The sequence below is a fragment of the Treponema sp. JC4 genome (assembly GCF_000260795.1).
Classification (GTDB): Bacteria; Spirochaetota; Spirochaetia; order Treponematales; family Treponemataceae; genus Treponema_D.
Window position 1 is genome coordinate 57,672 of record NZ_AJGU01000006.1, and the last position, 40,761, is coordinate 98,432.

Below are 40,761 nucleotides of genomic sequence, written 5' to 3' on the forward strand. Positions count from 1 at the left end.
AATTTTTTATAGAGATGAGATATAATAAAGCAATGGATTATCTGATGATGGGTGCAGCGGCAGCCGTAATAATTGCCCTGGTATACTGGATTATGCGAAATGGTGCCGGGTCTAAGGCATCCTCCAAAAGTGCCCGTCCTGTCCAGCCTGTAAAGTGCCCCATCTGCCAGTCTGACCTTTTTATAGGAGAAAACCTGATTTCCAAAGTTTTCCGTCCCATGAATGTTCCCGACCAGCTGATGATTGTAATGGGCTGTCCCCACTGCTATCCTACCTGCGAACCCGGCGTAAAGCGAACTTGCCCTGTATGCGGAAAAACCGTCGGACAGGACCAGAGCCTCACCGCCCGCCTTTTCAACAAGCAGCTTGGAAAAAAACACGTCCACGTAGTAGGCTGCTCCAACTGCCACCGGCCCCGGGCAGACTAGTTTTTTAATGATATAAAGATACTTGTACGTTGCAAGACAGGCGCGAGGGTGAGGCTCGTGGTGCAAAAACACTCTGATTGTTGCGACCGCGTAAGCGGTCAATCCTATAGTTTCTTTACAACAATCAGCGTGTAGCGCATTATTGCGCGGTTTTGCACTATGAGCCTTGCCCGGGAGCCTGTGCTTATACATATGGAAGGAATTGCTTTTAAATGCTAAACTTTTAAGTATATTAAACATCTGAAATATTATTAAATAGTTTTTATAGAGGACAAAATGAAACAGTTGATGTTAGGTAACGCCGCAGCTGCCAGAGGTCTTTTTGAAGGCGGCTGTGAGTTTGTTTCCAGTTATCCTGGTACTCCGAGTACAGAAATTACAGAAGAAGCAGCAAAATTCAAGGAAATCTATTGTGAATGGGCACCAAACGAAAAGGTTGCCCTGGAATCGGCTTTTGGTGCCTGCCTTGCCGGCCGCCGTGCCTTCTGCGGAATGAAGCATGTTGGTTTGAACGTAGCCGCAGACCCTCTTTATACAATGAGCTACACAGGTGTAAATGCCGGTCTTGTTATCGGAGTTGCAGATGATCCTGGAATGCATTCTTCTCAGAACGAGCAGGACAGCCGCCATCACGCAATTGCTTCAAAAATCCCTATGATTGAACCAAGCGATTCTGATGAAGCCCGTGAGTTTGCAAAGCTTGCCTTTGAAATCAGTGAAAAATTCGATACTCCGGTTTTATATAAAATGTGTACCCGAGTTGCACACAGTCAGAGTGTTACAGAAACGGCTGAGCGCGGGGCTATCGAGCACAAAAAATACGAAAAAAATATCCAGAAATACGTTATGGCTCCTGCAAATGCAATCCGTCGTCATCCTTTTGTAGAAGAAAGAATGAAAAAACTTGCAGAATGGAGCGAGACAAGTGGAATTAACCGCGTGGAGAAGACTGATTCTAAGGTTGGCGTAATTACTTCTTCGACTGCCTACCAGTATGTAAAGGAAGTTCTGGGTGATTCAGTAAATATCCTCAAGCTTGGAATGGTAAATCCTCTTCCAGAAAATATGATTAAAAAGTTCGCTGATGGACTTGAAAAAATCATCGTTGTAGAAGAGCTTGATCCTATTGTTGAAACTTTTGTCCGCGGTCTTGGTTTAGCTTGCGAAATCCACGGAAAAGATATGTTCCAGATTTGCGGCGAATTCAGTCAGAATATTGTAGCAGCCGCTTTTGGAAAGGAAGTTCATTCTGGCAAAAAACTTGATACAGCAATTCCTGTCCGCCCTCCGATTATGTGTGCCGGCTGTCCTCACCGCGGAATGTTCTACGCCCTCAACAAGCTTAAGGTAACAGTTTTTGGTGATATCGGATGCTATACTCTGGGTTCGGTTGCGCCGCTTTCTGCAATGGACGTAACTTTGTGTATGGGAGCTTCTTTCAGCGGACTTCACGGATGGAACAAGGCTGTGGGCGCAGAAAACGAAAAGAAATCTGTTGCCGTTATCGGTGATTCAACTTTTATGCATTCGGGAATGACAGGTCTTGCGACAATCGCATATAACCAGTCAAACTCTACTGTAATCGTACTTGATAATTCGATTACCGGTATGACAGGTCATCAGCAGAATCCTACTACCGGAAAAAACCTCTATGGTGACCCGGCCGGCCGTGTAGACCTTGAGGCTCTGGCACGGGCAATGGGAATTAATCGTGTACGCGTAGTTGACCCATATAATATTGCAGAATGTGAAACTGCTGTTAGGGAAGAATTAGCTGTTGAAGAGCCAAGCTTGATTATCAGCCGCCGTCCTTGCGTTCTGCTTAAGGAAGTAAAGGCTAAACCTGCACTTGTAGTTGATGAAGCTAAGTGTAAGTCTTGCAAAATGTGTATGAAAATCGGCTGTCCTGCAATTGCAATGAAGGGCGGTAAGGCTAAGATTGACCCGACGTTATGCGTTGGCTGTGGAGTATGCGTACAAATGTGCAAGTTTGGTGCGTTAGGATAACAAAGTAAGTAAGGCTAAAAATTGCAGTGCAATTTTTTTAACGCCTTGCTATAGAACAAAGGCCGCCAGCGGCCTTACACATGTGTAAATTTGGAGCGTTGTAATGGTAAAAAATATAATGATAGTTGGCGTTGGTGGCCAGGGTGCGCTGCTTGCGTCTAAAACTTTGGGACAGGTTCTGCTTGATGCAGGCTTTGATGTAAAGGTCAGCGAGGTTCACGGTATGAGCCAGCGCGGGGGTTCGGTTGTAACTTACGTTCGCTATGGCGAAAAAGTTTACTCTCCTATTGTAGACAAGGGCGAGGCTGATTTTATTGTGTCCTTTGAACTTCTTGAGGCGGCTCGTTACACAGAATTTTTGAAGGCAGACGGACAGATTGTCGTAAATACTCAGAAAATCGACCCTATGCCGGTAATTACGGGCGCTGCCGAATACCCGGAAGATCTGGTTGAAAAAATGACCGCTGCTGGAATTAAAGTAGACGCGATCGACTGTCTGGAACTTGCCCAGCAGGCCGGAACCGCAAAGGCTGTAAATATCGTTCTGATGGGCCGCCTTTCAAAATACATGGACTTCCCTGTAGAAAACTGGCTTTCTGCCATTGAAAAGCTTGTAAAACCACAGTTTCTGGAAATGAATAAAAAGGCATTTATGCTGGGTCGTGCCTAATAGGAGATTTTTTACTCCCACCAATCTTCCATTCTCAATACAGAATTTTCAGCGACTGCAGCGAAATCTTCTGTATTGTGAGTAACTAGAACCATTCCGTTTGCGATGGCTGTAGCCGCAATCTGGCTGTCGTAAGATGGAGCAGGTTTTCCCTCTGCTCTACATTTTGCTCGAATTTCTCCACAGATTCGGGCGGCAAAGTTGTCATATGGAATTATTTCAAAGGAATCTCTGATGTCATCCAGAGTTTTCTGTACAGATTTTTTTCGTCTTCCGTCAGGCATTAATCCAAGTCCGTAATTTGATTCTTCCCATACAGTTGAACATATTGCGCAAAGTTCTTCGTTTTCTCTTATTCTTTTTATAATAGCTGAGTTTGGAACTGGTTTTGAAAATTCAGAAATTACATTTGTATCAAGTAAATATACAGGTCTCATTCTTCACCCCATATTTTCATAATTTTTTTATCATATTCCTCGCCAGGATATTCATCTTCGGGAACAGGAAGGCCTTCAAAATTGGGATCTGAAAAAACATCAGCAAACATCATTCGTGTTTCATTCCATCTATCAAAAAAACTTCGCTTTTTTCCACTTTTTTCGTATTCCTCATAGCTGATAATTACGGCTACTGGTTTATCATGACGTGTGAGTTCAACTGGCTCGCCTTGCTCTGCCAGTTTGACTAAAGCTGAAAAATTATTTCTTGCATCGTAAATTGTTCTTCTGCACATAACCGTCTCCTTTTCTGCCTATAGTATTGCTTGAAAATGGCTAGTTGTCAAGAAAAATGGCTAGATAATAAATTATTTTCCTTCTCTTTACAGCCTTAATGCATAGTGATAATATTTAGTATATGTTAAGAATTACAGGCTTACTAAAGAGCCGCTTCTTTTCCTTTTATTTCTTTTTCGCCTAATGGCGAACTACTCTTTTCTTTTTGTGCAATGCGCCCAAGGCCGTGCACGGTAACCAGCTAATAATCAAAAATCCAATATATCTGAGGAATATATGAACCTTAAATACTACCAGAAAGAAAGTGAATGTATGCCGCTGGAGGAGCTTAAAAAGCTTCAGGGCGAAAGACTTGCGAAAAACTTCCGTCATGTTTACGAGAATGTTGAATATTACAGAAAGAGATGCCAGGAGGCTGGGGTAACTCCTGACGATATCAAGGGGCTGGACGACCTGGATAAGATTCCTTTTACCTGCAAGGATGACCTTCGCGCAACTTACCCTTATGGACTTTTTGCGGTTCCTATGAAGGAGGTTGTTCGTATTCATGCTTCTTCGGGAACTACAGGTAAGCAGATTGTTGTTGGTTACACAAAAGATGACCTTGAAATTTGGAATGACTGTTGTGCCCGCCAGCTGGTTGCAATCGGCTGTGATGAAAACGATATTGTTCAGAACGCTTATGGCTACGGTATGTTTACCGGAGGTTTTGGCGTTCACGGTGGAGCAACAAAGCTTGGCTGTCAGGTGCTTCCGATTTCTGCGGGAAATACTCAGCGTCAGATTACCTTCTTCCAGGATATGGGGTCGACTGTGCTCTGCTGTACTCCATCTTATGCGGCTTATCTGGGCGAAACTCTTAAGGATATGGGATTGAGTCCTGCTGACATTCATCTTAAGGCCGGAATTTTTGGTGCTGAACCTTGGACTGAAGAAATGCGCCGCGACATCGAAAAATCACTTGGTATTAAAGCTTATGATATTTACGGTCTTACTGAAGTTATGGGCCCTGGCGTTGCCTACGAATGCAGCGAACAGAAGGGTATGCACGTAAACGAAGACCACTTTATTATAGAAACAATTGATCCGAAAACAGGAAAACGTCTTCCTGACGGCGAAAAGGGCGAGCTTGTATTTACTGCAATTACAAAGCAGGCATTCCCACTTATGCGTTTCCGCACAAAGGATATCGGTGTTCTTAACCGCGCTCCCTGCGCCTGCGGGCGAACTTTTGTGCGCATGAGTAAGCCTATGGGTCGTACTGATGATATGCTTATTATCCGCGGTGTTAACGTATTCCCAAGCCAGATTGAAGGCGTGCTTTTGCAGAACGGTTATCCGCCAAACTATCAGATTATCGTTGGCCGCGTAAACAACAACGATACTTTCGAAATCAAGGTGGAAATGACAGCCGACAAGTTCAGCGATGTGATTTCGGAAATCAATCAGCAGGAAAAGGCTCTGGAAAATGCGCTGCTTAGCGTACTTCAGATTAAGGCAAAGGTAAAACTCGTAGCGCCTAAGAGCATTGAACGCTCGGAAGGCAAGGCTAAGCGAGTAATAGATACTAGAAAGTTACACGACTGATAAAGGGGCGTTGCGGGGTGTCCCCGCTAGAAGGGGTAGCGAGCAACGAAGTGCGAGCGAGGGGAAGGCTTTCCCCTCCTAAGGAGAATAAAAAATGACTATAAACCAGATTTCAATCTTCATCGAAAACCGTAAAAACGCTTTGCTGGAACTTACTAATGTTCTGGCTGAGCATAAAATTAACGTAAGGGCGCTCTGTCTTGCGGATACAAGCGACTTTGGAATTGCGCGAATTATCGTGGATGATCCGGTACCTGTTCAGGTGGCGCTGGAACGTTCAGCTTATATTGTAAAAACTACACCGGTTATTGCTCTGGAAATTCCGGATGAGGCTGGAAGCTTGAACCACATTCTTCAGATTCTTGCTGACGGCGGACGAAATGTTGAATATATGTACGGTTTTACCGGCCGCAAAACTAATGCTGCCTTTATGGTAATCCGTACAACTGACGTTCAGAAAACTGAAGAAGTACTTGCGGCTGCTGGAATCAGAACTGTTTCTCAGGCTGAAGTTCCACAGTTGTAAGTTTATTTCTGCGTGATTATAATAAATAAAAGGGGAGGGATAAAATGAAAAAGGCTGGATATTCGCTATTGCTTATTTTATCTGCTGTTTTTCTTTCTTCTTGTATTTCAACAAATATTAGTCACGCAGATTCAAATTCACAAAGTTATTTTTCTGAAGCATGGACGGATTCTGATCTTCGTCATGTAGCGGAGTCTTTGATTCAGGATTGCGTTAATTCCACCGGCGTAAGTAATTATAAAAGTCAGGCTGATGAACTGCCGCGGGTAATCATAGGAAAAATTACCAATAAAAGTGATGGGCATGTAGATACTTCAAAACTTATCCGCCGCCTTCAGACTGCAATAGTTAACAGCGGGGCAATGAAGCTTACTTCATCTGAGGAAAGCCAGGCCTGTGAAGATTTTGAAAACTTAAAGCAGGCGGCGCTGGAGCTTGGCGTGGATTTTATACTTCAGGGCACAATTCATTCAAAAACCGAAAATAAAGATAATCATCATATCTCTACTTATCTGATTGATATGCAGCTGCTTGATATTCAGAATGACTGCGTTTTGTGGCAGGGAGTCAGCGACGATATCAAAAAGCGAAGCTCGGGTCAGCGAATTTAATCTTATTGTAGAAACTTAAACCCTATTTCAGTATAATGCCACTATGAATATAATCGTTGTGGGCAGTGGTGGACGTGAGCACACTATCTGCTGGAAATTAGCTCAGAGTTCACTGGTTGATAAAATCATCGTGGTGCCTGGAAACGGCGGAACGGCTGATGAAACAAAATGTGTAAATGTAAATCCTAAAGATTGTGATTATATTACAGAGGGCCAGAATCCTTATGTTGCCATTGCAAAGCATGAAAATTGCCGCATGGCTGTAATTGGACCGGAAGATCCTCTCTGTGAAGGAATTGCAGACGAATTCTGGAAGGCTGATATTCCTTGTGTCGGCGCAAAAAAAGCCGGTGCAATGCTTGAAGGCAGTAAAGATGTGGCTAAGGCCTTCATGAAAAAATACAACGTTGCCTGTGCCGCAAGCGAAACTTTTGTAAATAAGGATGCTGCAATCGAGTACGTAAAAAAACACGGGGCTCCGATTGTAATTAAGGCTGACGGTCTGGCTGCCGGAAAAGGTGTAATTGTTGCTGCAACTATGGAAGAAGCCCTTGCTGCAATTGAAGATATTATGGAAAGCGGCCGCGTTGGTGATGCCGGTAAAAAACTTGTAATTGAAGATTATCTTGAAGGAGTTGAAATTTCAGTTCTGGCTGCGGTTTCTGTTACTCCTGAATATGCAGTGCAGGGAAGCGCTACAATCGTTCCTTTCCTTCCTGCCCGAGACCACAAGCGATTGAATGACGGCGCTAAAGGTCCAAACACCGGCGGAATGGGTGCTGTTTGCCCTCTTTCTGACGTAACTCCTGAAATCATGGAGCAGTTCAAAAAAGACTGTCTTGAACCAACTTTGAACGGACTTATCAAAGAGCGTTTTGATTACCGCGGCTTTATTTTCTTTGGTGTTATGCTGACTAAAAACGGTCCAAAGCTTCTTGAATACAATGTTCGTCTTGGCGACCCTGAAACTCAGGCTGTTTTGCCTTTGATGGACTTTGATATGATGGCTATGTGTACTGCAATCTTGAACGGTACACTTAAAGACTTTGAATTCAAGTGGAAGCCTGGATTCCAGTGCGCTCCTGTTGTTGTAAGCGGCGGCTATCCTGGAAGCTACAAAAAAGGCTGCGAAATTACATATGATTCTGCAGAGCTGGCTGACAGCACTGCAAAGGTATTTATTGCGGGTGCAGTAAAAGACGGCGATAAGCTTGTTACAAGCGGCGGTCGCGTTCTTGCCTGCAGCGCTTACGGAAGTACTTTTGATGAAGCCTGGAAACTTGCTTACCGCGGAATTAATGCCGTTCATTTTGAAGGTGCCTTCCACCGCAACGACATTGGTTTGCCGGGTGCTGCTGAGAGTGGGAAACTATAAGGGTCGTATTTATAAATGACCCACGAACTAAAAGCAAAATTACGGGAGCTGGCTCAGAAATATGAAACAGCCTCTTTTCTTGAGGCTGATCCCAGCCAGTTTATCCGCTGGTACAAAAGACCAGAGGATATTGAGCCTGCCTGCTTTATTGCGGCTATGCTTTCTTTTGGCAGTCGCACGCAGTTTATTCCAAAAATCCGCTGGATTTTTGAACTTGCTGATAAGTCCGGCGGAATGGAAAAATGGCTAAAATCCCGTGATTTTGAAATAAATTTTAACGAAAATTCGCCGAATTTTGCAAAAAAAGGCGAAAAACTGCCTAAATTCTACAGATTTTATTCATTTTTTGACATGAATCTGCTTTTTTCCGAAATGGCAGAAATTCTTGAAAAAGCCCCTGCTTTTGGAGAATTTTTCCGTCAAAAATACGAAAATCTTCCGGATTCTCAGAAATCTCCGGGTATTCTTTCCGACCTTATTTCACAAGCCTTTCCAAAATCAAAAATTGTTCCTAAAGGAAAAACTTCTGCAAACAAACGGATTCATATGTTTTTGCGCTGGATGTGCCGTCAGAATTCGCCGGTGGACATCGGACTCTGGCCCTGGTATCCGGCTGAGAAGCTTTTAATTCCACTGGATGTTCACGTTATGCAGGAAGGAGTAAAACTTGGTCTCCTTCCTGAAAATGCACATGCAGACAGAAAAACAGCCCTTGCCCTTACTAAGCAAATGGAAGAGGCCTTTCCTGCTGATCCTTCGCGGGCAGATTTTGCTCTTTTTGGACTTGGTGTTGATGCCTAGGCGGGGGCTAAGTTATATTTTAGAAATCAATTTTTCTGGGGTAAGGTCGTAGCCTTCTCCGTCTGAAAATCTTGCACTAGCAGCTGCATGAGAGTAAACGGCAGTTATTGCAGCATCGAGGCTTGTGTAACCCTGGGCGAGCAGTCCCGCCACCATCCCGGCAAGGACGTCTCCACTGCCAGCTTTTGCCAGGCTTTGACAGCCCCTGTCACAAATATAAGTCTTCCCCTCCTGCGCAATAAAGGTATTTGCGCTTTTCATAATAAGGGTTAGCGCCGGGAGCCGCTCTGTAATTTTCTTCCCGATTTCAATTCTATTTTCTGCAATCTGAGCTACAGTCTGCGCATCTTCGTCCGGGAAAAGTTTTTCGTAAAGAGCCTTTAATTCCTTTGGATGCGGTGTAAGAAGAATTTTTGCATTGTTAACGGCATTCAGTTTTTCCAGCAGTTCTGCCACTCCCTGGTAACTGAATAAATCTGCATCAAGAACGCAGGCAGGATTTTTTGTAGTGGTAAACCAGGCTGTAAAAGCCGAAAGAGCATTTTCTATCTGCTGACTGTCTCTTCCAAGTCCGCTTCCAATCAGTACACAGGTCGTGTTTGCCGGAATTTCATCGCTTATCATAAGCTCAGGGCTTATTTTAAATTGTGAAAGATTTGAATTTTCTGCCTTTACAAGACTTACAAGTCCGCTTCCAAAATTAAGGGCTGCTGTAGCCGCAAGAATCCCCGCTCCGGATTTTTCTCCTGCAAAAACTCCTGTGTGCCCAAAACTTCCCTTGTGAGAGGCTTTATTTTTTCTGAGGGGGAGTTTAATATCCTTTTCTTCAATTAAAAAGATTTCTGGCGAGCCGCAGCTTTCGAATTTTTCGCGGGCAATACCAAGGTCGGCGACAATAATTTTTCCGCATACTGCCTTTGCTGCATCCGAAAAAAGGATACTTTTTAAACAGCCCATTGTAATTGTAGTGTCCGCTATAAAGCGCAGGCCCGTTGGAATATCACAGGCAATTTTATAAGCGGGCAGTTCATTTATCTTATTAATAAGGTTCGCTACAGGCTCCCGAAGTTCTCCCTTAAATCCTGTTCCTAAAATGCAGTCTACAATTATGTCAAAAGAAGAAAGTTTTTCGTCTGGGGGAAGGATTTCTAAAATCTGAACGCCCGCAGCTTCTGCCATTTTTCGCTGTCTTATTGCTTCCTCTGTTTTTGGCTGGCTGAGCGCAAGAATGCTGCATTCAATTTCCCTTTTTCCGCAAAGACGGCGGGCAAGAGCATAGCCGTCGCCGCCATTGTTTCCGCTTCCGCAAAGAATAAAGACTTTGAAGGGGCGGGCGTTAACTGCACTGCCACCTTGGGTAACTGCACCGCCACTTGGGTAAACCGCCTTCATCACAGCAGTTTCCATTGCCGCCGCCGCGTTTTCCATCATCAAAAAAGGCGGAAAGAGAAATCGTTCCTTTGCAAGTTTCTCAAGAGCCTGCGAATCAACAAAAACAGGTTTCATTATATATCCTGTGTTTTTTTCTCAACCTTCTTTTTTGTCTTTTTAGACTTTTCTTTTATATCATCTTTTGCGCTTTCAGCAGAATCTTTTATTTCTTCTGCAGCGTCTTTTGTATCATTACCGATTTTCTTTCCCAAATCTCTGAAAAAGTTTCCGGTTTCTTTCAGAGCCTTTTTGCCCTGTTCGCCGACATCTTTCCATTCATCTTTGCTTGTCTGTTCAGTTTTACTGCTTTCCTTGTCTTTTGCTTTTGCACTCACAAGGCTAAGGCAGCTTGCAATCATCATAAGAGCCAGAATTTTTTTCATTATTTTCCTCCAAGTTCTATCATGGTTTTAAGCGAACCGTCGCTTCCGTAAATAAACACAGTATGAGCCTGCCCGTTACCAGCATATTTAACGCAGATTTTTTCACCTTCTTTAACGGCGCTCTTATAAGTTATGCGGATTTTATTAAAATTATGAGCGCGGTAAACTTCCTCCGGCAAGGCTTCCATAGCGTAATCAACGTATATCAGATTGTGAACGTGATGATTAAAATCGATATCGTTTCTGCGCGGAGTCAACTCAAGTTCGCGGCTGAAAGATTCCGGCACTTCAATTTTTGGAAGCTTAGAATCGGCAAAAACTGATTTTTTCTCCGGCTCGTATTTTGCAAGAAGCTCGTCTGTCACCTTGCTTGGTCTGTTAGCCTTTAAGTCAAAATGAATCCAGCGGGTCGTTCCCTTTCCGCAAAGTTCTCCGTTGCAGAAAAGTTCAAAGTCTCGCGAAGTGCTGAACATTGAGGTTGCGCCCTGACTCCAGGTTACCGCCTTTATCTTGTCGCCGTATTTTGGAAAATGCTCGATTTCAACGTACCAGTCGGTCAAAATCCAGGCAGTGCCGTCCGAACTTCCCTTCAAAATCTGGTCGCCTGCCGCATCCGAATGATGGTTTCCCGAGTTTTCCAGAATCTTCAAAATTGCTTCAATTTTCAGCTCGCCGTTATCGTAAAAATCTTCCAGTAAGGGCTCGTAATTTAACTCTACAAACATGAGGGACCCCCCTATTTTAAGAACATTATTCCCAGAATTCCAAGCGGAATAAGGTATGCCGCAAACCAGTGAAGCTTTCCCTTGCGGATAACCTTCATAAGGAAGGTGAGCGAAATGTAGCCTGTAGCAAAAGCTGCGGCACAACCTGCAATTACTGGGGCGGCGCCAATGCTGCTGCTAACTTCGCCCAAGTCTTTAAGTTCGAGAAGGAAGGCGCCAAGAATTGCTGGAATTGAAATGATAAAAGAAAAATCTCCGGCGGCTTTTGCGTCTACTCCGCTGTAGAGGGCACCTGCGATTGTAGAGCCGCTGCGGCTGATTCCTGGTAAAGTTCCAAAGCCCTGCATAATTCCAATTATAATTGACTGAAAGAAAGAAATACCTTCTGCCGGTACTGTTCCTTCTTTCTGGAGTTTTGCTTCGTTCTGCTTTCTTTTGAGGTTACTTACAATCAGTAAAACTGCTGTTACTAGGAAGCCTGCACAGGTTGATTTAATAGAAAGTTCAGGCATTTTTTTACTTGTAAGGATTCCTATTGCTGCGGTAATAATTGTTGCAACTATTACGGCGATGATTGTACGCCGCCCTGCCTTGTCAGTTCCGGCAAGCAAATCTTCCGGTTTTAAGCTGGATTCCGGCTGTGCGCGGCGTGCAATCCATCTTCCTAAAACACAGAAAAGACGGGCAATTTTGCGCCAGAAGTAAAGACAAACGGCAAAAAGAGTTGCCAGATGAAGGAAAACATCGAACAAAAGTGGAACGTCGTCCAGCTTAAAAAGATTCTGAGCTACGGCAAGGTGGCCCGAAGATGAAATCGGAAGAAATTCTGCAATTCCCTGTAAGATTCCGAGTAAAATTCCCTGAAAAACTGTCATTTTTAATTCCTTTTTTTATGATTTACATTTCAGAAACGTGCATAGATTCTACGTCCTGCACTCTGATGTGATGGTGTCCTAAGTCTAGAAAGTCGCCCCATTCTTCTGGCATAAAGCAGCCGTGTTCGTAGCAGCCGCCGTCTTTGCGGCAGTGGATGCAGGGGTTTTTACTGTAATGGCCCAGCTTCTCAACGTCTAAAGTTTCTGATGAGCCGTTTTTGTACTTAATTGTTAGTTTCATAAGCGTCTCTTCCCCAGAAAAAAACAAGCGGGTCCCAGCGACGGCGTAAATCAGGGTACCACCCCCTCACGGGTTCCCCCCTAATTTCCGCCTGCGTCCCACTTGTTTTTTTTCTTGTAAATTATACTTAAAATTATCATCGTAACCACCGAACCGGCTATCATCATAAAGCATAAAATCTGTCCGGTGGAGAAGTTTAAGAGCGAAGTATTGGTGTATAGCGGGGCGGTGGCGTCTTTGGCGATGCGGTAGCCGATGTCAGCATCGGGTTCGCGGAAGTATTCGATGAAAAAGCGGAAGAAGCCGTAGCCGCAGGCGTAGGAAAGTCCCAGCTGGCCGTCAAACTTTTTGTGCTTTCTCATAAACCACAAGATTGACCAGAGAATTACGCCCTCAAACAAAGCTTCGTAAAGCTGGCTTGGGTGGCGGGGAAGGTTTACAAGATTTTTTCCTGCAATTTCCATTCCGATTTTTTCTGCAAAGGCCTGAACCCAGGCTTTGGAAGTTGAAAATTTTTCTGCGGCCGGGAAAACCATTCCCCATGGGGCTGTCGTAATGCGGCCGTAAAGTTCTCCGTTCAAAAAGTTTCCTAAGCGGCCGAAAGTGTATCCAAGTGGAATTGCAACGCACATTGCATCGCACCATTTCCAGAAAGGCTTTTTGTGAACGCGGCACCAGACAATCATTCCGATTAAACCGCCGATAAAACCACCGTGGTAAGACATACCGGCAAGACCTGTAAAGTTTCCAGCGGCATCAAAAGGCCAGAAAATCAGCCAGGGTTTTTTCCAGTAGAGTCCTGTTGTGTCGTAAATTAAAGTTGAAAAAATGCGGGCACCGGCAAGAAGAAAAACGATTCCGGTGGCAATAAAGCTGAAAACATCGTCCTCGTTTGCTTTTTCTGTGCTGCTGTCCAGAGCACCTTCCTTAAATAATTTTGTAAGCACCCAGTAAGCGGTTCCGAAGGCAAAAACGTACATCAGACCGTACCAGCGCAGGAGTCCTAAAAATTTAATTCCAGGAAAAATCTGCGGATGAATCCAGGAAGGGTAGTTTATGTATAAAAAATTCATATTAAATCTTAAATCCTTGTCCGGCTGCCTTAATCAGTTTTGATTTCAAAAGCTGATTTTCCTTGCGCACCTGTGTAAGTTCGTAGTTCAATGTCTTTACCATTTCGGCCAGTTCACTGATGGAAAGTGTTCCACCGGCAACAAGATCTTCAATACCTGCAAGCTTAATATTGTAATCTTCGTTTGCTTCTTCATCTGCATTCTGGAAGTTGTCACTTGCGCCTTCAAGATTAAAGGCAGCATCAAAAGCGCGTGGCGGAGTTGCAATCACCTTGTCTGCAATGCGGTAAACTGCCTGACCCAGCACCGACTGAGGTTTGTAAACAACAACCGGAAGCTGGCTTGCAAGTGCCTTATCCTGCAGCATATCGCGGTACATAAGTCCAAGGTATTCAATTTCAAGACCAAGATACTGGTTGCAGGATTTTTTAATTCTCTGTGCGCGTTCAGCATCCTTAGGATCTTCAATCATGTTCATTACAAGGCGGGGACGGAACTGCTCCATGCGGGCTTTAAAAAGGGCTGTAGCTGCGGGATCCTGAATTTCAAGTTCCTTTACAAGCTGAGGAATGTAAAGCTTCTGCATGGATTTTGCATTTTTCTTAAGTCCGTCAATATAGGCGCGGCCTGGAGTTCCCCGTTTAAAAGTTGTGTATAAAAGGCGGAAGGTTGCATTTTTCAAAAAGAGGTAGCCGTTCAAGGTTGCTGTTACGGCTGGGGCAGAAACAATAATTCCCTGTGGAGAAAGCAGGAACATATCAAGAATAAACTGATGGGTTCCGGCACCAAGGTCAAGGATAACGTAGTCTGTGTTGATGTTTTTCAGGTTGCGGATAAGTTTTACTTTCTGAACGTGTTTGAGCGAAGTCAAATCCGGAATCTGACTGTCACCGGCAATAAAACTTACGTTGTCATAATCTGTAGGCTGGATGATGTCTTTAAAATCAATTTTATCAGTAAACCAGGAACCAAGACTTGCAACACCCGGATGCTGTCCGATTACAAGATGAAGATTTGAAGCTCCCAAATCCAGATCAACTAAAACAACTTTTTTTCCCTGCTGACCCAGGGCAATTGCAAGATTGGCAGAAAGAAGACTTTTTCCAACTCCTCCCTTTCCACTTGCTATTGGAATTATCTGTGCCATAAATAAATTATATCACATAAATGGCAAGTTTTATATGGAAAATTTACTCTTTGTGCCGTAAAATAGAAACGTTATGAAAAAAACGTTTAAAAATATTTCGCGGGCCGCATTGACTTTTGTGGTTCTTACCTTTGCATCTCAGTGCTTTGCTCAGTCTTCAATAGAATCTGATACAAAAATTTCCAGTTTCCAATATATGAAAAAACTTAATTCAGTTTTTGACTTTGTTCAGCTGAATTATGTTGATGATTTAGACGCAAAACTTCTTTATGAAGGCGCCCTCAAGGGAATGCTGGAAGCAATTGGTGATCCATATACCCTTTATCTAGATTCTGATTACATGCGTGATCTTGGTGATACAACTAACGGTTCTTTTGGCGGTGTTGGTCTTACAATTTCAAAACCGACCGAAAACAAGCCAGATAAACCTGCCTACGTAGAAGTTTCATCACCAATCGAAGATTCCCCTGGAGCAAAAGCCGGTATCCAGTCTGGAGACTATATTATTGCAATTGAAGGAAAACCTACTCCGGAAATGAGCATGAGCGAAGTTTTGTCTAACCTTCGCGGTGAAGTTGGAAGTCCTGTAAATGTTACAATCCTTCGTGGTGCCAACATGAAGTTTGATATCAAGCTGGTTCGTGCCCTGATTGAAGTTCCAACCGTAAAAGACGGCATGATTGAAGGAACAAAAATCGGTTATATGCGCCTTATTCAGTTTACTCCGGAAACTCCAAAGCGGGTTCAGGAAGCAATCGACGGATTTAAGGCCGCTGGTTACAAGAGCCTGATTATTGACCTTCGTGATAATCCTGGTGGACTTATTACAAGTGCCGTTGATATTGGTGATAAATTCATTGATGCAGGTCCGATTGTTTCTACAAAAAGCCGCCTGATTCTGGAAAATCATCAGTTTACGGCAAATAAAGATAAGACTGTCGTAACAAAAATGCCGATTGTTGTTCTTATTAATCACGGTTCGGCAAGTGCGTCAGAAATTCTTTCGGGTGCGCTTAAAGATAATCATCTGGCTTACCTTGTAGGCGAGAGAACTTACGGAAAGGGCTCTGTTCAGCAGGTGGTTCCGCTTGGCGAGCAGAACGGAATTAAGCTTACAATTGCCCGCTACTACACTCCGAGCGACACAAATATTGATAAAATTGGTATTCCGCCTGATCTGGAAGTTAAAAATATGGAAACTTTCACAAAAGAGCAGGAAGAGCTTTACGTTAAGATGATTGAAAGCGAAGTGATTTCAAAAATGGTTGAGGCAAATCCAAACATGAAGGAAATTGATATTGCCGCTGCCGCAGAACGCATCGCTATTGATTATCCTTTTGATTTGCGTCTTCTCCGCCGCCTTTTGAGGGTTCAGCTTCAGCGTCATCAGCCGACTCCGCTTTATGATATGGACTACGATTTGCAGCTGAAAGCCGCAATTAAAGTTTTACAGGAAGAAAAGTTCTCTGACCTGGTAAAAAAGACTAAAACTTTGAAGCAGCTTCAGGACGAGGCGACACAAAAAGAAACTGTGGCTGTAAAATAAGCGCTTTTCCGCGGAATGCAAAATGCGACAGTTTATCGTAGAAAAAGAAAATATTAAAAACGGCCTCATAGAACTGATTGGAAAAGATTTCCGTTATCTTCGTCAGGTTTTGCGGGTAAAAAAAGGCGATATGCTGAATGTCCGCCTGGATGACGGCGAGCTCAGGGCAACTACGGTCGCTTTTATTGACGATAAGGCAAAAAAAATTACCCTGCAGGTTTGCGATGGCGTAACAGGAGATGATAGCGAAGGGGCTTCCCAGACTGCTTCTTCCATTACCCGTGGAACTCAGGCGGGAGATATAAAAAATGCCTTTTCTGACCGGGAATTTGTGCTTTTTCAGTTTATTCCCAAGGCTCAGAGGTTTGAACTTATTGTGCGTCAGGCAACAGAATGCGGTATAAGTGTGATAGTGCCTGTAATCGGTGAGTTTTCTGAAAAGAACTGTACAGCTATGTTTTCCGGGGCTAAACGCGAACGCTTTGAACGAATTATAAAGGAAGCAAGGCAGCAGAGCGGTTCCCCGGTTGCGACTAAAATCCTGGAGCCAATGACACTTGGTGCTGCTGTAGAATGGTGGAATGATTTTTCCGGAACTTCTGATAAACTTGCAGTGGCACTTTGGGAGCGCACAGAAGGCGAAGTTCCGCTCTTTAAGCTTCTTTCATCAAAAGAAAAAATTACAAAAGTGACAATTGCCGTTGGAAATGAAGGTGGAATCAGTCCTTCTGAAATAAAGCTATTGAAGGAAAAGGGATTTTTTTCTACCATTCATTTTGAAGGAAATATTTTAAGATGCGAGACCGCAGCTCTTTATGGAATTGCCGCGGTTCAGAGCGCACTTTTTCAATTAAATTAAGAAAAGCAGGGTGGGAAAAATGGCAGAAAGAGTTTCAATAGTTGGTGTTCCGGTTGATATTTGCCAGCCGGATAAACTTGAAAACGAAATCATGGAAATTCTGGCAAAGCCGGGAACAAAGCAGATTATCTTCCTTTCTATCTGGGATTTGCTTAAAGCCCGCCGAAAGGGTGATTTTGCTGACTGTGTAAAAAGTGCAGATTTAATCATCCCGATTTCCAAGAGCATTCTTCGTGCTGCAGCCTTTCTTAAAAAGCCGGTTCCAGTGCGCTACAACCCTTTTAATGCCGTAATTCAGATTCTTTCAGTTCTGGATTCTCATTTTAAAACAATTTATCTTCTGGGCTCGTCAAAAAAGACAATCAGTAAGGTAGAGCATAATATTAAGGATACTTTCCCGTCGCTTAAGGTAATCGGTCGCTATGTAGGCTATTATCCAAAGACCAGCGAAGCGGATATCATCCAGGCAATTTTTAAAGCACAGCCTTCTCTTGTTCTTGTCAGTGACGGAATCCGCGAAAAGAACTGCTGGGCTTACCGCCGTCGTAATCAGTTTTCTTCAAGCACCTTCCTTTACTACAAAGACGCCTTTGGAATTTTCTCTGAGCGTGTCCGCCGTGTAGATGAAAAAACTTTCGATAAGGGACTTGAGTTCTTTGCCGAAATTGCACATAACCCATTTAAAATCTTTTTAATCCTGCGCTTATTTTTCTTTAGCCTGACTGTTGTATGGTATAAACTTTTTAAGAAATAACTTAAGATAACAAACGGTTATAAGTCTTAAAAAATATTTAAAAATTTAAGTAGGATTAAAATGTCAGTTTTCATGAATAAGAACCAGATTTTTCTGGTTAGTACCCGTGAAGACGTTGTTTTATTCTGCACCGAAGTATTACACAAATTTGCAACGGTTCACAGTGTTTTTTGTTTGGACTGCGTTACTTACAATGCAGATGGATTTATTATCTTTGATGCCTGTCGGGAACCCGAAACACTGTATTTTTTAAGTCAGGCGCATAAGTACAAATGCCAGTTTATCATCTTTATTTCACCGCTCTTAAACGAAGATATTCAGCGGAAATTGCGTTTATTTACTTCTTACTGCTTTTCTTCTATTACACTTACAATTACACAAAACTCTTTTAAATCCTTTGCCAGACGTTTTTTTTCACAATGTTATGAAGGCTCAAATATCAATCCGTCTTTTTCCGCCGGAAATCAGGTTATTATCAAAAATGAAACTATAAATGGCCTTTTTGCAGGCGTATCACAGGAAATTAATCATTTTAGAAATATGATAAGGGCTGTTTCTACTGTAGACAGCCCTGTTTTACTTTTAGGGGAAACCGGCTCTGGAAAAAGTTCTGCTGCTCGCTTAATTCATAATCTATCTTTCAGAAAAAACGGGCCTTTTATAAAGGTACCTCTTTCAGAATTTGCTTCTTCTATCAGTGAGAGTACACTTTTTGGAAAAACGGAAGGTGCCTATACCGATGCCACTAAGGATATAGGATATTTTAAGCAGGCAGATCACGGAAGCCTCTTTCTTGATGAAGTTGGAACCTTCAAATTTGCGGATCAGCAGAAACTTCTACGCTTTGGTGATGAAAAAGCTTTTACTCCGGTAGGAAGCTCAAAACCCTTGCGGATTGATACCAGAATTATTCTTGCAACAAATGCAAATATAAAGGAAATGCTTCACAAGGGAACTATGAGGCTGGATTTTTTTCATCGCTTTAGTAGTAACGTTCTTACAATACCTTCTCTCAGAGACCGCCCGGATGATATCCCATATATTGCAAAACAGTATCTCAAGGATAATAAAATCAATAAATTTCTTTCTCCGACTGCCCTGGAAAGGCTCAGCGAATTTTCCTGGACGGGTAATATCCGTGAACTGAATAACTGTATGGAACGCACTGTCCGCGACTGTCAGAACGAACGCATTGGTCCTGACGATCTGGATTTTGGTTACCTTGTCTAATCCATCAGCGCAAGAATAGAGTTCCCGAAATTTTCTACTTTTACTGAGCCCAGACCGTATATTCTCAAAAGTTCAGATTTTGAAGAAGGTTTTTTAGCCGCAATATCATATATAGTTTTGTCTCCAAAAATAACGTAGGGCGGAACATTCATATCGCTGGCCTTCTTTTTTCTCCATTCCTTTAATTTTGAGATGATGAGTTCTGCCTGAGGATCGTCTGCAGATGGTTTTTCTGCAACAACATTTTCTGACCGCTTATGAACAATATAGGATGATTTTTTTTCAGGCTTTGGAAAAGCAAGAGAGGGTTTGTTTTCTCCGTAAGTCAGGCTGTCTGCCACAGCAAAAGAGGTCTTATTGGAAGCCGCGCCCTTCTGGGATGGCACAAAAGAAAGCTGGACTTTTTCGCGCGAAGAAAGAAGATCGTAACCCTTGGGCGTAATTGTCAGGATATTATAATCGCCGCTTTTAATAAGGATATGCTCCTGAATCAGAACTTCCACAAGATTGAACCAGTCGTCTTTTGAAAGTTCCCGCCCGATTCCCCAGGTGCTCAAGAAATTGTGTTCGTTTTCAAGAATACGCTTAGAGCGTGAGCCAAGCAGCACGTCAATCACGTAAGCAGAACCGAAACGTTCCTTTGTTCTGATGATGCAGGAAAGAAGCTTTTGAACAGGGATTGTCATATCTGTAAGAGGAATTTTTCCTCCGTAAGTTTTGCAGATATCACAGCAGCAGTTTGCATTTTCTTCTGACGGCTGGTATTTTTCGCCAAAGTAGGCAAGAAGAGTCTTTCTGCGGCAGGTATTTGAGCCTGCAAACTTAACCATACTCTGTAAAAGATTTTCAGCCTGTTCTGGATTGGCACAGTCTTCAAAGAACCAGCGGATTTTATGAATATCTGCCATGCTGTATAAAAGAAGGGCTGAAGATGGAAGTCCGTCGCGTCCTGCACGACCGATTTCCTGATAGTATTCTTCTATAGATTTTGGTAAATCAAAGTTGATGACGTAGCGGACGTTAGGTTTATCAATTCCCATTCCAAAGGCAATTGTTGCTACCATAATCTGAATTTCATCTTTTACAAAAAGCTCCTGATTCTGGGCTCTGACTTCATCCGGTAAACCTGCATGGTAATTTCCTACTGAAAAGTTCATTGTAGATAAAATATCAGTCAGCTCATCAACCTGCTTGCGTGAATTACAATAAACAATTCCGCTTTCGCCTTTGTGTTTTTCTATATAACTGATAACCTGATGAATGGCTTCCTGTCCGCGGCCTTTTGGCTGAACTTCCAGAAAAATATTTTCGCGGTTAAAGCTTGAAATAAAGACAGCAGGTTCTTTCATCATAAGATTTTTGATGATGTCCTGACGCACGTGGTCTGTGGCAGTTGCCGTTAATGCAACCATAACTGCATCCGGGAAGTAGCGGCGGATTGTACTGATTTCCATATAATCCGGGCGGAAGTCGTGTCCCCACTGAGAAACACAGTGCGCTTCATCCACGGTTATGCAGCTTACCTGAAGATTATTCTGACTGAAGAGCTCGCGGATTCGTCCTGTGGAAAGTCCTTCTGGTGAAAGGTAAACAATTTTTACATCTCCACGGATTATGTCTTCAATCGCCTTAAAGTATTCTTTTGATTCCAGGGCGCTGTTTAAAAATACTGAATGAATTCCCCAGGCTTCAAGCGCTGCAACCTGATCCTGCATCAGGGAAATTAACGGAGAAACAACAATTGTAATACCTTCCATAATAAGGGCGGGAATCTGATAGCAGATTGATTTTCCTCCGCCGGTCGGCATGACGGCTAAGGTATCTTTTTTATTTAATATGCTCTGGATTATATTCTTTTGTGATGGTCTGAAAGCTTCGTAACCAAAAACTGTGTTCAGCACAAGTTCCGGCTGGGCACCAACAAAAGCATTTGACTTTATTTTCACATAATTATTATAACAGCTCATAAGCACTTGAAAAACCCTTTTAAATATGATATATTTTCCAAACATTCGCCGGAGTGGTGGAATGGTAGACACGAAAGACTCAAAATCTTTTGTCAGCGATGGCGTAAGAGTTCAAGTCTCTTCTCCGGTATACGAACGTCGTAATGAAAACTTCCAACTTCCGAACGTGCCTTACGTTCGTTTAACATTTGCAAAGCAAATGTTGTATGGGAGTTTTTTTATTTAACTCCCATTTACATTCGTCAGAAGACTTGAACTCTCGCGGAACATAGTTCCGCTCTGAGCCGATTGTCGGATAATCCTAAAACGACCCTTTCGGCTCGTTTTTTAACGGATTTCCGATTATCGGCTAGTTCAAGTCTCTTCTCCGGTATACGAACGTCGTAATGAAAACTTCCAACTTCCGAACGTGCCTTACGTTCGTTTAACATTTGCAAAGCAAATGTTGTTTGGGAGTTTTTTTTTATTTAACTCCCATTTACATTCGTCAGAAGACTTGAACTCGTCGCGGAACAGCTAAGCCAATTCTGGCACCATGTTGCAGCAGAGTTTATGGTATTCTACGGATTCGCGCATGTGGACGGGGCGGATTTTTTCGCTGTGATCCAGGTCGGCGATGGTGCGGGCTACTTTAATGCAGCTGGAAGTCAGGCGGGGTGAAAAGCCGTAGCGGTTGATGGCGGCATTCAAAACACCTTTGCTTGCATCTTCCTGAATGCAGAAGTTGGCAATTCCTTCCGGATCCAGTTTTGCATTTTTCATATTCTGACGGCGCATCATAAACTTAACCCCCGAAGCAATTTTTTCCCGGATTTCAGCAGTTGTCTTAAGCTCCTCCCGAGCCTGACCTTCCTTATTAAGGTCTGCTTCCTCATTATCAACAAAAACCCGCAGGTCAATTCTGTCTAAAAGAGGGGCAGAAAATTTTTTCCAGTACTGCTCAACGCTTTTTGCACTGCAAAGACAGATTTTTGTTTTAGAACCGAAGTTTCCGCAGGGGCAGGGATTTACCGCCATAAAAAGCTGGAACTTAGCAGGGTAAGTTGTAGTTCTTCCCGCCCGGCACAAACTTATGTTTCCGTTTTCAAGGGGAACTCTCAGCATCTGCAGCACAGAAGAACGGAATTCCGCCGCTTCATCCAGAAAAAGAACTCCGTTATGCGCCAGTGAAATTTCCCCCGGCCTGCAGTTTACTCCTCCACCGCAAATACCTTCTATACTCGCTGTCTGGTGGGGAATACGGAAAGGTGGCAGTCTTATAAGCGGCTGACTTGGTTTAATCAGACCGGCAATAGACCAGATGCGGGTAACAGAGTGGGCTTCTTCCATATTCATTGCAGGATTAATAGCCGGAAATTTCTGAATAGCCATAGTTTTTCCACAGCCTGGTGCACCAAGAGCCAGAAGGTTATGACCTCCGCAGGCTGCAATCTCAAGAGCTCTTATCAGTTTGTACTGACCTTTAATATCAGCAAATTCAAAGCCTTCTAAATCCTGCTGGAAGAGAACTCCATCTACCTGGCTGCAGCCTTTGGGCACAGAGGTTTCCTCTTCAGATTTACCTCCGCTTTTTTTGTAAATGGAAATATCCTTTAAAGCCCTGACAGCATTTTCAAGAGAATCGGCACCATAGACTTGAACACCGCTTACTTCTCTGGCTTCATCAGCATTCTGTTCCGGAACAATACAAATTCCTATTCCGCAGGCAGCCGCCGTAGAAACCGCCGCATTAACACCCCGAATCGGACGGATTTTTCCAGAAAGTTCCAGTTCTCCCATTACAAGAACCGGCTCCTGAATAAAATCACCTTCACCGTTTTTTTTAGCATTGGCCGCAAGAACCGAAAGTGCAATAGGAAGATCAAAGCCGGCTCCTTCTTTTTTCAAGTCTGCAGGACTTAAAGAAATTAAAACCCGCTCGGGCGGAAAATCAAAACCGCAGTTACGGATTGCCGCCTGCATTCTTTCCCGCGACTCTTTTACCGCGCTGTCTGCCAGACCTACAATATCAACAGCAGGAATCCCGCGTCGTAAATCTACTTCAACATTAACCAGCGCTCCTTCATACCCAAAAGGAGAAAACGAATAAATTTTCATATACAACCTCGCTAAAGAAACTTTATTTGTAAAAAAACGTTTTTATGCCTACGTCTTATACACTCCCCCTGACTTTGCTGTTTTGACAAAAATTTTGAAAAAAAGTTTAAGAATTTTTAAGAAAATTTCAGAAATTACTCTTATAATGTATTGTGTCAATGCCCCACTTGCAAAAATTTGAGATTTTTTTATAATTTTTAAACTTTTTTGCAAATTCTGTGTTATATTAGTAGATACGATATTTTACGCTTTTGATTTGCGAGATAGGTAATACATCAAAGTAAAAGTAGGAGTTCTTTGTGAACAAACATGATTTTCCAAAAATCCATTTTTATGATCAGGATTTTGTAGACATTTATAATAAAACATGGTCATGGGTTTCTTCATTCTGGGTTAATCCGTCAAACGGAGAGCAGGATACCGAAAACGGTCTCTTTGTTTACCCTGAAAATTCAAAATTTATTGTAAATCAGTTTGAGTCAATCTTTTCTACTTTCTTCTTAGTTTATTCAAACAGAAATTTTGATGCATGCAAGAATATTGACTATTTTTATGCCCGTCAGGAAGAAAATGGTGCTATCCGCTGGAAGTATGATGCTGCTACAAATTCACCAGTAGCTGATTCTGCAAATCCGGAAGGGGTTGGACTTCCTCTTTTTGCTTTTGCTGAATTTAACCTCTATCATAAATCTGCAAACAAACGCCGCATTAAGGAAGTAATGCCTACCTTGCAGAAATACATGGCATGGCTTGATGAAACTTTCAAACAGGAAAACGGACTTTACGCTGTACCTCACGTTGCTTCATCAATGATAAATTCTCCACGCGAAGGCTGCTACTATCCTGTTGATTTTAATGCCTGCATGGCTGTAAACGCATCTTACATGTCGGCTCTTGGCGATATTTTGAACGACAAGGATTTGAGTTTCCAGTACCGCAAAATGTACTTCTCGCTTAAAACCCGTATCAACTCTTTGATGTGGGATAATGATACAGGCTTCTACTACGATCTGGACAAAAACGAAAACCGCCTGAACGTAAAGACAATTGCAGCTTACTGGACAATGCTTGCAGAAATCCCTAATGCTGATAAGGCTGATTTACTTGTAAATCATTTGAATGACCCTAAATCTTTTGGAACAGAGCATCCATTCCCAAGCCTTAGCGTTGATAACCCTAACTTCAGCGAAGATGGAAACGGTTACTGCGGTAGTGTAATGCCTGCTTTCAACTTTATGGTAATTAAGGGCCTTGAACGTTACGGTCAGCTGGAACTTGCCCGTGAATGTGCAATCCGACACCTTTACTTTGTTCTGGAAACTCTTATGCCAAACGAAGAAAACGTTCCTGGCGATCTTTATGAAGCATATCTTCCAGGAAAAGACGGTAAGGCTTCTATGAAAGATGATCCTTCTTTTGCCCGACCTCGCTATCTTTTGACTGCGGCGCTTTCTACAATTGCGCTTATGATTGAAAACGTAATCGGACTTTCAATCAGCTTGCCTCGTAAGACTGTAGACTGGATTATTCCTAACCTTGAAATTATGGGAATTGAAAATCTTTCCCTCAAGCGAAACCTTATTACAATTTTGAGTAATAAGTCTACCCGCGGCTGGGAAATTCAGATGGAAAGTGAAAAGCTCTACTACTTTACTATCAATATCTTGAACCAGAAGAAGAAAACTCTTCCTATTCCTTCAGGAAAATGTTCTATGCTTATTGATAAGCTTTAATTTCGCGCAGGAGGCGGCCTAGTGTCAGCACCAGAATCAGTTATTGAAATAGGTTCTACAGGAGTTCGCCTTCTTGTAGCAGAAATTACTCCAGACAGAAAACAGAATATTCTTGACCGCTCGGAAAATCCCCTGCCAATTGGTAAGGACGTATTCACCAGCGGAAATATCAGTCAGGAAACTCAAAATCAGTGTATTCAGATTTTAAAACGCTATAAGGAACAGCTTGCGGGTTGGGGAATTACTCCTGATAAGGCAATTTGTATTGCAACTTCTGCCTTCCGTGATTCAAAAAACTGCGACCCGGTAATGGATCGAATCTTAGTGCAGACCGGTTTCCGCGTAAAAATTGTAGACGGAATTGAAGAAAACAAGCTGATGTATCTTGCCGTTTCTGACTGCCTTAAAGATCAGCCGGTAGATTTTAAAAACGATAACACTTTAATTTTGAACGTAGGCGGCAGCTCCACCGAAATCATGATGATGTCAGGCGGAAAAATGGCCGGAGTTCACTCACTTCGTCTGGGAACTGTGCGTATTGAACATCAGATTGGCGGTCAGATTGCTTCTTATCATGATATCCGCCGTTACGTAGAAGAATCCATCAACAATACAAAGGAATCTCTGGAAACGGAGCTGAATTTCAGCGATGTTAACCAGTTTATTGCCGTTGGTCAGGATATGAATCTTGCCGCCCTGCTGGTAGGCCATCCTATTTCTACCTTCCTTTGGGAAATTGACATTGAACGCTTCCACGAATTCAGACGTGAAGTTCAGGATTATTCGGTTGATGAAATGGTAGGCCGCTTCCGCATTTCCTATTCCGAAGCTGAAACCCTGCAGGTCAGCCTTTTGATTTATCAGCTCTTTTTGAATCTGACAAAGGCTACAAAAATCATCGTTCCAGAAACAAATATTCGTCACGGTATTATTTTGAATAAAAATCCTGCCCAGAACGAACTTTTGCAGGATGAATATAACATGCAGATTCTTGCTTCGGCAAAGAACCTTCTCAGAAAGTATCACGGCGATCAGAATCACGCAGAATGTGTCCGCATGATTGCCGTAAAGATTTTTGACTGTCTTAAAGATGAAATTTCACTGGAAGAGCACGCAAAAATGCTTCTGGAAATTGCGGCCCTCTTGCACGATATTGGTGTTTTCATCAAATTTGCCCATCATAATTTTCACAGCGCCTACATTATTCAGAATTCTGATATTTTTGGACTTACAAAACGCGAAATTTCAATTGTTGCAGAGATTTCAAAATATCACCGCGGAAGCCAGATGCCTCAGGATGAAGAAAACTTCCTTATGATGCCGCGTTCTGACCGCATGCTTATCCTCAAGCTTACAGCGATTCTTCGTATAGCAGATGCCATGGACCGCGGTCATATTCAGACTTTCAATGATATTTCAGTAAAATTGCAGCAGAATGCGCTTTTAATTACCACAAAAAATTCTAAAAATCCGGTTCTGGAGAGAATTGCCCTTCAGGAAAAGGCCGGCATGTTTGAAAGCGTTTTTGGTTATAACGTTATTCTGGTTTAAGGCCGGTATTGTATTATAGATGAGTTTACGGAGGCAGGGATATGGAAATCAGATATTTTAACAGAGAGTTGAGCTGGCTTGAATTCAATGCCCGTGTTTTGTATCAGGGCTTGAGAAAGGAATTGCCCCTTCTTGAACGTTTGCAGTTTCTTTCTATTGTTACTTCTAACTTTGATGAATTTTTTCAGGTGCGTGTTGCTTCTGTAAAACGTGCCCTCTACGAAAATCCTGACCTTCCTGATGTTTCCGGACTTACTCCAAAACTTCAGCTGACAAGTATTTCTGCCAGAACTCATCAGATTATCCGCGAGCAGCAGAACTGTCTTATGAACGATGTGCTGCCGGAACTTGCAAAAAACGGCCTTGTTTATATTCAGCCGGAAAAATACACTGCAAATCAGAGCGAATTTATCAGTAAAATTTTCAAAACTGATATTTATCCGCTTTTGACACCACTTCGTACAGACACAGAGGCCTTTCCTCATATCAAAAATCTTGCAGTTTATGCAGCCTTCCTTCTAAAACCGATTGAAGGAATTAAAATGGAAAAGGGCGGCGAGATTTTGATGGGAAGAGATGATCTTCCACGAATTGCCTTTGTAGAAATCCCGGATGGAATTCCTCACATCTACTGGCTGCCGAGTGAAAATAAAAATGAAAAACAGTTTGCCCTTCTGGGAGACATTATTTCAATATTCGGTACTTCGCTCTTCCCAGGTCTTGAAGTTGAACAGTCTATGCTTTTTAAGGTTGTTCGCGATGCAGACTTTGCGGTTGATGAGGATGCAGGAAATAACTTTATTCATGCAATGGAAGACGTTCTTATTCAGAGAAAATCTTCCTTCCCTGTTGCAATGATTTGTAACGGAAAAAGCCCTGACCTTTTGAAATTCCTGAAGGAAAAACTTGAACTTTCTGATGAAGATATCTACATGGCTGACGGCCTTTTGAATCCAGGTGTTCTGATGGGCTTACGCAGCATGGATGAAGACGGAAAGTTGTCTTTTGACCGCTGGGAGCATTTTTATCCTTGTGATTTACCGGAAGACGAACCATATTGGGATACTCTGAAGCTTCACGATAAAATTCTTCACGTTCCTTACGAAAGTTATGACCCTGTTGTAAAGATGATAAGTGATGCTGCTGATGATGACAATGTTCTTGCAATTAAGATGACCCTCTACCGCACCGGTGGTGATTCTCCAATTATTAAGGCACTGGAAGCGGCGGCTGCCCGCGGAAAACAGGTTGTTGTTCTTGTAGAGCTTAAAGCCCGCTTTGATGAAGAGCGCAATATTGCCTGGGCAAATGAACTTGAGCAGGCTGGCGTTACCGTAATTTACGGCCTTGTAAATCTTAAGGTTCACGCAAAAATCCTGATGGTTGTACGCCGCGAAGCAGATACAATCCGCCGTTATATTCATCTTTCTACCGGAAATTATAATCCTAAAACTGCAAAGCTTTATTCTGATATTTCGCTTTTTACTTCAAACCCTGGAATTGCAAGCGATGCAACTAATTTCTTCAATCTGGTAACAGGCTATTCAACCCTGCAGAAGATGACTTACCTTGGAATGGCGCCGGTTACTATAAAATCACGCCTTTTGAGTATGATTCAGCGTGAAATTGAAAGAAGTACACCAGACACTCCGGGTCTTATCATTGCAAAAATGAACAGCCTTACCCACGAGGAAGTAATTAACGCTTTGTATAAGGCGAGTCAGGCTGGTGTTAAGGTTATGCTTAATATCCGAGGAATCTGTATGCTGGTTCCGGGCGTTCCTGGCATGAGCGAAAATATCACGGTTACTTCGATTGTAGACCGCTATCTTGAACATTCCCGCATTTTCTATTTTGAAAACGGTGGAAATCCTGAGCTTTACTGTGCCTCTGCCGACTGGATGAGCCGTAACCTTGACCGCCGAATTGAGCTTATGTTCCCGATTCTGGATAAGGATGCCTTCAAGGAAGTTAAGATGATTCTGGATACCTACTTTGAAGACAACACAAATGCCCAGGTTCTGCAGCCTAACGGCAGCTGGCTTCCTGTTGAAAAAGGAAAAACTGCCTTCCAGGCTCAGGCTGAACTTTATAAGATTTACAAAAAGCGTGCCGAAAGTTCAGCTAAGAAAGAACAGACTGAGTTTATTGTAAGAAGAAAATAGAGCGAATAAAAAAAAGCAGCCGCAAGGCTGCTTTTTTTCTATTGTAAAACCATCTGGTCGTTGGTCATGCCGGATTTTTTGATTTCGCGGAACTTCTGGGCAAGGTCGTCCAGGGTAAGCTTTTGCTTTTCTTCGCCGTTTACGTCGTAGATGATTTCGCCGCCGTCCATCATTAAAAGGCGGTTGCCGTAGTCCAGGGCCTGCTGCATATTGTGGGTTACCATCATTACAGTAAGATTGTATTCTTCTGCAAACTTGCGGGTAAGCTTCATTATTAAGGCTGCGTTTGCGGGATCCAGAGCTGCTGTGTGTTCATCAAGAAGGAGAAGGGCAGGCTTTGACATTACTGCCATCAAAAGGGTGAGGGCCTGGCGCTGGCCGCCGGAAAATTGTTCTACGTTGTCGTTGAGGCGGTTTTCAAGTCCCATATTCAGAACTTTAAGCTGCTCTTTGAACTCTTCGCGCAGTTTTTTATTCAGGCTGATTTTTAAGCCTTTCCAGCCTTTTTTACGGCAGATAACCATATTGTCTTCAAGACTCATTTTTCCGGCTGTTCCCAAAAGCGGATTCTGGAAAATACGTCCGATGTATGAAGCGCGTTTGTATTCAGCATCGTTTGTGATGTCGCGTTCTGTGCCCTTGTCGTCTAAGTAAATCTTTCCTGTGGTCGGGCTCAATGTTCCCGAAATAAGATTGTAAAGAGTGGTTTTTCCGGCTCCGTTTGAACCGATTACTGTAATAAAATCGCCCTTGTTGATTGTAAGGTTTATGTTTTTGAGGGCAATATTTTCGTCCGGGGTTCCTGCGTGGAAAGTGATTCCGATATTTTCAAGTCTTAGCATTTTCTTCCTCCCGCAGCAGAACTTCTTTTCATTTTTGCGATGATAAGGCAGATTACAATCAGAATGCCTGTAATCAGCTTGAGGTCATTTGGAGTAAGGTGGATAAAGTGTCCGTAGCGGCGGGCCAGCATCATAAGGGCGCGGTAAATAATCGAACCGATAAGGACGCGGAGGGTTTGTACGCCGATTTTATTTGATTTTAAGATGAATTCTCCCAGCATCAATGAAGCAAGGCCGCTTACCACTACGCCGGTTCCGCTTCCAACGTCGGCAAAACCTGAGAACATGGCGCAGAAGGCTCCGGAAAGGGCTGCAAGTCCGTCTCCAACAGCAATTCCAATTCCTCGCACAATCTGAGGATTAACACCCTGAGAAATTATCATCTGTTCGTTTGAACCAAGGGCTCCCATTGTAAGTCCAAGATCTGTGTGGAAAAAGATGTCCAGAACTTCCTTAAAAATCACGATGAAAATTACCAGGAAGATAAGGATTCCTGTGTCACCTGGAAGTGAAGGGAATTTATCTGCAAAAAAGTCCTGAATGCGGCTGAAAAGTGTTTCAATTCGCAAAAAAGAAACGTTTGCGCGGTTATTCATGATGCGGAGGTTAACAGAATAGAGCATTGTCATCATAAGAATTCCGGCAAGCAGATCAGGAATGCGGAGTTTTGTGTAAAGAATTGTTGTGCAGAGTCCGGCAAGACAGCCGCCGAGGAAAGCAAAAAGAAGCGCAATAAAAGGCGGGATTCCGTGCAAAAGGCAGGCTGCTAAGATACAGCCTCCCATTGGAAATGCGCCGTCGACTGTCATGTCGCAGAAATTTAAGGTTCTGTAGGAAATGAATAACCCCAGAACCATAATGCCATATATAAGGCCTTCGATAAGAATTGTTTCAAACATGGTAAAATCACCTGAGAATTAAGTCACCAATAAAAAAATGGCTACCGGTCGCGTATCGTAGTCCAAAACCGCGCGATATCGCGCTACACGCTGATTACTGCAAAGTAACTATAGGACTGACCGCTTACGCGGTCTCAGTAATCAGAGTGTTTTTGGCCTACGACACACTCCCTAGCGCCATTTTTTTAATGCAGTTTATTTCTCTATTAATTTACCATTTTCGATAATAAATGTCGCCTGTTTGAGGTATTCTTCTGGAATTGTGATGCCGCAAGCCTTTGCTGTGTCCAGGTCGAAGAGGAGGTCAGAGTCGCTTGGCTGAGTCATGAAGCGAACAGGGATTTCGGCTGGCTTTTTGCCGTTCAAAATCTGAACTACGATTTCGCCTGTTGCGTAACCTGCTTTGTAGTAGTTGAAGCCGCTTGCCATAAAACAGCCGCCGTTTTTAGCACCTGTAACGTCGCCGGAGAAGATTGGCTTTTTAGCTTTGTTGAAAACGCTTACAAGGCTTGGGAGGGCGCTGAATACTGTGTTGTCTGTTGTAAGGTAGATTCCGTCTACGCGGCCTACGATTGCTTCTGCAGCCTGGCGAACTTCTGCTGAAGTTGAAATTGACTGAGTTACCAGTTCAAGACCAGCTTCCTTACATCCTTTTTTTACAAGTTCAAGACCTGAGATTGAGTTATCTTCGTTTGAAGTGTAGATGTAACCAAGTGTTTTGATTCCAGTGATTTTTTTGAAAAGTTTGATGTGTTCAACTGAAGGAAGTTCATCACTCATACCTGTAATATTGCGGTCTCCGTGTTCAAGAGTTTTTACAAGGCCTGCTCCAAGAGGGTCTGTAACTGTACCGAATACGATAGGTGTATCTTTCATTGTGTTTGCAAGGGCGATTGCGATTGGTGTTGCGATACCAACTGCAACATCTACTCGTTCATCGCGGAACTGAGCGGCAATCTGGTTTGCTGTGTTTACATCGCCGTTTGCGTTCTGCAAGTCATAGTTTGCATCAATGCCGGCTGCCTTAATTGCATCCATTACACCACGTTCAACGTCATCAAGAGCAACGTGCTGAACGATTTTTGCAATACCGATTTTTACCTGCTTAGGCTTTTTTGCTTTTGCAGCCGAAAGTGAAGAAAGGCAGAGAGAAAGTGCCATTGCTGTAAGTATAATTTTTTTCATATTTTCCTCCATGCGCAGAATCTCTTATGCGCGTTAATGTTTCTATTTATAGAAACAGAATAAGGCAAAAATAACTTCTTGTCAATGGAAACTTGCAACTTTTTTCTGTATAATTGTTCTTTACTATGAATTACGAAAATCCACTGATTGTACAAAGTGACAGGACTCTTCTTTTAGACGTGCATGCCCCTCTGGCAGAAGAATGCCGCAATGCGCTTATTCCTTTTGCCGAACTTGAAAAGTCACCTGAGCACCTTCACACTTACAGACTTTCTCCACTTTCTCTCTGGAATGCTGCCAGTGCAGGATTTTCGGCTGATGATGCGGTTGCAGTTTTGGAAAAATATGCCCGCTACGATGTTCCCCAGTCTATTCCTCAGTGGATACAGGAAATCTCTAACCGTTTTGGAACTCTGCGTCTTATTCCGGGGCCAGAAAAAGAAACTGAGACTAAAGACAAAGACGGAAAACCAATCATAGAAAAATATCTTTACCTTACAGCAAAAACTGCTCCTGTTTTTAAGGAAATCGGAGTGAACCCGGCTGTAAAAAAATATCTTTGTGCCTCAACTTATGTTGAACCTGCGGGGGCGGAGGGAGCCCAGAAGCTTTTGACTCCGCTTACAGAGGATGAAAAACAGTACTGCTTTCTTCTTCATCTGACTGACCGCGGAACAATCAAGCAGCTTTTACTTCAGGCAGGCTGGCCGGTAAAGGATGAAGTTGTGCTTCAGGACGGTGAACCTCTTGATGTTGCTCTTCGGGAAAAAACTTCCGGCGGAAAAGACCTTGTAATCCGCGAATATCAGAGAGGAGCAGCTCGTGCCCTTGTTGGTGATAAGGGACCAGGAACTGGATTTGGTACTATCGTGCTTCCTTGCGGGGCCGGTAAAACCGTTGTCGGCATGACGATTATGGACATGCTTAAAACAAGTACCCTTATTATTACCACAAATATTTCTGCCGTTCACCAGTGGATTGATGAACTTTTAGATAAAACAAATCTTACCGCTGATCAGATTGCTGAATACACCGGTGAATCTAAGACAATCAAGCAGGTTACGGTTGCAACTTATCAGGTTTTGACCTGGCGACCGGATAAGGAAGGTCCTTATCCTCATTTTAGCATTTTCCACGAACGCCCTTGGGGTCTTATTATTTATGATGAAGTTCACATGCTGCCGGCACCTGTTTTCCGTGTTGTTGCAGAACTTCAGGCTGTGCGCCGCGTTGGACTTACAGCGACTCTTGTGCGCGAAGACCACTGCGAAGGCTACGTTTTCAGTCTTGTTGGCCCTAAACGCTACGATGTGCCATGGAAGGAGCTTGAACGCGACCACTGGATTGCAACTGCTGAATGTATTGAAGTTCGCATAGACCTTCCTGTAAGTCAGGAAATTGATTATGCGGTTGCCACCGTTCGCGAAAAGCACAAGATGGCAAGTCAGAATGTGGAAAAACTGCCGGTTGTGGAAGAAATCATAAAAACTCACCCGGAAGATAAAATCCTTGTAATCGGGCAGTATCTTGAGCAGCTTGATCAGATTGCAAAAAAAATCGGGGCGCCTATTATTACCGGAAAGGTTGCTAATGCAGAACGCGATAAGATTTATGCAGATTTTCGCAGCGGAAAAATCCGTGTACTGGTAGTTTCTAAGGTTGCAAACTTTGCGATTGACCTTCCGGATGCCAGCCTTGCCATTCAGGTAAGCGGAACCTTTGGCAGCCGTCAGGAAGAGGCTCAGCGACTGGGACGAATTCTGCGTCCAAAAGAAAGAACTTCGCGTTTTTACACTTTGATTACCCGTAACACTGTAGAAGAGGAGTTCGGTTCGAACCGTCAGAAGTTCCTTGCCGAACAGGGCTATCAGTATAGAATTGTGCGTTATTCGCCTGGCTGCGAACTTTAAACAGGAGGTTTCCCTTGGAGAACACAATCAACACCTGGGCAGAAGCAATTTCTGCCTTGCCGGATAAAGATTTTTTTAATCTTATGCGTCTTTATCTGGGAAAAATCCAGACTCCTTACAACAAGCAGCGCCTTGCAAGCCAGCTGGCAAGTTTTTTAAAGACTCCTAAAAATACAAAGGCAATTCTAACCCTTTTGACCGCAAAAGACCTTGAGTTTTTGAGCGCCCTTTACTTTATGGAAGGAATAGATAAGGAAAGCCTTCTTCAGTTTTTTAGCGGTAGCTACCAGATTTCAGAATTCTATACAAAGCTTGCAAATCTGCGCGACCGCCTTTTAATTTATTCTGTCACAAAGGATGATGAAAAAACTTATCTCCTTTTGAATCCAGTTCTTCTTCCTTCGTTGGAAGGGCTTTTGAATATAGAGGAACTTCTTCCATGCCCTCAGGTTATGAACCTTAGCATGGACGATAATTTTATCCTTACTCAGGAATTTCTTGCGTCCTTTATTTCTTGCGTCCGTAATAATGTTTTTACGCTAAAAAACGACGGTTCCCTAAAAAAGAATGCCGTAAACCGCCTGGAAGAGATTTTCCCCGGCCGGGCAAAATGCATGGAACTTTTGATGACAGCCTTTTTGAATCTGGGGCTCTTCCACGAAGGCAAAAAAGTTGATGTTGATGACGACAAGCTTTTAAAATTTGCAAAACTTTCTCCCAAGCAGCAGTACGCTCTTTTGTGCGCTGCATCTTCTACCCATTTGAGCCGCGAAGGCCTTAGAAAACAGTCGCAGCTTTTACTGGATACAGTTGCGTCTATTCCCCAGGACGGACTTACTCAAAAATCAATTTTACGCCTTGCATTTATTCTTGGCCAGAAAGGTGATACAGCAGGGGCAGCTTCTTCTGCTCTTAAAGGCCGCTTTGCCCAGATTCTGGAAGCAGCCCGAGCCCAGCAAAAGCCAGAAGATGCCGCTCAGAATAAGGATTTTCTTGACCGCATGATGGATTCTGCTGTGGAGTTCGGTCTTATTCAGAAAAAAGGAATCAGCACAGAGGGTGAAGAGATTTACGTCGCCGCAGAATTGCAGCCGCTTGCTCCTCAGAATATTAAGCCTGTAAATATTGAATCAGCCTTTTCTGTTTCTCTTATGCCGGGACTTTCCCTTGCTTCACTTTTGCCGCTTACACATTTTTTGGATGTAAAAAGCTACGGAATTGTAAGCAACTTTGAAATTACAAAAACTTCTGCTACAAGTGCCTTTGACAGCGGCATGGATGTAGAAAGCATTTTTAAGACTCTGGAAACTTACTGCCAGTACGAAATTCCTCAGAATATGAAGGTGAATATTCAGGAATGGTATAATTCCTATTCGGCTGCGGTTTTGTATCACGGATTTGTGCTTAAAGTTGCAAAAGAGAATATTGCTTTTGCAGAAAACAATCCAAAAATCCAGAAGTATGTGCAGGAAAAACTTACGGACGGAATTTATCTTTTGAATCTGCCGGAAGACATAAACATCAACGCCTTTTTTGAAGAATGCGGACTGCCTGCAAAGAATTTAAAGACCGCGGTTACAAAGGCCGAGGTACTTGATTTTCCATTGCTGAGAGACGGAAGAAAGCCGGCGTTCGTAACCCCAGCGGGGCAGGTGAATGACAGCCTTGGAGTACGCAGCGACAGCTGCCTTTCATCCTTGAATACTGAAGAGGGTGAAAATCTGCTTTTGAATCTGGAAAAAACGCTTGCATCGATGGAGATGGACAAAAATCAGAAAGAAAATCTTGCCAACCGAATTAAAAACCGCCTGATTGTGACGGCTGAACAGCTTTCCAGCGAGGCGATTCGTACGGAAATTCTTGAAGCGGAAGGAATGGATTTTTCGGGCAAACTGCATTTGATTGATGCGGCCATAAAAGAGGGCGATCTGCTTGAAATTCAGATGCCTCAGGCAAGCGGCGCGGGTTATGCAACGATTGTAGGCACTCCCCGAAACCTTGAGCGCACGGAAGGGGACGCTATTCTGACTCTGGCTGTAAAAGATGAAGACGAGCATCTGAATATTAATGTCAGCCGGATTACGCATTTGAGGAGATTGCATTTTTAGGAAGGATGACTGTGACGCGTGAGGGAAAGTTAGATGAAAAAATAAAGCCGTCACTCACGGGGAATGACGGCGATAGATTACAGTGGATTAGTTTTGCCAGGCTGTTGGCGTTTTATTTTCTGAAGAAATTACATTTAATCTATATATGTCGTTATAATCTGGTAAGTTAAATTCATAGAATACGTCGGCATATATTTTTTTATCACTGTAGTTTTGTTTCCAGTCGTTTTTGATGTCATTAAAATTATTACCTGTAAATTCATAAGATGTTGGAGTGCTTGAAAGATCTGTAATTGCACCATAACCAAAGCTGGTTCCATCTTCTGTACAAATTTCAAATTTCAGTTCTTTATCAGTAGCATTTTCAGGGAGTAATGATGGAGAGTATCCTGAAGGTACGCCAACTGTGATTTTATCGCTTTCAATTGTTAGCGATGCGGTTAAATTTGATGTATCAGGAAAAGAACCTGTACCTCCGGTTGCGGTTACAGTCAGTGTTTCTTCAATAGTGAATGTTGTACACAATTTAAATGTTCTTGTTTCTCCGCTGGAAATAAAAGGATATAATCCTGTCCAGTCTTGAGTTTTATCGCTCCACTCAGGAACTATGCAAGCTCCTTTGTCATCATAGATTCCAATCCAATCATAATTTCTGAATTGTGTTGGCAAAGTTTTAATTGTCAGTTTAATACCACCAGAAACAGCTTCTGCAAAGAAGTAAGTGTTAGTGTTTTGGTTTCCGGAGTTATTTCCTGATGAATTATTTGTGTTTTGACCTGAGCCATTCGAGCTTTGTGCTGAACTTGTGCTGTCATCACTTGAATCATTAGAACATGAAACAAATATTGCTGTTCCCAATGCAATTAATCCTGCAGAAAGGAGTGCCAAAATGATTTTTTGAAGTTTTTTCATAAACTTCCCCCTAAAAAATAAGTTTTTTCTTAATGTTTATTATAAAAAATATAAATTACCGGTACTAGCGTTGTAATTTTTGCTGGTACTCATTCTGAAATATTATTTAACAATTTCTTAAAGAAGACTTATAATTTACTAATAATATGGGGGTCTTATATGAAAAAAAACGTCCTGTGTATATTTTTAATTAGCATTTTTGCCTGGTTGATTATTTCCTGTTCAATGCCTGCATCTTCTGGTTCTGATAGTAGTAGTGATAATTCATCATCACTTGCAGTTCCTGTAATTAGTCCTTCTGCGGGTGACTATTCTGAAGGTTATAAGGAAATTACAATAACTACTGAAAATTCAAAAAATGATATTTATTATACAACTGATGGAACGACTCCTAATACAAAATCTAACCGTTATACAGCCCCTTTTAATATTATAGGATCTAAGACAGTAAAAGCAGTTGCTTATTCTGGAACAAATTCAAGCGCTGTTGTAACTGCTATTTATAATCTTAATGCCGGAAAATCTGCAAGTCAGTTAGGTGTTATTACAGGTTCTGTTGGACTTGCAAGCAATCTGGAAAATGACACAAAGTCCTTATTGAATGGAAAAACAGTTTATATATATTCAGATGATATTCCGGGAGCGGTATATCAGAGTTCAATAGGTGGTTCCTTCTATATAGATAGTCTTGATACATCAAAATCTTATAATTTTTATTTTTCTACAAAAGCACCGGGAACAATTATTTCATCAAGAACCGCTGCTGTTCAGACGGATGATGATGGTTCTGCAATCGTATCTGCAATTATTTCAAATGTAATGCCAAAGGAAGGGGCAGGTCTTGATGTTGCAACTGTCGAATTAAAACCTACCGGAATAATAAAAGGTGTAGCTAAAAAATATGGGGATGACGGTAGTATGGAAAGCGATCATGCGGGTATTACCGTATTTATACCTGGTACATCCTATTCAGCATTAACAGCATCAAATGGAAGCTTTTCAATTTCTGGAGTTCCTCAAGGTCTGCATACAATTCGAGCAATGTATTCCGGTTATACATTCTCAGAACAGGAAAATATTTTATTAGCTTCCAAAGGAGATGAAATTCCTGAGACTGAAATTACACAGGATTTTGCCCTATATTATGCAAAAGGAACTGTTAGAGGCTTTGTATATCTGGATGAAAACTCAAGTAATAATGCTGGGGTAGATGTTGTATTAACAGATCAGTCTAATAAACATTCCTATAATGCCGTAACTACAAGTTCTGGTAACTGGACAATTAATGATGTTCTTCCTGGTGTTTACAATGCAGAATTCCATAAAGATGGATATGTGTTGCAGGTTCTAAATGATATTAATGTTATAGGTGCAAAAGTAACAGTAACTCCTCAGATATTCTTAAAAGAAAATGGAGGACGTATTTACGGTTATGTTTCTGTAACTGCAACAACAAATTTAAGTGGTATTGGTGTTACTGCAATTAAAAATGATAATAATTCAGAAAAACGTTACTATGCATTAACAGCATCAGATGGTTCATTTACTTTTGATTCTGTTGGTCCGGGAACCTATACTGTAAGTGCAGTATATCCTGGATATAAAACAGCTACTCTTTCGAATATTGTAGTTTCTGTTGGATCTGAAGTTTCTACAGGAACACTGACTATTGATGAAAAAGCAACATATTCTATAACAGGTTCTTGTGTACTTGCTGGTATGGAAAGTGGTTTTGAAGGAACTGCTGTGCTCTTGCAAAGTTTGACAGATTCAACAAATACAAAATCTACTACAACAGCTTCAGATGGTGTTTATGTAATTACAGATGTAGATTCCGGCTCATATATTCTTACCTTCAGTCATCCAGGCTTTGTTTCAGATTCGACAAAAACTGTAAATGTAGGTCTAAATGCAATTGAAGTTGTAGAAAATGTAGCCCTTCAAACTAACGCAGGTTTTGTTTCTGGAAATGTTACTCTTGAATCCGCAGATATTCAAGCTGGAATTGTGATTCTGATATATAAAGAAAATGATACATCAACTTCATATACTACAGTTACCGATAGTAAAGGACATTTTGCAATTTCTGGTGTAAGCCCTGGAACTTATAGAGTTCAAGCTACAAAAAATGGCTATACAACAGGTGTTTCAGATCCATTTATTGTTTCTAGTGGAATAACATCAGGACCAGCGGATATGCAGCTTTCTATAAGTTTGCGTTCTATTTATGGTACTGTAAAACTGGCTGGTAAAACAGATTATACAGGTATAAGAATAACTGCAACAAAAACTACAAAAACAAAAGAGATTTATAGTGCACTTTCTAATAAAGATGGATTTTTTGCATTAAGCAGTATGACACCAGGAGAATATATCCTTTCCTTTGCATTCGAAGGTTATCGTTCTTATACAAGTTCTTCTATTTCTTTGTCAGAAGATAGTTCACGCGAACTTGATGAAATAGAACTTGTTCAGGCAACTGGAAAAATAAGTGGTATTGTAAATTTGGAAGGTTGTACAGATCATTCAGGTATAAAGGTTTCAATTGTAGGAACAGAATATACCTGTATAACAGATTCTGACGGTTTGTATGAGTTTAGTGTACCTAGCGGAAACTATCCTGGTGGTGTTCGTTTTGAAAAAGAAGATTTCCAGCTTACTGCAAAAGCAGAAACAATTACTGTCCTGACTGATAGTACATACGGAGTTCTTACTGTAGAAATGAAAGCAACTGCTAATACTCTTAAGGGTATAATTCAGCTTGCCGGTACAGAAGATTATTCAGGTATTACTGTTACAGTAGATGGCCTTGATTCTGAAGTATATAAATATATAACAGAAAGTGACGGATATTGGCAGTTAGACCATGTTCCTCTTGGTTATCAAACAATACGTTTTTCAAAACTAAATGTTCCGGATGTAACAGTAGAAAAACAGGTAATTGCAAGTGAATCTATAAATATAGGAACCTTGGAAATGATTCCTGATTCAGCTACCTTGCGTGGCTATGTTTTCCTGGATGGAATGAGCGATAGCTCTGGTATTAATGTTACAATTACAACACTTGAACGGGATGATATTGTCGTTCGTACGACAAGTGATGGTGCTTTCGAAGCAAATAATATTCTTGCCAGTGGAAGTCATACAATTACCTTTAGTAAAGAAGGTTGGGATAGCAAAGCAATTACAATAAGTGATTTTACACCTCTGGAAGTTCGTACGATTGGGGCGGGAAGAGAATATATTCTTTCTGATACTACAAGTCCAGCATGGAATACTAATCCTATTGTAATTAATAGCGGAGCAAATTTTGCAAATAATACAAAACTGCATATAGACCTTAGTCCTCTAGAAAAAGGCAGTGGAATAGAAAAAATGTCTGTTCAGATAGCCCGCACGGTGGATGGTGTAACAGGTTCTTTGTATCCATCAACTTATAACTGGCAGAATTATCAGATTGGTTTTGACTTTGATATTAATGATTTACCAGAGCAGTATGTAGGAAATGGAACTTATACCTTCTATATTGCATTAAAAGATAAGAGTGGAAATATTTCAACTACAGAGCATAAAGTCATAACCCTTACAGATTTAGTTACTACGCTTACAGGTGTATTAATTGGGGACAAACTTCATTTAAGAGAAGAATGTAGTCCCTATCTTGTAGAAGCAGATTGTCTTGTAAGCGAAGATAAAACTCTTGTAATTGATCCGGGTGTTGAGATTCGTTTTGCAGGAAATTATTCAATAAGTATTACAGGAAGTATATATGCAAGGGGAACTGCAGAAAAGAAAATTCTTTTTACTTCGGACTATGAAAAACAAGGTAATTACGATACATCATTTTACTGGAAAGGTATTGCAATTAATGGCGGTTCTTTAGTTACAGAAAATTCTTATAACTATATTTCTGGTAATATTATGGAATACTGTGAGTTTGAATATGCAGATACTCCACTTACAATAAAAGAAAGTACTTATATAAATAAATGCTATTTTCATGATTGTGTTAACGGTGTGAAAAAAGAAAATGCTGTTGGTACAGTTATATTAAATAATACGCTAAAGAATGGAATTGATTTTGGAGAAAGAGGATTTTTGATTAATAATATAATAGAAGAATCTCTTAATATTTCAGAATTATATTCATGGCATGGTAGTAATTCATTGGTTTCAAATAATACAATTGAGAATGCAACCCTTTATTTTAGTTATGGCTCATTTATTTATATTAATAATAATACTTTCATAAACTGTAGAATTAATGTAGAAAGTAATACAAATGATGGAGCTCCAACTATAAATAATAATAATTTTATAGATTGTCCAAATCCTATAGTATCTACAACATGGGAATATAAATCAGGTTTTTCATATAATTTTACTAAT

The 40,761-nt window shown here is 41.9% G+C and carries 33 protein-coding genes and 1 tRNA gene; 19 read left to right on the forward strand and 15 right to left on the reverse strand.

Annotation, left to right across the window (positions count from 1 at the left end; all coding sequences use genetic code 11):
* The first annotated feature begins 32 nt into the window (after positions 1–32).
* The 3 genes from MSI_RS04750 (at position 33) to MSI_RS04760 (ending at position 3,105) form a co-directional block, all read left to right on the forward strand.
* Positions 33–428: a hypothetical protein gene (locus tag MSI_RS04750; RefSeq protein WP_039924276.1), complete on the forward strand. Its 396-nt coding sequence runs from the start codon at positions 33–35 to the stop codon at positions 426–428.
* Between the two features lie 276 nt (positions 429–704).
* Positions 705–2,435 carry an indolepyruvate ferredoxin oxidoreductase subunit alpha gene (gene iorA / locus MSI_RS04755; RefSeq protein ID WP_009104257.1) on the forward strand — a complete coding sequence of 577 codons (1,731 nt, stop codon included), beginning with the start codon at positions 705–707 and terminating at the stop codon, positions 2,433–2,435.
* A gap of 103 nt (positions 2,436–2,538) precedes the next feature.
* A complete protein-coding gene (locus MSI_RS04760; protein WP_009104259.1) occupies positions 2,539–3,105 on the forward strand; it encodes an indolepyruvate oxidoreductase subunit beta in 567 nt (188 codons plus the stop codon).
* Positions 3,106–3,116: 11 nt separating this feature from the next.
* Here MSI_RS04760 and MSI_RS04765 read toward each other — a convergent pair whose 3' ends face one another.
* Together MSI_RS04765 and MSI_RS04770 are read right to left on the reverse strand one after the other, a co-directional pair.
* Complete coding sequence (locus MSI_RS04765; protein WP_009104261.1) at positions 3,117–3,542, reverse strand: type II toxin-antitoxin system VapC family toxin; 426 nt, start codon at positions 3,540–3,542, stop codon at positions 3,117–3,119.
* A complete protein-coding gene (locus MSI_RS04770; RefSeq protein WP_009104263.1) occupies positions 3,539–3,838 on the reverse strand; it encodes a type II toxin-antitoxin system Phd/YefM family antitoxin in 300 nt (99 codons plus the stop codon). The genes MSI_RS04765 and MSI_RS04770 overlap by 4 nt, the downstream gene beginning before the upstream one ends.
* A 277-nt stretch (positions 3,839–4,115) precedes the next feature.
* On the opposite strand from MSI_RS04770, the gene MSI_RS04775 reads away from it, so the two are divergent.
* The 5 genes from MSI_RS04775 (at position 4,116) to MSI_RS04795 (ending at position 8,739) form a co-directional block, all read left to right on the forward strand.
* The gene (locus MSI_RS04775) at positions 4,116–5,426 is read left to right on the forward strand and encodes a phenylacetate--CoA ligase family protein (RefSeq protein WP_009104266.1); all 1,311 of its coding nucleotides are present in this window, start codon (positions 4,116–4,118) and stop codon (positions 5,424–5,426) included.
* Between the two features lie 94 nt (positions 5,427–5,520).
* Positions 5,521–5,952 (forward strand): ACT domain-containing protein, encoded by a 432-nt coding sequence (locus MSI_RS04780; RefSeq protein WP_009104268.1) that lies wholly within the window; start codon positions 5,521–5,523, stop codon positions 5,950–5,952.
* Positions 5,953–5,996: 44 nt separating this feature from the next.
* The gene (locus tag MSI_RS04785) at positions 5,997–6,563 is read left to right on the forward strand and encodes a hypothetical protein (protein ID WP_009104271.1); all 567 of its coding nucleotides are present in this window, start codon (positions 5,997–5,999) and stop codon (positions 6,561–6,563) included.
* A 43-nt stretch (positions 6,564–6,606) separates the two neighbouring features.
* Positions 6,607–7,938 (forward strand): phosphoribosylamine--glycine ligase, encoded by a 1,332-nt coding sequence (gene purD, locus MSI_RS04790; RefSeq protein WP_009104274.1) that lies wholly within the window; start codon positions 6,607–6,609, stop codon positions 7,936–7,938.
* Between the two features lie 15 nt (positions 7,939–7,953).
* Positions 7,954–8,739: a TIGR02757 family protein gene (locus tag MSI_RS04795; RefSeq protein WP_009104276.1), complete on the forward strand. Its 786-nt coding sequence runs from the start codon at positions 7,954–7,956 to the stop codon at positions 8,737–8,739.
* Between the two features lie 12 nt (positions 8,740–8,751).
* Here the strand turns inward: MSI_RS04795 and MSI_RS04800 are convergent, their stop codons facing one another.
* The 7 genes from MSI_RS04800 to MSI_RS04830 all read right to left on the reverse strand — a co-directional run bounded on the left by MSI_RS04800 (position 8,752) and on the right by MSI_RS04830 (position 14,614).
* Positions 8,752–10,245, reverse strand: coding sequence for an NAD(P)H-hydrate dehydratase (locus MSI_RS04800; protein WP_009104278.1), 1,494 nt, complete (start codon positions 10,243–10,245; stop codon positions 8,752–8,754).
* Entirely contained in the window at positions 10,245–10,553 is a 309-nt protein-coding gene (locus MSI_RS04805; RefSeq protein WP_009104280.1) for a hypothetical protein, read from the reverse strand. Before MSI_RS04805 ends, MSI_RS04800 begins: the two co-directional genes overlap by 1 nt.
* On the reverse strand, positions 10,553–11,278 hold the full coding sequence (locus MSI_RS04810) for an acyl-[acyl-carrier-protein] thioesterase (RefSeq protein WP_009104282.1): 726 nt from the start codon (positions 11,276–11,278) through the stop codon (positions 10,553–10,555). The genes MSI_RS04805 and MSI_RS04810 overlap by 1 nt, the downstream gene beginning before the upstream one ends.
* Before the next feature lie 11 nt (positions 11,279–11,289).
* Positions 11,290–12,153, reverse strand: coding sequence for an undecaprenyl-diphosphate phosphatase (locus MSI_RS04815; protein ID WP_009104284.1), 864 nt, complete (start codon positions 12,151–12,153; stop codon positions 11,290–11,292).
* Positions 12,154–12,175: 22 nt separating this feature from the next.
* On the reverse strand, positions 12,176–12,394 hold the full coding sequence (locus MSI_RS04820) for a hypothetical protein (RefSeq protein ID WP_009104286.1): 219 nt from the start codon (positions 12,392–12,394) through the stop codon (positions 12,176–12,178).
* Positions 12,395–12,474: 80 nt separating this feature from the next.
* Positions 12,475–13,467, reverse strand: a complete 993-nt coding sequence (lgt, locus tag MSI_RS04825; protein WP_009104288.1) for a prolipoprotein diacylglyceryl transferase — start codon at positions 13,465–13,467, stop codon at positions 12,475–12,477.
* A gap of 1 nt (position 13,468) precedes the next feature.
* On the reverse strand, positions 13,469–14,614 hold the full coding sequence (locus MSI_RS04830; protein WP_009104290.1) for a P-loop NTPase: 1,146 nt from the start codon (positions 14,612–14,614) through the stop codon (positions 13,469–13,471).
* Between the two features lie 73 nt (positions 14,615–14,687).
* Here MSI_RS04830 and MSI_RS04835 point away from each other — a divergent pair, with 73 nt between their 5' ends.
* The 4 genes from MSI_RS04835 to MSI_RS13860 are packed head-to-tail and all read left to right on the forward strand — an operon-like array spanning position 14,688 to position 19,003.
* Positions 14,688–16,160, forward strand: a complete 1,473-nt coding sequence (locus tag MSI_RS04835; RefSeq protein ID WP_009104292.1) for a S41 family peptidase — start codon at positions 14,688–14,690, stop codon at positions 16,158–16,160.
* Between the two features lie 22 nt (positions 16,161–16,182).
* A complete protein-coding gene (locus MSI_RS04840; RefSeq protein WP_009104294.1) occupies positions 16,183–17,019 on the forward strand; it encodes a 16S rRNA (uracil(1498)-N(3))-methyltransferase in 837 nt (278 codons plus the stop codon).
* A gap of 19 nt (positions 17,020–17,038) precedes the next feature.
* Complete coding sequence (locus MSI_RS04845) at positions 17,039–17,773, forward strand: WecB/TagA/CpsF family glycosyltransferase (RefSeq protein WP_009104295.1); 735 nt, start codon at positions 17,039–17,041, stop codon at positions 17,771–17,773.
* 60 nt (positions 17,774–17,833) lie between these two features.
* Positions 17,834–19,003, forward strand: coding sequence for a sigma 54-interacting transcriptional regulator (locus MSI_RS13860; protein WP_009104296.1), 1,170 nt, complete (start codon positions 17,834–17,836; stop codon positions 19,001–19,003).
* Here MSI_RS13860 and recQ read toward each other — a convergent pair.
* Complete coding sequence (gene recQ / locus MSI_RS04855; RefSeq protein ID WP_009104297.1) at positions 19,000–20,970, reverse strand: DNA helicase RecQ; 1,971 nt, start codon at positions 20,968–20,970, stop codon at positions 19,000–19,002. The two genes, MSI_RS13860 and recQ, sit on opposite strands and share 4 nt — an antisense overlap.
* Positions 20,971–21,017: 47 nt before the next feature.
* On the opposite strand from recQ, the gene MSI_RS04860 reads away from it, so the two are divergent.
* Positions 21,018–21,100 (forward strand) — tRNA-Leu (locus MSI_RS04860).
* Between the two features lie 386 nt (positions 21,101–21,486).
* On the opposite strand, the gene MSI_RS04865 is transcribed toward MSI_RS04860, so the two are convergent.
* Positions 21,487–23,067: a YifB family Mg chelatase-like AAA ATPase gene (locus tag MSI_RS04865; RefSeq protein WP_009104298.1), complete on the reverse strand. Its 1,581-nt coding sequence runs from the start codon at positions 23,065–23,067 to the stop codon at positions 21,487–21,489.
* 299 nt (positions 23,068–23,366) lie between these two features.
* Here MSI_RS04865 and MSI_RS04870 point away from each other — a divergent pair, with 299 nt between their 5' ends.
* The 3 genes from MSI_RS04870 to ppk1 are packed head-to-tail and all read left to right on the forward strand — an operon-like array spanning position 23,367 to position 28,516.
* Positions 23,367–24,800, forward strand: coding sequence for a trehalase family glycosidase (locus MSI_RS04870; protein ID WP_009104299.1), 1,434 nt, complete (start codon positions 23,367–23,369; stop codon positions 24,798–24,800).
* A 21-nt stretch (positions 24,801–24,821) separates the two neighbouring features.
* Positions 24,822–26,351 carry an HD domain-containing protein gene (locus MSI_RS04875; protein WP_009104300.1) on the forward strand — a complete coding sequence of 510 codons (1,530 nt, stop codon included), beginning with the start codon at positions 24,822–24,824 and terminating at the stop codon, positions 26,349–26,351.
* A gap of 41 nt (positions 26,352–26,392) precedes the next feature.
* Positions 26,393–28,516 (forward strand): polyphosphate kinase 1, encoded by a 2,124-nt coding sequence (gene ppk1, locus MSI_RS04880; protein WP_009104301.1) that lies wholly within the window; start codon positions 26,393–26,395, stop codon positions 28,514–28,516.
* 38 nt (positions 28,517–28,554) lie between these two features.
* Here ppk1 and MSI_RS04885 read toward each other — a convergent pair whose 3' ends face one another.
* The 3 genes from MSI_RS04885 to MSI_RS04895 all read right to left on the reverse strand — a co-directional run bounded on the left by MSI_RS04885 (position 28,555) and on the right by MSI_RS04895 (position 31,442).
* Entirely contained in the window at positions 28,555–29,358 is an 804-nt protein-coding gene (locus MSI_RS04885) for an ABC transporter ATP-binding protein (protein ID WP_009104302.1), read from the reverse strand.
* Complete coding sequence (locus tag MSI_RS04890; RefSeq protein ID WP_009104303.1) at positions 29,352–30,257, reverse strand: ABC transporter permease; 906 nt, start codon at positions 30,255–30,257, stop codon at positions 29,352–29,354. Before MSI_RS04890 ends, MSI_RS04885 begins: the two co-directional genes overlap by 7 nt.
* A 195-nt stretch (positions 30,258–30,452) precedes the next feature.
* Positions 30,453–31,442, reverse strand: a complete 990-nt coding sequence (locus MSI_RS04895) for an ABC transporter substrate-binding protein (RefSeq protein ID WP_009104305.1) — start codon at positions 31,440–31,442, stop codon at positions 30,453–30,455.
* A 125-nt stretch (positions 31,443–31,567) separates the two neighbouring features.
* On the opposite strand from MSI_RS04895, the gene MSI_RS04900 reads away from it, so the two are divergent.
* Together MSI_RS04900 and MSI_RS04905 are read left to right on the forward strand one after the other, a co-directional pair.
* Positions 31,568–33,352: a DNA repair helicase XPB gene (locus tag MSI_RS04900; RefSeq protein WP_009104306.1), complete on the forward strand. Its 1,785-nt coding sequence runs from the start codon at positions 31,568–31,570 to the stop codon at positions 33,350–33,352.
* 14 nt (positions 33,353–33,366) lie between these two features.
* Positions 33,367–35,460 carry a helicase-associated domain-containing protein gene (locus tag MSI_RS04905; protein ID WP_009104308.1) on the forward strand — a complete coding sequence of 698 codons (2,094 nt, stop codon included), beginning with the start codon at positions 33,367–33,369 and terminating at the stop codon, positions 35,458–35,460.
* Between the two features lie 87 nt (positions 35,461–35,547).
* Here MSI_RS04905 and MSI_RS04910 read toward each other — a convergent pair whose 3' ends face one another.
* Positions 35,548–36,372, reverse strand: coding sequence for a hypothetical protein (locus MSI_RS04910; RefSeq protein WP_009104310.1), 825 nt, complete (start codon positions 36,370–36,372; stop codon positions 35,548–35,550).
* Between the two features lie 159 nt (positions 36,373–36,531).
* On the opposite strand from MSI_RS04910, the gene MSI_RS04915 reads away from it, so the two are divergent.
* Positions 36,532–40,761: carboxypeptidase regulatory-like domain-containing protein (locus MSI_RS04915; RefSeq protein WP_039924282.1), on the forward strand; the 4,230-nt coding region annotated here is incomplete at its 3' end.

Excerpts from the sequence above, each read along its gene's own strand:
- MSI_RS04750 (WP_039924276.1), top strand. The coding sequence starts at position 33 with ATGGATTATCTGATGATGGGTGCAGCGGCAGCCGTAATAATTGCCCTG.
- iorA (WP_009104257.1), top strand. The coding sequence starts at position 705 with ATGAAACAGTTGATGTTAGGTAACGCCGCAGCTGCCAGAGGTCTTTTT.
- MSI_RS04760 (WP_009104259.1), top strand. The coding sequence starts at position 2,539 with ATGGTAAAAAATATAATGATAGTTGGCGTTGGTGGCCAGGGTGCGCTG.
- MSI_RS04765 (WP_009104261.1), bottom strand. The coding sequence starts at position 3,542 with ATGAGACCTGTATATTTACTTGATACAAATGTAATTTCTGAATTTTCA.
- MSI_RS04770 (WP_009104263.1), bottom strand. The coding sequence starts at position 3,838 with ATGTGCAGAAGAACAATTTACGATGCAAGAAATAATTTTTCAGCTTTA.
- MSI_RS04775 (WP_009104266.1), top strand. The coding sequence starts at position 4,116 with ATGAACCTTAAATACTACCAGAAAGAAAGTGAATGTATGCCGCTGGAG.
- MSI_RS04780 (WP_009104268.1), top strand. The coding sequence starts at position 5,521 with ATGACTATAAACCAGATTTCAATCTTCATCGAAAACCGTAAAAACGCT.
- MSI_RS04785 (WP_009104271.1), top strand. The coding sequence starts at position 5,997 with ATGAAAAAGGCTGGATATTCGCTATTGCTTATTTTATCTGCTGTTTTT.
- purD (WP_009104274.1), top strand. The coding sequence starts at position 6,607 with ATGAATATAATCGTTGTGGGCAGTGGTGGACGTGAGCACACTATCTGC.
- MSI_RS04795 (WP_009104276.1), top strand. The coding sequence starts at position 7,954 with ATGACCCACGAACTAAAAGCAAAATTACGGGAGCTGGCTCAGAAATAT.
- MSI_RS04800 (WP_009104278.1), bottom strand. The coding sequence starts at position 10,245 with ATGAAACCTGTTTTTGTTGATTCGCAGGCTCTTGAGAAACTTGCAAAG.
- MSI_RS04805 (WP_009104280.1), bottom strand. The coding sequence starts at position 10,553 with ATGAAAAAAATTCTGGCTCTTATGATGATTGCAAGCTGCCTTAGCCTT.
- MSI_RS04810 (WP_009104282.1), bottom strand. The coding sequence starts at position 11,278 with ATGTTTGTAGAGTTAAATTACGAGCCCTTACTGGAAGATTTTTACGAT.
- MSI_RS04815 (WP_009104284.1), bottom strand. The coding sequence starts at position 12,153 with ATGACAGTTTTTCAGGGAATTTTACTCGGAATCTTACAGGGAATTGCA.
- MSI_RS04820 (WP_009104286.1), bottom strand. The coding sequence starts at position 12,394 with ATGAAACTAACAATTAAGTACAAAAACGGCTCATCAGAAACTTTAGAC.
- lgt (WP_009104288.1), bottom strand. The coding sequence starts at position 13,467 with ATGAATTTTTTATACATAAACTACCCTTCCTGGATTCATCCGCAGATT.
- MSI_RS04830 (WP_009104290.1), bottom strand. The coding sequence starts at position 14,614 with ATGGCACAGATAATTCCAATAGCAAGTGGAAAGGGAGGAGTTGGAAAA.
- MSI_RS04835 (WP_009104292.1), top strand. The coding sequence starts at position 14,688 with ATGAAAAAAACGTTTAAAAATATTTCGCGGGCCGCATTGACTTTTGTG.
- MSI_RS04840 (WP_009104294.1), top strand. The coding sequence starts at position 16,183 with ATGCGACAGTTTATCGTAGAAAAAGAAAATATTAAAAACGGCCTCATA.
- MSI_RS04845 (WP_009104295.1), top strand. The coding sequence starts at position 17,039 with ATGGCAGAAAGAGTTTCAATAGTTGGTGTTCCGGTTGATATTTGCCAG.
- MSI_RS13860 (WP_009104296.1), top strand. The coding sequence starts at position 17,834 with ATGTCAGTTTTCATGAATAAGAACCAGATTTTTCTGGTTAGTACCCGT.
- recQ (WP_009104297.1), bottom strand. The coding sequence starts at position 20,970 with ATGAGCTGTTATAATAATTATGTGAAAATAAAGTCAAATGCTTTTGTT.
- MSI_RS04865 (WP_009104298.1), bottom strand. The coding sequence starts at position 23,067 with ATGAAAATTTATTCGTTTTCTCCTTTTGGGTATGAAGGAGCGCTGGTT.
- ppk1 (WP_009104301.1), top strand. The coding sequence starts at position 26,393 with ATGGAAATCAGATATTTTAACAGAGAGTTGAGCTGGCTTGAATTCAAT.
- MSI_RS04885 (WP_009104302.1), bottom strand. The coding sequence starts at position 29,358 with ATGCTAAGACTTGAAAATATCGGAATCACTTTCCACGCAGGAACCCCG.
- MSI_RS04890 (WP_009104303.1), bottom strand. The coding sequence starts at position 30,257 with ATGTTTGAAACAATTCTTATCGAAGGCCTTATATATGGCATTATGGTT.
- MSI_RS04895 (WP_009104305.1), bottom strand. The coding sequence starts at position 31,442 with ATGAAAAAAATTATACTTACAGCAATGGCACTTTCTCTCTGCCTTTCT.
- MSI_RS04900 (WP_009104306.1), top strand. The coding sequence starts at position 31,568 with ATGAATTACGAAAATCCACTGATTGTACAAAGTGACAGGACTCTTCTT.
- MSI_RS04910 (WP_009104310.1), bottom strand. The coding sequence starts at position 36,372 with ATGAAAAAACTTCAAAAAATCATTTTGGCACTCCTTTCTGCAGGATTA.